This is a genomic window from Acidovorax sp. GW823-FHT05D11 (assembly GCF_058795695.1).
This window is the reverse complement of record NZ_CM179502.1, coordinates 391,113-446,277: the sequence shown is the minus strand read 5'-3', so window position 1 is coordinate 446,277 and position 55,165 is coordinate 391,113. Positions and strand designations below refer to the sequence as shown.

55 protein-coding genes (2 of these 55 only partly in view) are annotated in these 55,165 nt (G+C 67.9%); 24 read left to right on the top strand and 31 right to left on the bottom strand.

The genetic code is table 11. The features are described from left to right. From rplC to AC3RCE_RS02025, 11 genes are all read right to left on the bottom strand, one after another. Positions 1-118 carry the 5' end (the start) of a 50S ribosomal protein L3 gene (gene rplC / locus AC3RCE_RS02075; protein WP_218298005.1) on the bottom strand. 557 nt of this gene lie to the left of the window's left edge, so 118 of the gene's 675 nt are visible here — the first part of the coding sequence; it begins with the start codon at positions 116-118; the stop codon falls past the left edge of the window. A gap of 225 nt (positions 119-343) precedes the next feature. Beyond that, positions 344-655 carry a 30S ribosomal protein S10 gene (rpsJ, locus tag AC3RCE_RS02070; RefSeq protein WP_005796953.1) on the bottom strand — a complete coding sequence of 104 codons (312 nt, stop codon included), beginning with the start codon at positions 653-655 and terminating at the stop codon, positions 344-346. A gap of 26 nt (positions 656-681) precedes the next feature. Further along, a complete protein-coding gene (gene tuf / locus AC3RCE_RS02065) occupies positions 682-1,872 on the bottom strand; it encodes an elongation factor Tu (protein ID WP_056642984.1) in 1,191 nt (396 codons plus the stop codon). Positions 1,873-2,091: 219 nt separating this feature from the next. Then, positions 2,092-4,194 carry an elongation factor G gene (gene fusA / locus AC3RCE_RS02060; protein WP_492254411.1) on the bottom strand — a complete coding sequence of 701 codons (2,103 nt, stop codon included), beginning with the start codon at positions 4,192-4,194 and terminating at the stop codon, positions 2,092-2,094. Positions 4,195-4,345: 151 nt separating this feature from the next. Continuing rightward, positions 4,346-4,819 (bottom strand): 30S ribosomal protein S7, encoded by a 474-nt coding sequence (gene rpsG, locus AC3RCE_RS02055; protein WP_005798541.1) that lies wholly within the window; start codon positions 4,817-4,819, stop codon positions 4,346-4,348. A gap of 171 nt (positions 4,820-4,990) precedes the next feature. Next, a complete protein-coding gene (gene rpsL / locus AC3RCE_RS02050) occupies positions 4,991-5,368 on the bottom strand; it encodes a 30S ribosomal protein S12 (RefSeq protein WP_007851137.1) in 378 nt (125 codons plus the stop codon). Between the two features lie 290 nt (positions 5,369-5,658). Then, positions 5,659-6,828, bottom strand: a complete 1,170-nt coding sequence (locus AC3RCE_RS02045; RefSeq protein WP_492254410.1) for a D-alanyl-D-alanine carboxypeptidase family protein — start codon at positions 6,826-6,828, stop codon at positions 5,659-5,661. Between the two features lie 106 nt (positions 6,829-6,934). Beyond that, positions 6,935-7,588 (bottom strand): alpha/beta hydrolase, encoded by a 654-nt coding sequence (locus AC3RCE_RS02040; protein WP_218339103.1) that lies wholly within the window; start codon positions 7,586-7,588, stop codon positions 6,935-6,937. 87 nt (positions 7,589-7,675) lie between these two features. Next, positions 7,676-8,035: a (2Fe-2S) ferredoxin domain-containing protein gene (locus tag AC3RCE_RS02035; RefSeq protein WP_218296704.1), complete on the bottom strand. Its 360-nt coding sequence runs from the start codon at positions 8,033-8,035 to the stop codon at positions 7,676-7,678. A 9-nt stretch (positions 8,036-8,044) separates the two neighbouring features. Next, positions 8,045-9,142 carry a VanZ family protein gene (locus AC3RCE_RS02030; RefSeq protein ID WP_369641147.1) on the bottom strand — a complete coding sequence of 366 codons (1,098 nt, stop codon included), beginning with the start codon at positions 9,140-9,142 and terminating at the stop codon, positions 8,045-8,047. A gap of 154 nt (positions 9,143-9,296) precedes the next feature. After that, positions 9,297-9,725 carry a CopD family protein gene (locus AC3RCE_RS02025; protein WP_218296702.1) on the bottom strand — a complete coding sequence of 143 codons (429 nt, stop codon included), beginning with the start codon at positions 9,723-9,725 and terminating at the stop codon, positions 9,297-9,299. 332 nt (positions 9,726-10,057) lie between these two features. On the opposite strand from AC3RCE_RS02025, the gene hemB reads away from it, so the two are divergent. Together hemB and AC3RCE_RS02015 are read left to right on the top strand one after the other, a co-directional pair. Then, a complete protein-coding gene (gene hemB / locus AC3RCE_RS02020; protein ID WP_492254409.1) occupies positions 10,058-11,065 on the top strand; it encodes a porphobilinogen synthase in 1,008 nt (335 codons plus the stop codon). 60 nt (positions 11,066-11,125) lie between these two features. Next, positions 11,126-12,259, top strand: coding sequence for a magnesium transporter CorA family protein (locus AC3RCE_RS02015; protein WP_492254408.1), 1,134 nt, complete (start codon positions 11,126-11,128; stop codon positions 12,257-12,259). Positions 12,260-12,282: 23 nt separating this feature from the next. Here AC3RCE_RS02015 and AC3RCE_RS02010 read toward each other — a convergent pair whose 3' ends face one another. From AC3RCE_RS02010 to AC3RCE_RS02000, 3 genes are all read right to left on the bottom strand, one after another. Next, entirely contained in the window at positions 12,283-12,936 is a 654-nt protein-coding gene (locus AC3RCE_RS02010; protein WP_492254407.1) for a glutathione S-transferase family protein, read from the bottom strand. A gap of 64 nt (positions 12,937-13,000) precedes the next feature. Next, positions 13,001-13,909, bottom strand: a complete 909-nt coding sequence (locus AC3RCE_RS02005; protein ID WP_492254406.1) for an amidohydrolase family protein — start codon at positions 13,907-13,909, stop codon at positions 13,001-13,003. Positions 13,910-13,941: 32 nt separating this feature from the next. Next, complete coding sequence (locus AC3RCE_RS02000) at positions 13,942-14,631, bottom strand: dienelactone hydrolase family protein (RefSeq protein WP_218296698.1); 690 nt, start codon at positions 14,629-14,631, stop codon at positions 13,942-13,944. A gap of 171 nt (positions 14,632-14,802) precedes the next feature. Between AC3RCE_RS02000 and AC3RCE_RS01995 the strand changes: the two genes are divergently transcribed. From AC3RCE_RS01995 to creC, 4 genes are all read left to right on the top strand, one after another. Beyond that, on the top strand, positions 14,803-15,558 hold the full coding sequence (locus AC3RCE_RS01995; protein ID WP_492254405.1) for an SDR family oxidoreductase: 756 nt from the start codon (positions 14,803-14,805) through the stop codon (positions 15,556-15,558). A gap of 147 nt (positions 15,559-15,705) precedes the next feature. After that, positions 15,706-16,341, top strand: a complete 636-nt coding sequence (locus AC3RCE_RS01990; protein WP_218296696.1) for a MarC family protein — start codon at positions 15,706-15,708, stop codon at positions 16,339-16,341. A gap of 99 nt (positions 16,342-16,440) precedes the next feature. Continuing rightward, entirely contained in the window at positions 16,441-17,130 is a 690-nt protein-coding gene (gene creB / locus AC3RCE_RS01985; protein WP_492244711.1) for a two-component system response regulator CreB, read from the top strand. A 73-nt stretch (positions 17,131-17,203) separates the two neighbouring features. Next, complete coding sequence (creC, locus tag AC3RCE_RS01980; protein WP_492254404.1) at positions 17,204-18,664, top strand: two-component system sensor histidine kinase CreC; 1,461 nt, start codon at positions 17,204-17,206, stop codon at positions 18,662-18,664. Here creC and AC3RCE_RS01975 read toward each other — a convergent pair. Then, the gene (locus AC3RCE_RS01975) at positions 18,661-19,041 is read right to left on the bottom strand and encodes a phosphopantetheine adenylyltransferase (protein ID WP_218296693.1); all 381 of its coding nucleotides are present in this window, start codon (positions 19,039-19,041) and stop codon (positions 18,661-18,663) included. The two genes, creC and AC3RCE_RS01975, sit on opposite strands and share 4 nt — an antisense overlap. Before the next feature lie 172 nt (positions 19,042-19,213). Between AC3RCE_RS01975 and creD the strand changes: the two genes are divergently transcribed. Both creD and AC3RCE_RS01965 read left to right on the top strand, forming a co-directional pair. Continuing rightward, positions 19,214-20,656, top strand: a complete 1,443-nt coding sequence (creD, locus tag AC3RCE_RS01970; RefSeq protein WP_218296692.1) for a cell envelope integrity protein CreD — start codon at positions 19,214-19,216, stop codon at positions 20,654-20,656. Further along, positions 20,653-20,976: a hypothetical protein gene (locus tag AC3RCE_RS01965; RefSeq protein WP_492244712.1), complete on the top strand. Its 324-nt coding sequence runs from the start codon at positions 20,653-20,655 to the stop codon at positions 20,974-20,976. The genes creD and AC3RCE_RS01965 overlap by 4 nt, the downstream gene beginning before the upstream one ends. Positions 20,977-21,116: 140 nt before the next feature. Here the strand turns inward: AC3RCE_RS01965 and AC3RCE_RS01960 are convergent, their stop codons facing one another. The 3 genes from AC3RCE_RS01960 to AC3RCE_RS01950 all read right to left on the bottom strand — a co-directional run bounded on the left by AC3RCE_RS01960 (position 21,117) and on the right by AC3RCE_RS01950 (position 22,684). Next, positions 21,117-21,644, bottom strand: coding sequence for a hemerythrin domain-containing protein (locus AC3RCE_RS01960; protein ID WP_492244713.1), 528 nt, complete (start codon positions 21,642-21,644; stop codon positions 21,117-21,119). A 170-nt stretch (positions 21,645-21,814) separates the two neighbouring features. After that, a complete protein-coding gene (locus AC3RCE_RS01955; RefSeq protein WP_218296690.1) occupies positions 21,815-22,396 on the bottom strand; it encodes a hypothetical protein in 582 nt (193 codons plus the stop codon). A 69-nt stretch (positions 22,397-22,465) separates the two neighbouring features. Continuing rightward, positions 22,466-22,684: a CsbD family protein gene (locus tag AC3RCE_RS01950; RefSeq protein ID WP_492254403.1), complete on the bottom strand. Its 219-nt coding sequence runs from the start codon at positions 22,682-22,684 to the stop codon at positions 22,466-22,468. Between the two features lie 360 nt (positions 22,685-23,044). On the opposite strand from AC3RCE_RS01950, the gene AC3RCE_RS01945 reads away from it, so the two are divergent. The 3 genes from AC3RCE_RS01945 to AC3RCE_RS01935 are packed head-to-tail and all read left to right on the top strand — an operon-like array spanning position 23,045 to position 27,803. Beyond that, positions 23,045-24,919: a DUF1800 domain-containing protein gene (locus AC3RCE_RS01945; protein ID WP_492254402.1), complete on the top strand. Its 1,875-nt coding sequence runs from the start codon at positions 23,045-23,047 to the stop codon at positions 24,917-24,919. A 35-nt stretch (positions 24,920-24,954) separates the two neighbouring features. Beyond that, on the top strand, positions 24,955-26,394 hold the full coding sequence (locus AC3RCE_RS01940; RefSeq protein ID WP_369641141.1) for a DUF1501 domain-containing protein: 1,440 nt from the start codon (positions 24,955-24,957) through the stop codon (positions 26,392-26,394). Positions 26,395-26,426: 32 nt separating this feature from the next. Next, entirely contained in the window at positions 26,427-27,803 is a 1,377-nt protein-coding gene (locus AC3RCE_RS01935) for an NAD(P)/FAD-dependent oxidoreductase (protein ID WP_492254401.1), read from the top strand. A gap of 119 nt (positions 27,804-27,922) precedes the next feature. Here the strand turns inward: AC3RCE_RS01935 and AC3RCE_RS01930 are convergent, their stop codons facing one another. The 4 genes from AC3RCE_RS01930 to AC3RCE_RS01915 all read right to left on the bottom strand — a co-directional run bounded on the left by AC3RCE_RS01930 (position 27,923) and on the right by AC3RCE_RS01915 (position 31,812). After that, entirely contained in the window at positions 27,923-28,630 is a 708-nt protein-coding gene (locus tag AC3RCE_RS01930) for an ABC-type transport auxiliary lipoprotein family protein (protein ID WP_218339111.1), read from the bottom strand. Positions 28,631-28,639: 9 nt separating this feature from the next. Continuing rightward, positions 28,640-29,605, bottom strand: a complete 966-nt coding sequence (locus tag AC3RCE_RS01925; protein ID WP_218296684.1) for an MlaD family protein — start codon at positions 29,603-29,605, stop codon at positions 28,640-28,642. Then, positions 29,605-30,465 (bottom strand): ABC transporter ATP-binding protein, encoded by an 861-nt coding sequence (locus tag AC3RCE_RS01920; protein WP_369641139.1) that lies wholly within the window; start codon positions 30,463-30,465, stop codon positions 29,605-29,607. The genes AC3RCE_RS01925 and AC3RCE_RS01920 overlap by 1 nt, the downstream gene beginning before the upstream one ends. Positions 30,466-30,684: 219 nt before the next feature. Beyond that, a complete protein-coding gene (locus tag AC3RCE_RS01915; protein ID WP_218339113.1) occupies positions 30,685-31,812 on the bottom strand; it encodes an MlaE family ABC transporter permease in 1,128 nt (375 codons plus the stop codon). Between the two features lie 275 nt (positions 31,813-32,087). On the opposite strand from AC3RCE_RS01915, the gene AC3RCE_RS01910 reads away from it, so the two are divergent. Together AC3RCE_RS01910 and AC3RCE_RS01905 are read left to right on the top strand one after the other, a co-directional pair. Next, on the top strand, positions 32,088-33,767 hold the full coding sequence (locus AC3RCE_RS01910; RefSeq protein WP_369641138.1) for a GMC family oxidoreductase: 1,680 nt from the start codon (positions 32,088-32,090) through the stop codon (positions 33,765-33,767). A 20-nt stretch (positions 33,768-33,787) separates the two neighbouring features. Then, positions 33,788-34,138, top strand: a complete 351-nt coding sequence (locus AC3RCE_RS01905) for an antibiotic biosynthesis monooxygenase family protein (protein WP_369641137.1) — start codon at positions 33,788-33,790, stop codon at positions 34,136-34,138. A 42-nt stretch (positions 34,139-34,180) separates the two neighbouring features. Here the strand turns inward: AC3RCE_RS01905 and AC3RCE_RS01900 are convergent, their stop codons facing one another. Next, positions 34,181-34,513 carry a hypothetical protein gene (locus tag AC3RCE_RS01900; RefSeq protein WP_218296679.1) on the bottom strand — a complete coding sequence of 111 codons (333 nt, stop codon included), beginning with the start codon at positions 34,511-34,513 and terminating at the stop codon, positions 34,181-34,183. Between the two features lie 173 nt (positions 34,514-34,686). Continuing rightward, on the bottom strand, positions 34,687-36,042 hold the full coding sequence (locus AC3RCE_RS01895) for an ammonium transporter (protein ID WP_218339116.1): 1,356 nt from the start codon (positions 36,040-36,042) through the stop codon (positions 34,687-34,689). Between the two features lie 365 nt (positions 36,043-36,407). Here AC3RCE_RS01895 and AC3RCE_RS01890 point away from each other — a divergent pair, with 365 nt between their 5' ends. The 6 genes from AC3RCE_RS01890 to AC3RCE_RS01865 all read left to right on the top strand — a co-directional run bounded on the left by AC3RCE_RS01890 (position 36,408) and on the right by AC3RCE_RS01865 (position 42,301). After that, positions 36,408-37,166, top strand: coding sequence for a sulfite exporter TauE/SafE family protein (locus tag AC3RCE_RS01890; protein WP_492254400.1), 759 nt, complete (start codon positions 36,408-36,410; stop codon positions 37,164-37,166). 365 nt (positions 37,167-37,531) lie between these two features. Beyond that, on the top strand, positions 37,532-38,293 hold the full coding sequence (locus tag AC3RCE_RS01885; RefSeq protein ID WP_492254399.1) for an ABC transporter substrate-binding protein: 762 nt from the start codon (positions 37,532-37,534) through the stop codon (positions 38,291-38,293). 34 nt (positions 38,294-38,327) lie between these two features. Then, entirely contained in the window at positions 38,328-39,110 is a 783-nt protein-coding gene (locus AC3RCE_RS01880; protein ID WP_218296675.1) for an amino acid ABC transporter permease, read from the top strand. Beyond that, positions 39,107-39,853 carry an amino acid ABC transporter ATP-binding protein gene (locus AC3RCE_RS01875; protein ID WP_218296674.1) on the top strand — a complete coding sequence of 249 codons (747 nt, stop codon included), beginning with the start codon at positions 39,107-39,109 and terminating at the stop codon, positions 39,851-39,853. The genes AC3RCE_RS01880 and AC3RCE_RS01875 overlap by 4 nt, the downstream gene beginning before the upstream one ends. 46 nt (positions 39,854-39,899) lie before the next feature. After that, the gene (locus tag AC3RCE_RS01870) at positions 39,900-41,195 is read left to right on the top strand and encodes a DcaP family trimeric outer membrane transporter (protein ID WP_218296673.1); all 1,296 of its coding nucleotides are present in this window, start codon (positions 39,900-39,902) and stop codon (positions 41,193-41,195) included. 215 nt (positions 41,196-41,410) lie between these two features. Further along, positions 41,411-42,301 carry a DMT family transporter gene (locus AC3RCE_RS01865; RefSeq protein ID WP_218296672.1) on the top strand — a complete coding sequence of 297 codons (891 nt, stop codon included), beginning with the start codon at positions 41,411-41,413 and terminating at the stop codon, positions 42,299-42,301. Between the two features lie 130 nt (positions 42,302-42,431). Here the strand turns inward: AC3RCE_RS01865 and mrdA are convergent, their stop codons facing one another. The 4 genes from mrdA to AC3RCE_RS01845 all read right to left on the bottom strand — a co-directional run bounded on the left by mrdA (position 42,432) and on the right by AC3RCE_RS01845 (position 47,194). Further along, positions 42,432-44,372: a penicillin-binding protein 2 gene (gene mrdA / locus AC3RCE_RS01860; protein ID WP_369641136.1), complete on the bottom strand. Its 1,941-nt coding sequence runs from the start codon at positions 44,370-44,372 to the stop codon at positions 42,432-42,434. Between the two features lie 124 nt (positions 44,373-44,496). After that, the gene (gene mreD, locus AC3RCE_RS01855) at positions 44,497-45,015 is read right to left on the bottom strand and encodes a rod shape-determining protein MreD (RefSeq protein WP_218296670.1); all 519 of its coding nucleotides are present in this window, start codon (positions 45,013-45,015) and stop codon (positions 44,497-44,499) included. Between the two features lie 82 nt (positions 45,016-45,097). Further along, on the bottom strand, positions 45,098-46,021 hold the full coding sequence (gene mreC / locus AC3RCE_RS01850; protein ID WP_492254398.1) for a rod shape-determining protein MreC: 924 nt from the start codon (positions 46,019-46,021) through the stop codon (positions 45,098-45,100). A gap of 129 nt (positions 46,022-46,150) precedes the next feature. Then, positions 46,151-47,194 carry a rod shape-determining protein gene (locus AC3RCE_RS01845; protein WP_008907364.1) on the bottom strand — a complete coding sequence of 348 codons (1,044 nt, stop codon included), beginning with the start codon at positions 47,192-47,194 and terminating at the stop codon, positions 46,151-46,153. 204 nt (positions 47,195-47,398) lie between these two features. Between AC3RCE_RS01845 and gatC the strand changes: the two genes are divergently transcribed. From gatC to gatB, 3 genes are read left to right on the top strand one after another with little or no spacing between them, the layout of a single operon-like run. Then, the gene (gene gatC, locus AC3RCE_RS01840) at positions 47,399-47,698 is read left to right on the top strand and encodes an Asp-tRNA(Asn)/Glu-tRNA(Gln) amidotransferase subunit GatC (protein WP_010467054.1); all 300 of its coding nucleotides are present in this window, start codon (positions 47,399-47,401) and stop codon (positions 47,696-47,698) included. Between the two features lie 7 nt (positions 47,699-47,705). Then, positions 47,706-49,208, top strand: a complete 1,503-nt coding sequence (gene gatA, locus AC3RCE_RS01835; RefSeq protein WP_492254397.1) for an Asp-tRNA(Asn)/Glu-tRNA(Gln) amidotransferase subunit GatA — start codon at positions 47,706-47,708, stop codon at positions 49,206-49,208. Position 49,209: 1 nt separating this feature from the next. Beyond that, complete coding sequence (gatB, locus tag AC3RCE_RS01830) at positions 49,210-50,700, top strand: Asp-tRNA(Asn)/Glu-tRNA(Gln) amidotransferase subunit GatB (RefSeq protein ID WP_492254396.1); 1,491 nt, start codon at positions 49,210-49,212, stop codon at positions 50,698-50,700. Between the two features lie 92 nt (positions 50,701-50,792). Here the strand turns inward: gatB and AC3RCE_RS01825 are convergent, their stop codons facing one another. Beyond that, the gene (locus tag AC3RCE_RS01825) at positions 50,793-51,500 is read right to left on the bottom strand and encodes a DUF4124 domain-containing protein (RefSeq protein ID WP_369641132.1); all 708 of its coding nucleotides are present in this window, start codon (positions 51,498-51,500) and stop codon (positions 50,793-50,795) included. 5 nt (positions 51,501-51,505) lie between these two features. Further along, positions 51,506-52,204, bottom strand: coding sequence for an orotate phosphoribosyltransferase (gene pyrE / locus AC3RCE_RS01820; protein ID WP_492254395.1), 699 nt, complete (start codon positions 52,202-52,204; stop codon positions 51,506-51,508). Between the two features lie 10 nt (positions 52,205-52,214). On the opposite strand from pyrE, the gene AC3RCE_RS01815 reads away from it, so the two are divergent. After that, positions 52,215-53,018, top strand: coding sequence for an exodeoxyribonuclease III (locus AC3RCE_RS01815; RefSeq protein WP_218296731.1), 804 nt, complete (start codon positions 52,215-52,217; stop codon positions 53,016-53,018). Positions 53,019-53,040: 22 nt separating this feature from the next. Continuing rightward, positions 53,041-54,948, top strand: a complete 1,908-nt coding sequence (locus AC3RCE_RS01810; protein WP_492254394.1) for a GspE/PulE family protein — start codon at positions 53,041-53,043, stop codon at positions 54,946-54,948. A gap of 144 nt (positions 54,949-55,092) precedes the next feature. Here the strand turns inward: AC3RCE_RS01810 and AC3RCE_RS01805 are convergent, their stop codons facing one another. After that, positions 55,093-55,165, bottom strand: partial view of a nuclear transport factor 2 family protein gene (locus AC3RCE_RS01805; RefSeq protein WP_492254393.1) — the 3' portion only. 305 nt of this gene lie beyond the right edge of the window; the window shows 73 of its 378 coding nt (coding positions 306-378); its start codon lies beyond the right edge, outside the window; it ends in the stop codon at positions 55,093-55,095.

Below are 55,165 nucleotides of genomic sequence, written 5' to 3'. Positions count from 1 at the left end.
TAACGCGGTTGTTGGACACATCCACCACCGTGACAGGCACTGCGTCCCCATCATCGGTGAACAGACGCATCATGCCCACTTTGCGACCCAGCAACCCGAGGGAGTTGCTCAGACTCATTGGTTTTCTCCAAAACTCTCACCGCCGCAACTTCAATTGGCTACGGCGTTTCCGCAAGCTCTCGCCTGCGTGCATGAAAGAAGGTTAATAAAACTCCGCCCGGCCGGCACCCTTTCAAAGGCGCAAATCGAGTGAAGCCCTAAAGTATAACGCGAACTGCTTTCGCAAGCAAGTTCGCGTTATTTCGGACCTTGCGGGGTGGGCGAACCCACCCCGCAAAAGCCATTACTGCAGCTTGATTTCGACGTCCACGCCCGCGGGCAGGTCGAGCTTCATCAGGGCGTCCACGGTCTTGTCCGTAGGGTCCACGATGTCCATCAGGCGCTGGTGCGTGCGGATTTCGAGCTGGTCGCGGCTGGTCTTGTTGACGTGCGGCGAGCGCAGGATGTCGAAACGCTTCATGCGCGTCGGCAGGGGCACGGGGCCCTTGACGATGGCGCCGGTGCGCTTGGCGGTGTCAACGATCTCGGCAGCGGACTGGTCGATCAGCTTGTAGTCAAACGCCTTCAGGCGGATGCGGATTTTTTGCTTGGACATGGCAAGTTCCTTGTTCTGCTTATGAATTAAGCAATGATCTTGGCCACGACGCCAGCGCCGACCGTACGGCCGCCTTCGCGGATGGCGAAGCGCAGGCCTTCTTCCATGGCGATGGGGTTGATCAGCTTGACGGTGATCGACACGTTGTCGCCAGGCATGACCATTTCCTTGTCGGCCGGCAGCTCGATGGCGCCGGTCACGTCGGTCGTGCGGAAGTAGAACTGTGGGCGGTAGTTGTTGAAGAACGGGGTGTGGCGGCCGCCTTCGTCCTTGCTCAGCACATACACTTCAGCGGTGAAGTGGGTGTGGGGCTTGATCGAGCCGGGCTTGCACAGCACTTGGCCGCGCTCCACGTCTTCGCGCTTGGTGCCGCGCAGCAGCAGGCCGACGTTGTCGCCAGCTTGACCTTGGTCCAGCAGCTTGCGGAACATTTCCACGCCGGTGCAGATGGTCTTTTGCGTGTCGCGGATACCGACGATTTCGATTTCTTCGCCGACCTTGATGATGCCGCGCTCGACGCGACCGGTCACCACGGTGCCGCGGCCGGAGATGGAGAACACGTCTTCCACGGGCATCAGGAAGGCACCGTCCACAGCGCGCTCTGGCGTGGGGATGTAGGTGTCCAGCGCTTCGGCCAGCTTCATGATGGCTTCTTCACCCAGCTTGCCCTTGTCGCCTTCCAGGGCGAGCTTGGCCGAGCCACGGATGATGGGGGTGTCGTCGCCTGGGAAGTCGTACTTGTCCAGGAGTTCGCGCACTTCCATTTCGACGAGTTCCAGCAGTTCTTCGTCGTCCACCATGTCGCACTTGTTCAGGAACACGATGATGTAAGGCACGCCCACCTGGCGGGCCAGCAGGATGTGTTCGCGGGTCTGGGGCATGGGGCCGTCAGCGGCCGAGCACACCAGGATGGCGCCGTCCATCTGGGCAGCGCCAGTGATCATGTTCTTCACATAGTCGGCGTGGCCGGGGCAGTCCACGTGGGCGTAGTGGCGGTTGGCCGTTTCGTATTCCACGTGCGCGGTGTTGATCGTGATGCCGCGGGCCTTTTCTTCGGGCGCCGCATCGATCTGGTCGTATGCCTTGGCTTCGCCGCCGAACTTGGCGGACAGCACGGTGGCGATGGCCGCCGTCAGCGTCGTCTTGCCATGGTCCACGTGGCCGATCGTGCCCACGTTGACGTGAGGCTTGGTCCGTTCGAATTTACCTTTTGCCATTTTGAATCTCCAAAGAGCAATGCCTGTGTTGGGGTTTAACGTCTGCACCCGATTGCTGGTTCGTCCCGCACAGGGCAACAGGACGGCACCGGGTCGCAGATTGCAAGAATTTTGCTACTGTTTTAATAGCTGCTAGCGCTTTATAGACAAGCGCCAGCAGCCAATTTGACTCAAAAAAAGAGGAAAGGCTGCCCAGGGCAGACCTTTCACTCGACGCGCTTACTTGGCGCGTGCAGCCATGATGGCTTCGGACACGTTGCGAGGCGCTTCGCTGTAGTGCTTGAATTCCATCGAGTACGTGGCGCGGCCTTGCGTCGCGGAACGCAGCGAGGTCGAGTAGCCGAACATTTCCGACAGCGGCACTTCGGCGCGGATGGCCTTGCCACCGCCCGGGATGTCGTCCATGCCCTGGACCATGCCACGGCGGGAGGACAGATCGCCCATCACCGTGCCGGCGTAGTCTTCAGGCGTTTCCACTTCCACGGCCATCATGGGTTCCAGGATGACGGGGTTGGCCTTGCGGCAGCCTTCCTTGAAGCCGAAGATGGCAGCCATCTTGAACGCCAGTTCGTTCGAGTCCACATCGTGGTACGAACCGAAGTGCAGCGTGACCTTGACGTCCACCACGGGGTAGCCGGCCAGCACGCCTTGCGTGACGGCTTCGTTGATACCCTTTTCCACGGCCGGGATGAATTCGCGAGGAACCACACCGCCCTTGATCGCGTCGACGAACTCGATGCCCTTGCCGGCTTCGTTGGGTTCGATCTTGAGCACGACGTGACCGTACTGGCCCTTGCCGCCGGACTGGCGCACGAACTTGCCTTCGGCTTCTTCCACCGTCTTGCGGATGGTTTCGCGGTAGGCCACCTGGGGCTTACCCACGTTGGCTTCCACGCCGAATTCACGCTTCATGCGGTCCACGATGATTTCCAGGTGCAGTTCGCCCATGCCGGCGATCAGCGTCTGGCCCGATTCTTCGTCGGTCTTCACGCGGAAGGATGGATCTTCTGCAGCCAGGCGCTGCAGCGCGATGCCCATCTTTTCCTGGTCGGCCTTGGTCTTGGGTTCCACAGCCTGCGTGATCACAGGCTCAGGGAACACCATGCGCTCCAGAATGATCTGGGAGTCGATGTCGCTCAGCGTTTCACCGGTCGTCACGTCCTTCAGGCCCACGCAGGCAGCGATGTCGCCGGCGCGGATTTCTTCGACTTCCTGACGCTCGTTGGCGTGCATCTGCACGATACGGCCGATACGTTCCTTCTTGCCCTTGATGGGGTTGTAGACGGTGTCACCCTTGCTCAGAACGCCGGAGTACACGCGCACGAAGGTCAGCTGGCCCACGAACGGGTCGGTCATCAGCTTGAATGCCAGGGCCGAGAACTTCTCGTTGTCATCCGCCTTGCGGGTGACAGGCTTTTCGTCTTCGTCCGTGCCGGTCACGTCAGGAATGTCCGTCGGTGCTGGCAGGTAGTCGATCACGGCGTCCAGCATGCGCTGCACACCCTTGTTCTTGAACGCAGTGCCGCACAGCATCGGGTGGATTTCCGTGGCGATGGTGCGCGTACGCAGGCCGAACTTGATCTCGGCTTCGGAGAGGTCGCCCTCTTCCAGGTACTTGTTCATCAGCTCTTCGGAGGCTTCGGCAGCGGCTTCCACCATCTTCTCGCGCCATTCCTTGGCGGATGCGACCAGGTCGCCTGGAATTTCTTCGTAGGTGAACTTCATGCCCTGCGAGGCTTCATCCCACAGGATGGCCTTCATCTTGAGCAGGTCGACCACGCCGGTGAACTTGTCTTCGGCGCCGATCGGGATCACCACGGGCACGGGGTTGGCCTTCAGGCGCAGCTTCATCTGCTCGTAGACCTTGAAGAAGTTGGCACCGGTACGGTCCATCTTGTTCACGAAGGCCAGACGGGGCACCTTGTACTTGTTGGCCTGGCGCCAGACGGTTTCCGACTGGGGCTGCACGCCACCCACGGCGCAGTACACCATGCAGGCGCCGTCGAGCACGCGCATCGAACGTTCCACTTCGATCGTGAAGTCCACGTGACCGGGGGTGTCGATGATGTTGAAGCGGTGCTCTTCGTAGGAGTTGTCCATGCCCTTCCAGAAGCAGGTCGTGGCAGCCGAGGTGATCGTGATGCCGCGCTCTTGCTCCTGCTCCATCCAGTCCATGGTGGCAGCGCCGTCGTGCACTTCACCAATCTTGTGGCTCACGCCCGTGTAGAACAGGATACGTTCGGTGGTCGTGGTCTTGCCAGCGTCAATGTGGGCCGAGATACCGATATTGCGGTAGCGCTCGATGGGAGTCTTGCGAGCCATGGTGGATCCTTGGATGGGTCGTGTTATTCAGGGGAAGGGCCCAGCATTGTGGCGCTGCGACCCGTCAATTTTGTGACCGCCTCAATCGCCACAAGGCTGCAGGCAAGAATGCCGGCAGCCTTGCGCTTGGCGACGAGGGCAGTTCGTCGATTTAGAAGCGGAAGTGGCTGAATGCCTTGTTGGCTTCGGCCATGCGGTGCACTTCGTCACGCTTCTTCATGGCGCCGCCACGGCCTTCGGTGGCTTCGAGCAGCTCGTTGGCCAGACGCTGGGCCATCGACTTCTCGCCGCGCTTGCGGGCGGCTTCCTTGATCCAGCGCATGGACAGGGCCAGGCGACGGACAGGGCGCACTTCGACGGGCACCTGGTAGTTGGCACCGCCCACGCGGCGGGACTTCACTTCGACCATGGGCTTCACGTTGTTGATGGCAACGGTGAACGCTTCCAGAGGGTCCTTGTCAGGGTGCTTCTTCTCGATCAGTTCCAGGGCGCCGTAAATGATGCGCTCTGCAACTGCCTTCTTGCCGCCTTCCATGATCACGTTCATGAATTTGGACAGCTCTACATTGCCGAACTTGGGATCCGGCAGGATTTCACGTTTGGGGACTTCGCGACGACGTGGCATTTTTCACCTCTATCTTTGCTTCAGTTGGCATCTTTTCAGACACCGCGAGAGCCAATCAGGACTCCCACTTACTCGACCCGCGCAGAACACCTGCGTTTGGGGTCACTACGCTGCATCACCGCGCCACGCGGGAGACAGCACCGAAAATTCTGTTGTGCAAAAGCGCAGGGCTTACTTGGCCTTGGGCTTCTTGGCACCGTACTTGGAGCGCGATTGCTTGCGGTCTTTCACGCCTTGCAAGTCGAGCGAACCGCGCACGATGTGGTAACGCACACCGGGCAAGTCCTTGACACGACCGCCGCGAACCAGCACCACGCTGTGTTCCTGCAGGTTGTGGCCTTCACCGCCGATGTAGGAAATCACTTCGAAGCCGTTAGTCAGGCGAACCTTGGCGACCTTACGCAGAGCGGAGTTAGGCTTCTTTGGCGTCGTGGTGTACACACGGGTGCACACGCCACGGCGCTGGGGGGAGTTCTCCATCGCAGGGCTCTTGGACTTGATCTTTTCGACCTCGCGCCCCTGACGGACTAGTTGATTGATGGTTGGCATGAAATACGTCCCTAAACGTAAAAAACGAAAACGTGAAACCCTTCGGAAATTCCGAAAAGCCTTCTAATGTAGCAGCATGGACCCCAACGGGCAAGTGCCGTGGGGCGTTCCCCTTAAAACCTATCCCGGTACGCCAACATTGCCCGCCGCTCTTGAAAGCGTGCGGCCCATGCCAGAGCAGCCGTGCAAGGGCCGCGCCCCGCTGCACTGGCTGCGCGCCCCTTCCCGAATGGCGCAGCCATTCGGGAGAAGGGGTGAAGGCGCGGCAGCGCCTCAGGGGGATGGTCCTGCTACTTGATCCACAGCCGGATCGCATCCCAGGCCCGGCCCAGGATCCCCGCCTGCTCCACGCCTTCGAGCGCGATGAGGGGCACCTCGGCCAGGGCCTGCTCGCCCAGCATCACCTTGAGGTGGCCGACGGACTGGCCCTTGGTGAACGGTGCCACCAGCGGGTCGGGCCGTGCGATCTGCGTGGTGATCTTGCCTGCGCTGCCCGAGGGCACCGCCACGACGATGGCTTCCTCGCGGCCGATCTTGAGGGTGTTTTCCGTGCCCTTCCAGACGGCGGGCGTGGCCACGGGCTTGCCGGCCTCGAACAGCTTGACGGCCTCGAACGCGGTATAGCCCCAGTTCAACAGCTTCTGGCTTTCATTCGCACGCGCATTTTCGCTGGTGGCCCCGAGCACGATGGACAGCAGGCGGCGCTGGCCCACGCCGGGGAATTCGCGCTTGGACGTGGCCACCAGGCAGTAGCCCGCGGCAGCGGTATGGCCGGTCTTGAGCCCGTCCACCGTCGGGTCGCGGAACAGCAGCGAATTGCGGTTGCTGCCGTTCGACGCGGGGGTGCCGGGGTAGCTGTACTGCTTGGTGGAGTAGTAGTGCATGTACTCCGGGAAGTCCTTCATCAGGCGCATGGCCAGCACGGAAAGGTCGCGCGCGGTGGTGGTGTGGCCGGGTTCGGTGAGGCCTTCGGGGTTCTTGTAGCTCGTGCCCTTCATGCCCAGTGCCTGGGCCTGGTCGTTCATGAGCTTGACGAAGTTCTCGGCCGTGCCGCCCACGCCTTCGGCCAGCGCCATGGTGGCGTCGTTGCCCGACTGCACGATCATGCCCTTGATGAGGTCTTCCACCGGCACCTGCATCTTGGGGTCGATGAACATGCGCGAGCCGGGCATCTTCCAGGCGCGCACGCTCACGGGCAGCTTCTGCTCCAGGGAAATCTTCTTGGCGCGCAACGCATCAAACACCAGGTAGCCGGTCATGAGCTTGGTGAGCGAGGCCTGCTCGACGGGAGCATCGATGTCCTTGGCCGCGAGCACCTGGTTGGCGGTGACATCCACCAGCAGGTATGTGCGCGCGGCGATTTCGGGAGGTTGTGGCGCCTGGGCAAAGGCCCCGAAGGCGGCAGGGGCCACCGCAGCAAGGACGGCCAGGGATCGCAGCGCGGACAGGATTCGTTTCATGGGGCAATAGGGGGCTGGAAAGGCTCGAGAAAAAAAGGGAATGAAGAAAAAAGACGGGACAGGAAGAGGAAGGCGCGGCGGCGTGGCCTGCCGCGGCCGGGGCGTTTCAGCCCCCCGACCGCAGGTGGCGCACCACCAGATTTTTCAGAAGCGGCAATTGTCCGTGAAAGAAATGGCCGCCCGCGGGAATGACTGTGACAGGCAGTATCTGGGGCCGCGCCCAGTCCATCACGGCGGAAAGCGGCACGGTGTCGTCCTGCTCGCCATGCACGACCAGGGTCTGCAGATGGGCGTCGGGGGGCACCGGGGCGACTGTGAAGCGGCTGGCCGCGGTGCCCACCAGCACCGCGTGGTCCACGCGGCCCTGCGGCCAGAGGGCGGCCAGCGCGTGGCTGGTGACGAATGCGCCGAACGAAAAACCCGCCAGCGCGATGCGCGGCCCCGCGTCGCCCGCGGGCGCCACCTGTTCCACCACGGCCAACAGGTCCTGCAGTTCGCCCCGGCCTTCGTCGTGCACGCCTTCGCTGCCGCCCACGCCCCGGAAGTTGAAGCGCACCGCCGTCCAGCCGCACTGCACGAAGGCGCGCGCCAGCGTCTGCACCACCTTGTTGTCCATGGTGCCGCCAAAGAGGGGATGGGGGTGCGCGATGATGGCCACGCCCCGGGGAGGCGCGCCGCCGTCTGGCGCGGCGGCATCGCGCACGGCCTCGATGGCGCCAGCGGCGCCGGACAAGCTCAGGCGTTCGGTTTGGGCATTCACGAATTGCTACTCAATCAATAGCTGTTAGCGCACGGCAGTCGTGCGCCAGCGGCTGAAATCATTCCAAAGTCCAGGATGGAGGCGCTTTCAGCGCCCGAGTTCCGCCGGTGGCACCAGGCGTTCCACGATCTGGCCATTCTTGAGGTGCGACTCGACGATCTCGTCGATGTCGGCATCGTCGACATAGGTGTACCAGGTGCCTTCGGGGTAGACCACCGCGACGGGGCCGGCCGCGCAGCGGTCCAGGCAGCCCGCCTTGTTCACGCGCACCTTGCCGGCGCCCGCCAGGCCGGCCGCCTTGACCTGCGCCTTGCAGCGGTCAAAGCCCGCCTGCGCGTTGTGGTGGGCGCAGCTGTCTTCGCCGTTGGTCCGGTCGTTCAGGCAGAAAAAGATGTGGCGCTGGTAGTAGCCGGGCGCTGCGGCCGGCGAGGGGTTGGTGTCGCTCATCCGCCCATTTTAGGTTTGCGACTCGCGCCGGGACACGCGCAACAGCACATACAGCAGCGTGGCATAGGGCCACAGCCAGCCCAGCCACTGGCCCAGGCCGTAAAAACGGATGAACCGGCCCTGCTCCCAGATCTGCAGCGTCTGCGCGAAGTAGGCGCTGGTGGGCGCCTGGTTGAGCAGCGCAAGGTGCCAGACCAGCGCGACCAGCAGCACGGCCGCGCAGGCACGCCGGGGCAGCGCCAGCAGCAGCAGCGCCAGCGCCAGCGCACCCCACACGCCCACGCGCGTGGGCAGGCCCATCCACTCCCAGGCGTGCACGGGCCCCCAGCTCAGGGCGGCCGACAACGCGGTGAGCGTGACGCCCACGGCCACGACCCCCAGGGCAAACAGCGCGCGCCGGCCCACGGAGCGGATCACGCAGTAGCCCAGCAGGCAGGGGGTCAGCAGGCCCAGCGTCACGCACAGGAGCTCGCCGCTGGGCGAGAGCGGGTCGAACGCGGCGTCGCGCAGCGGAAGCCATTCCAGGAACGGGGTATCGGCCAGCAGCTCGATGAGCGCGGCCTCCAGCCGCTCGAGCACCTGGCCCAGCCCGAACGGCACGGCCGCCGGGAACAGCAGCGCCAGGGGCCACAGCGCCAGCAGCACGATGGCGCCGCTGGCATCGGCGACGAACCAGCGCCCCCTGAAGTCGCTCCAGCGGTCGATGGCGCCCGCGCGCTCCAGCAGCGCGGCACTCAGCGCCCCCGCCAGCGCCCCCGCCGCGTTGAGCAGCAGGTCCAGGTTGGAGGGCACGCGCCGGGGCAGGTAGATCTGCAGAAACTCCATGGCCAGCGACAGCAGCACGCCCACCAGCGTGGACAGCAGCACCGCGCCGCGCCGCCAGCCCGAGCGCAGCATGGCCAGCACCAGCAGAAAACCCAGCGGCGCATAGCCCACGACATTGGTGGCGATGTCGAAGCCCGTCCAGTACGGCGGCGGCAACGGCGCCAGCAGGAACACCAGGGGATCGATGCCCTGCGCGCGCCACCCGTCGAACGGGAACAGGCTGGCGAAGACGATCAGCGCCGTGTAGATCAGCGCCAGAGGCCAGGCGGAGGTCTTGTGCATGCCGTCTCAGCCATCCATGGCGCCATGCGTCACCCGTGCCCCGCAAGCACGGGCGCGGTACAGGGCAGGGGCGCCGCGCGGGGCCCGGCCACCGCAGCGGGCCGGTAGAAGGGACCAGGGAGAAGGCGCGCGGCGCCGCAGGGAGCTGCCCACTTCAGAACGGCTTGACCACCACCAGCACCACGGCGGCCAGCAGCAGGACCACCGGCACTTCATTGAACCAGCGGAACCACGCATGGCTCCTGCGGCTGGTGCCGTTGGCCAGCTTGCGCAGCAGCACACCGCAGGCGTGGTGGTAGCCGATCACCAGCAGCACCACCGCCAGCTTGGCGTGCATCCAGCCGTTGCCCGGGCCGCGCCCGATGCCATAGCCCATCCACAGCCACGCGCCCAGCGCCAGCGCGGGCACGGCCAGCAGCGTGGTGAAGCGCAGCAGCTTCCTGGCCATGAGCAGCAGGCGGTCACGCTCCGCGGCCGAGCCCGGCGCCACCATCGCCAGATTGACGAAGATGCGCGGCAGGTAGAAAAGGCCGGCAAACCAGCTGGCCACGAAGACGATGTGAAAGGCTTTGACCCAGAGCATGGGGGCAGTTTAAGGGCCCGCACCATGCCGCCGGGGCCACGCCAAAAAAAAGCCCGGCAAATCCGCCGGGCCGGGAAAGCCTGTTTTGCATCGCTGCAATCCAAGGCCCCGCTCAGGGAGGGAAAGCGGGGGGCAGCAAGCCGCCCGGCGCCAATTTAGCACCGGGCAAGAGGTGTTACAAGCGGCATTTCCAGGGCGCGGCGCTGCGGCGCCAGCGTTTGGCAACGGGCGCTCCGCCATGCCAGTGCACCCGTGGATCCGGCTTTGCCGGTCCACCGGGTGCGTCCCCCTCTGGGGGAAGCCGCGCAGCGGCTCAGGAGGATAATCTTCACATGCATCTCCAAAGCCCCGCCCCCTTCCCCCAGAACCGCCCGCGCCGCCTGCGCCGCGATGCCTTCACCCGCAATCTGGTGCGTGAGAACGCCGTCACGCCGCACGACCTGATCTACCCCGTGTTCGTGCACGAGGGCCAGGGCCGCAGCGAGGCCGTGACCTCCATGCCCGGCGTGGACCGCCTGAGCCTGGACCTGCTGCTGCCCGTGGCCGAGGACTGCGTGCAGCTGGGCATTCCGGTGCTGGCGCTGTTCCCGGCCATCGACCCGGCGCTCAAGACACCCGACGGCAAGGAGGCGCTCAACCCCGACGGCCTGATCCCGCGCGTGGTGCGCGCCCTGAAGAAGGAATTCCCCGGCCTGGGCGTGATGACCGACGTGGCGCTGGACCCGTACACCAGCCACGGCCAGGACGGCGTGCTCGACGACACCGGCTACATCATCAACGACGACACGGTGGAGATCCTCACCGGCCAGGCGCTCACGCACGCCGAGGCGGGCGTGGACATCGTCGCGCCCAGCGACATGATGGACGGGCGCATCGGCGCCATCCGCGAGGCGCTGGAGGTGCAGGGCCACATCCACACCCGCATCATGGCCTACAGCGCCAAGTACGCCAGCGCCTTCTACGGCCCCTTCCGCGACGCGGTGGGCACGCGCGGCGCCTTGGGCAAGGCCGACAAGAACGTCTACCAGATGGACCCCGGCAACAGCGACGAGGCCCTGCGCGAGGTGGCCATCGACATCGCCGAGGGCGCCGACATGGTGATGGTCAAGCCCGGCATGCCCTACCTGGACATCGTGCGCCGCGTGAAGGACGAATTCAATGTGCCCACGTTCGCCTACCAGGTGAGCGGCGAGTACGCCATGATCAAGGCCGCCGCCGCCAATGGCTGGCTGGACCACGACGCGGTGATGATGGAGTCGCTGCTGGCCTTCAAGCGCGCGGGCGCCGACGGCGTGCTGACCTACTTTGCGCGCGATGCCGCGCGCTTGCTCCGAAAATAAGAGCTGCTAGCGCTTGATGGACAAGCGCCAGAAGCACTTTTTATTGCTACCCGGGGTCGCATGCGCATTTTTCACATCCACAGCGGCAGCGTGCAGGAGCTGGCCGAGCTGCCCACGCAGATGCCTGCCCAGGGCTTTGTCTGGATCGCCTGCGCGCGCCCGGCCTTCCAGGCGCGGCTGGCCGAGATCCAGGCGAGCCTGCAGACCCTGGTGGGGCTGCAGCTGGTGGACCTGCATGTCTCCGACCTGCTGAACGCGCAGCTTCCCTCGCATTACGACTACACCTCCCAGTACGACCTGCTCGTGTTCCGCCGGCTGGCCACCGCGCAGGGCGGCGGCCCGGAGGCCGAGGCGGGGCAGCCCGGCGACGCCGCCTCCCCGCTCAGGCGGGCCGGCCCGCCGGTGCTGCGCCGCATCGACACCAGCCCCGTGGGCTTCGCGGTGTTCGACCAGCTGCTGCTGACGGTGCACCCCACGGACTGCGCCGTGCGCGATGCATATGCCGCGCGCCTGCTGGCCGCCACGCCCGCCCCCGCGAGCGAGGGCCGCAGCAGCCCCGTGCCCGGGGCGCGCCGGCCCACCAGCCCGGCCGACCTGATGCTGCGCGTGGTCAACCTCATGGTGGACGGCTACCTGGACCTGCGCCGCGAACTCACGCGCCAGCTGGACCACTGGCAGACCGAACTGCTCAAGCCCCGCGCCCGCTACGTGAACTGGAGCTCGCTGCTCGAGGCGCGGCTGGCGCTGCACAAGCTCGATGAAATCTGCGAGGACCAGCGCACCGCCGTGCAGGACTGGATCGACGCCCTCGAAACCTGGGCCCTGCCCGACACCCCCGCCGGCCTGCGCGAGCTGGACCTGCTCAAGGTGCGCAGCCGCGACGTGCTGGAGCACATCGAGCGCGTGGTGCACCACGTACGGCGGCTGGAGCAGAGCACGGAGACCGCCGTGCAGATGCACTTTTCCGTGCAGAGCAACCGCACCAACGACATCATGCGCACCCTCACGGCGCTCACCGCCGTGTTCCTGCCGCTGAACCTCATCGCCGGCATCTTCGGCATGAATTTCGAGTTCATTCCGCTGATCCACAAGGCCAACGGCTTCTGGTGGGCGATGGGCTCGATGGCGTTCATCGCCGTGGCGCTGGTGCTGGTGTTCTGGCGCAAGCGCTATCTGGCGCGCACGAGCAGGTAGGGGAGCGCGCCTGCCCGCCGCCGTCAGACGAAGGGTTCGGCCAGCGCCTCGTTGAACAGCACCCGCTGCACGGCGGGGCGCTCCAGCATGCGCCGCAGGTACGGCCCCAGGTGGGGACGGCTGCGGGCCGGCGCGGTGCGCTGGAAGTTGCGGGTCCAGCGGCACAGCGTGAACATGTAGGCGTCGAGCGCGCTGTAGCCCGCGCCCAGGAACCACGGGCCGCCGTGGCGGGCCAGCTCGGCGTCCAGCTGCGCCAGCAGGCCGTCGATGCGCAGCTCCGCGTGGCGCTGCAGCTCCAGCATACCGGCCTCATGGCCCTCGTCCACCCAGCGGTGGGGATAGAAGTACACGATGAGCGTCGCCTGCAGCGTGTTGGTGAGCCACATCAGCCACTTGTAGAACTGCGCGCGCTGCGCCGTGCCCAGCGCGGGCGCCAGGGCCGCGGCGGGGTGGGTGTCGCACAGGTGCAGGGTGATGGCGGCCGTCTCGTAGAGCACCAGGTCCCCGTCGGTGAGCACGGGCACCAGCCCGTTGGGGTTGAGCCGCAGATAGGCGGGCGCCTGGTGGGCGCGCTGGCCGATGTCCACGGGCACGCGCGCGTAGGGCGTGCCCAGCTCTTCAAGCAGGATGTGCGGCACCATGGCGGCGCTGCTGGGGGCGTGGTGAAGCTCGAGCATGGTGTTGTGCGGGGGGACCGGTGGCCTGAAAAAGAGGAGGATGCGCGGACCGCGCGGGGATCGATCAGGGCCGCGCCACGCCGAACAGGCCGGCGCCGTTGTCCCACGCGACCTTGCGCGCCACATCGGCGGGCAGGCCGCCCAGCCAGGTGCGGTAGCCCTGCATGAGGCTTTCATAGTGCTGCCAGCGCTGGTTCACCCAGGTGTCGGAGCCCACGACAAAACGCGTGGGGTACTTGAGCAGCAGCGCGCGCCACGCGGGGCACAGCTGGTCGTCGTCGCACACCAGGCCCGGCCGGTACGAGAGTTCGCCCACGAGGCCGGGGTAGCGCGCGAGCAGCGCGTCCACCCGCTCGGCCGGCGCGCCGCCGATGCCCGTGTGCGCCCAGATCAGGCGCAGCTTGCGCCCTTGCGTGGGGGTGTGCGCCATGAGCTTGTCGATGGCCACGTCGTCCACATGGGCCAGCACCACCAGGTCGCGCTCCTCGGCCAGCGCCATGAGCTTCCTGGCCACCGGGCCGTCGGCATTGGCGCTGTCGTACAGGTGGAACTCGCCGATGCCCCGGTACGGCCCGGCCGCCGTGCCGCGCGCCAGCTCGGCCTGCACCATGGCGTAGATGCTCTCGTCGGCGAACCAGCCTGTGTAGTCGGCGCGGCTGCGGTACAGCCGCACGAAGGGCACCACGGCGACGCCGGCCTCGCGCGTCTCGCGCAGGCCGGCCAGCGTGAGCGAGCCGGTGTTGGGCCGGGAGTTGGCCACGATGGCCCGCACGCCGCTTTTGTGCATGCGGCCCAGCACGTCGGCCGGCGGGTGCGGGCCGTTCTTGCCGTCCCACGCCTCTTCGTTGTAGTGCAGGTGGGCGTCGAACAGCGGCCCGGGATAGTCGGCCGCATGAGGCTGGACCCCGAACGCTATCAAACCGATAGCTACCAGCGCCTTACCAGCAAGCGCCAGATGCCAAAAAGGCTTCATACTCTGAAGCGGGGCGGCCATGGTGCCGCCCCTCAGGCGAGATGTTTGTCGAAGAACGCCAGCGTGCGGTCGCGCGCGGCCATGGCCGAAGGCTCGTCGTAGCTGCCGCGCTGGTCGCAGTTGAAGCCGTGGTCGGCGTCGTAGATGTGGACCTCGACCTCGGGATGGGCACGGGCAAATGCCTGCACGGTGTCGAGCGGGATGTAGTGGTCGCGCTGGCCGAAGTGCGCCAGCACCGGCACCTGCGGGTGGCGCGCTGCTTCGTCGGCAGAGGTCATGCCGCCGCCGTAATAAGGCACGGCCGCCGACAGCCCGCTCAGCGTGCAGGCCGCGCGCCAGGTCAACAGGCCGCCCCAGCAAAAGCCTACGATGCCGACCTTGCGGCCGCTTTGCTGCGCGGCGTAGTCGATGGCGGCCTGGATGTCGGGCATCACGCCTGGCGCGGGCAAGGCCTCGACCGCGGCCTTCAGACCCATGCCGGCCTTCATGTCGTCGCCGGTGTAGCCCATGTCCACATCCTGCTGCACGCGGTGAAACGTCGATGGTGCGACGGCCAGGTAGCCGCGCGCGGCAAACCGGTCGGCCACCGCGCGGATGTGCGAGTTCACGCCAAAAATTTCCTGCAGCACCACAATCGCACCGCGCGGCGCCGCATCGGGCTGCGCCACCCAGGCGGGCACGGCGAGACCATCGCTTGATGTCAGATTGACGAATTGACCCATGGTATTGACTCCTTGCTGCGTTGATGGACTGATGTGTGACTCGGGGGCATGCGGCCAGCGCGGGTGCCGGGGCTCCCCCACGCGCCGGTCCCGGCGCCCGCTGAACGCGCCATTCTGGCCGCTGAGCGGACCTCTGTTCAAATGCGGGCCATTTTCAGAGGAGTCCTTGCAGTGACCCACACCCACAAAGTAGCACTGATCACCGGAGGGTCGCGCGGCATCGGCGCGGCCACCGCCCGGCTGGCGGCGCGCCAGGGCTGGGCCGTGGCCGTCAACTACGCCCGCGACGCGCGCGCCGCCGAGGCCGTGGTCGCCGCCATCGCCACCCAGGGCGGCCGCGCCCTGGCGGTGCAGGCCGACGTGGCCGACGAGGCGCAGGTGATGGCCATGTTCCGCACGGTGGACGCGCAGCTGGGCCGCCTCTCGGCCCTGGTGAACAACCCCGGCGTGGTGGATGTGCCCGCGCGGGTGGAGGCGATGGGCGTGGCGCGCCTCAAGCGCATGTTCGACATCAACGTGATCGGCAGCTTCGTCTGCGCGCGCGAGGCCGTGCTGCGCATGGGCACGCGCCACGGCGGGGCCGGCGGCAGCATCGTCAACGTGTCCAGCGCCGCCGCGCGGCTGGGGGCGGCGGGCCAGTACGTGGACTACGCTGCCGCCAAGGGCGCGATCGACACCATGACCCTGGGGCTGGCGCGCGAGGTGGCCGCCGACGGCATCCGCGTGAACGCCGTGCGCCCCGGCCTGATCGAGACCGACATCCACGCCAGCGGCGGCCTGCCCGACCGCGTGCGCGACCTCTCGCACCAGGTGCCCATGCTGCGCGGCGGCACGGCCGAGGAGGTGGCCGAGGCCATCGTGTGGCTGATGTCGCCCGCCGCCAGCTACACCACCGCCACGCTGATGGACGTCTCGGGCGGGCGCTAGAGCGCTGCGGTGCAGCATGCGCGGGCGCCAAACCGCGCCAAAAACACCGCATACTCGCGCACAGCAGCCCGGCGGCGGCGCCTGTGCGCTGCCTTGCCGGGCCCAGCCCGATCCACCGCCCTGCCCCCTGCCTCCCGGAGCGCCCTGATGGACCTCAAACCCCTGATCACCCTGCTGGCCATCGTCAACCCGCTGGCCATCGTTCCCTTTTTCATCCACTACACGCAGGGTTTCTCGTACCCCCAGCGGCGGCGCACCATCCAGGTGGCGAGCTTCAGCGTGTTCTGCGTGATCGCCGCCTGCGCCCTGCTGGGCCTGCAGATCCTGGACTTCTTCAACATCTCGCTGCAGAGCTTCCAGGTGGGCGGGGGCATGCTGCTGCTCATCAGCGCGATGAACATGCTCAACGCCCAGCCCGCCGAGGCCAAGCCCAGCACCAACGAATACGAGGAAGGCGCCGAGAAGGCCGCCGCGGGCAGCAGCATCGCCGTGGTGCCCCTGACCATCCCGCTGCTCACCGGGCCGGCCAGCATGTCCACCGTGGTGATCTACGCCGACCGCGCGCAGACCTTCTGGCAGCATGCCGCCCTGGTGGGCTACGGCGTGGTGATCGCCCTGGCCACGGCCGTGTGCTTCGCGCTGGCCGACCCGATCGCGCGCGTGCTGGGCAAGACCGGCATCAACGTGATGACCCGGCTGATGGGCCTGATCCTGGCCGCGCTGGCCGTGGAAGTGATGGCCGACGGGCTGGGCAAGCTCTTTCCCATCCTCATCTCCCGCTGAGATGGAGCACCCCCTGAATCGCCTTCGGCGGCCTTCCCGGCCGCGACCGTGCCAGTTTCGTATGCCGCGGGTGTCTCGCAGCACGAGGGGCGACTAGGCATGTCTGCAAGGCTTCTGCTGCTGGAGGACGACCCCGCCATCGCCCGCACCGTGGCGTACGCGCTGGAACGCGACGGGCTGTCCGTGACGCACAGCCTGCTGGTGCACGACGCGCGCCAGCAGATGCTCTCGCACCGCTTTGACCTCCTGGTGCTGGACGTGGGCCTGCCCGACGGCAGCGGGCTCGACCTGCTGCGCGATGTGCGCGGCGCCCCGCAGACCGCGGCCGTTCCCGTGCTCATGCTCAGCGCCCATGGCGAGGAGATCGACCGCGTGCTGGGCCTGGAGCTGGGCGCCGACGACTACCTGGCCAAGCCCTTCAGCCCGCGCGAGCTGGCGGCCCGCGTGAAGGCCCTGCTGCGGCGCGCGGGCACCCGCCTCGCCGCGGCGCCCACCGCCACGGCCAGCCTGTTCCATGACGACGAGGCCGGGCAGCGCATCAGCCTGCACGGCCAGCCCCTGCCGCTGACGCGGCGCGAATACCGCCTCCTGTCGTGCCTGCTGCGCGGCGCGGGCCGCATCCACTCGCGCGACGCGCTGCTGGCCGCCGCCTGGGGCGACGACAGCGACAGCACCGACCGCACGGTGGACACGCACATCAAGACCCTGCGCGCCAAGCTGCGCGAAGTGGACCCGGCGCGCGAGTACATCAGCACGCACCGCGGCATGGGCTACTGCCTTGACGTCTGAAACCAAATGGGCCACTGGCGCTTGCCCATCAAGCGCTGACAGATATTGTTCTTGAAGCAGACCCCACAGATCCATGCGCCTCGGCATCCGCCTGCTCTTTGCGTTTTTCCTCATCAACGGCATCGCCGCGTTCTTCGTGCTGCGCGTGTTCATGGCCGAGATCAAGCCCAGCGTGCGCGAGGTGATGGAGGACATGATGGTGGACACGGCCAACATCCTGGCCGAGCTGGCCAGCGAGGACCTGGCGGCCGGCCGGCTGTCCGACGGCACGGGCCAGCACAGCCCGTTCGCGCAGCACGTGCGCCGCTATGCGAGCCGGCCCATCGACGCCGCGATCTGGGGTTTCTCCAAGCAGTCGCTGGACTACCGCATCTACGTGACCGACACCACGGGGCGCGTGCTGTTCGACTCCGAAAACCGCGCCATTGGCGCTGACTATTCGCGGTGGCGCGACGTGGCCCGCACGCTGCGCGGCGAGTACGGCGCGCGCTCCACGCGCGACGTGGAGGGCGACGACACCAGCGGCGTGATGCACGTGGCGGCCCCCATCTACGTGAACAATGAGATCGCCGGCGTGCTGACCGTGGCCAAGCCCACGCGCACCGTGCAGCGCTTCATCGACCGCGCCGAGCGCAAGGTGTTCATGGGCGGGCTGCTGCTGCTGGCGCTCTCGGCCGCCGTGGGCGTGGCCGTGACGCTGTGGATGGTGTGGAACGTGCGCCGCCTGCGCGACTACGCCCTGAGCGTGCAGGGGCCGGCCGACGGCGAACACCGCGACCCCGACACCCCGCCCATGGCGGCCCTGGCCGTGCCCCAGGTGCCCGGCGAGCTGGGCGACCTGGCCCGCGCCATGGACCGCATGCGCGCCCGGCTGGAAGGGCGCGACTACATCGAGGGCTACGTGCGCGCCCTCACGCACGAGCTCAAGAGCCCCGTGGCCGCCATCCGGGGCGCGGGCGAACTCCTGCAGGACGACCTGCCCGCCGCGGACCGCGCCGAATTCGCCACCCAGGTGGTGCAGCAAAGCGAGCGCCTGCAGCGCATCATCGACCGGCTGCTGGAACTGTCCAAGCTGGAGCAACGCCAGCACGCCGAAGGCCGCGCGCCCGTGGCCCTGCACGATTGCGCCCGCGCCGCCATCGGCCAGACCCGCGCGCGCGCGGCTCAGCGCGGCATCACGCTCGCGCTGGCCGGCACGGGAAGCAGCGGCCCCTGGGAAGCCGAACTGGTGACGCTGGCGCTCACCAACCTGCTGGACAACGCCATCGACTTTGCCCCGCAGGGCAGCACCGTGCAGGTGGAGCTGGAAGGCAGCTGCGTGGCCGTGCAGGACAGCGGCCCGGGCGTGCCCGACTACGCGCTGCCGCGCCTGGGCGAGCGCTTCTTCACCACGGCGCGCCCGGGGGGCGAGCGCAGCGGCTCGGGCCTGGGCCTGGCCATCGTGCGGCGCGTCATGGCGCTGCACGGGGGGCAGCTGGTGGTGCGCAACACCGCACCGGGGCTGCGCGCCACGCTGGACTTTGCCGCGGCCTAGCTCCGCTGGCGCAGGTGCACGGCCACCCCCGCCACCAGCAGGGCCAGCGCCACCGCATCCACCCGCACGACCACGGCCAGCGGGGCGCCCAGGCCGCTGCCCCGCTGCAGCCACGCCAGGAGCAGAAAGGACACCACGCTCACCAGCCCCGCCACCAGGGCCAGCCGATGGAGTCCGGGGCGCATGGCGGCATACCCCATGAAGGCGGCCAGCAGCCCGAACAGGACGGCCCGGTGCCGCAGCAGCAGCTCCAGCCCCGCATCCGGCACCGGGGTGCCGTACAGCTGCGCCAGCCTGCCCGCCCCCAGCACCCCCACCACGGGCAGGGCGTGGACCACCGCCACCACCCCCAGAATCACCGCGACCACATGGCGCATGCCAGCCCCTTTGTTGTGAAGCGGTGGTTGTAGGCGCAAGGGGCGCGGCCGTCGATGACCTGGCAGGTCATGGCGGCGCGGCACCAGACTTCACACTGGCCTCACAAACTTCATAGCGCCCTCACACCGGCCCACAACACTGCCTCCACAACATTCACTTGTGGAGGACCTCTTGTTCAAGCACCCCCTGTTCACCAAACTGGCCGCGCTCGCGGCCGTCACCCTGCTGCTGCTCCTTGGCCTGGGCATGATCGACAACGTGGTGCGCGACCGCCAGCGCTACCGCAGCCTCACCGCGCAGAGCGTGGCCGACAGCCTGGCCGGGCCGCAGACGCTGATGGGCCCCATGATCCACAGCGCCTGTGTGGAGACCTGGGACGTGGAAACCGGCAAGGGCGACGAGCGCCGCATGGTGGAGCAGCGCCGCGAGTTCCTGCTCACGGCCATGCCCGAGCAGCTCAAGCTGAGCACGGGCGCGGCGATGGAGGAGCGCGCGCGCGGCCTGCACAAGGTGAACACCTACAACCTCAAGGCCCACGTCACGGCGCAGTGGGGGTCGCTGGCCAGCCTCGAGCCGCAAAGCACCATGAAGAACTCGCGCATGCACTGCGGCGCGCCCATCGCGATGATGGCCGTGGGCGACGCGCGCGGCATCCGCACGGCGCAGCTCACGCTGGCGGACCAGGCCCTGGCCCTCAAGCCCGGCACCTTCCACCCCACCTACAGCCGGGGCCTGCACGCCGTGCTGCCCGAATCGGTGCGCGGCAAGGCCGATGGCCTGACCGCCACGCTGGACCTGGAACTGGTGGGCACCGAGCGCCTGGCCATCGTGCCCCTGGGGGGCAGCACCGAGGTGGTGATGACCAGCAGCTGGCCGCACCCCTCGTTCGCGGGGCGCTTCCTGCCATCGGAGCGGGAAGTCAAGAAGACCGGCTTCTCGGCGCAATGGCGACTGTCGTCGCTGGCCACCACGGCGCAGGCCGATGTCGCCCACGGCAAGCGCATCTGCCTGGGGGGCGCGGACGACGGCGCCCGCGGCGACGACGCGCCCTCCGGCGCCACGCCGGGCGACTGCGCGGACAGCTTCAGCGTGGCCTTCGTCGACCCGGTGAACCCCTACTCCCTCTCCGACCGCGCCACCAAGTACGGCGTGCTGTTCATCGCACTCACCTTCGTGGCCGTGGGCCTGTTTGAGCTGATGAAAAAACTGCGCGTGCACCCCGTGCAGTACCTGCTGGTGGGCAGCGCGCTGTGCAGCTTCTTCCTGCTGCTCGTGAGCCTGTCGGAGCACCTGCCGTTCGGCGCCTCCTACGCCGTGGCGGCGACCGCCTGCGTGCTGCTGCTGGCCTACTACGCCAGCCACATGCTGGGCAGCCTGGCGCGTGGCATTCCCCTGGGGGCCGGCATCGCGCTGCTGTATGGCCTGCTGTACCTGCTGCTGCAGCTGGAGCAGACGGCGCTGGTCGTCGGTGCCATCGCGCTCTTCCTGGTGCTGGCGGCCGTGATGGTGCTCACGCGCAAGGTGAACTGGTACGGGCTGTCGCAAGGCGGCGCGCCAAGCCGCCCCACCCCGCCCGCCGCCCGCCCCACCGCACCCCGCGCGGAGGCCGCATGAGAACGCACACCGCGCCGACAGCCTGGGCGCAGCACCTGGCGGACCCGGCGGCATGCACCGGCGCACCCGTGCCCACGCTGACCCCGGCGGAAGCCGAGCGCGTGCAGCGCCACCGCGATCAGCTGACGGCGGCCCTGCGGGCGCAGGACCGGGCGGCGCTGCTCAGCGCCAAGCAGCACGTGCTGGAAGCTGCCTACCACCCGTGCGGCGCCCCCGATGCGGCCTGCGACCCCACCGACTCCCCCGCCTTGCGCAGGGCGCTGCGCGACCTGTCATGGCGCATGGCGGGCCTGCTGCTGCCGCGCAGCCCGCGGCACTGAGTGCCCGGCGCCGGGTTTTTGATGAAAATAGCCGCCATCGCTTGATTGGCAAGCGCTGGCCGCTATAAAAACAGAAGCACATTACCCACCCCGGCCATTGCGGCTGGCCGGGCCTGGCGCACCGGCAGGTGGGAGAAAGGTCAGGCCACCGCTTCCCGCGGTGCGCAGGCGGCGGCGGGCGATGGAGCCCCGGCGTCCTCCGAGCAGGTCGCACCGCCGCATCCGTGGATCAGCTCGCCCGGCAGCGCCCCGGGGGCGTGCACCACGCCCGAGACGGGGTCGAATCCCACGCGGCGCAAGTGCAGGGCCAGCGCGGCATCCATGCTCTGCGCATGCTGCGGAAACCACAGGGCCAGTTCGCTGGCCATCACGCGCAGCACCGCGAGGTCGCCCTGCTGCGCACGCGCGGTGCCTTCACGCATCACCTGCAGCACCACCCGGTGCTGCATGCTGTGGCAGTTGCCCGATGCGAAGCGCGTGGAGGCCATCCAGGCGTCCTCCTGCGCGAAATGGTGGTCGGTGTGCTCCACCAGCGCCTGCCAGGCAGCCAGCAGGCGCGCGTCGTCCGCGCCATCGACGGCGGCCAGCAGGTCGACGAACTCACGGTGGGTGTCGTCCATCAGGGCCAGGTCCAGGGCCAGGGCGTCGGACCATTCGAGTTGAGCCATGCAAATCCCCTTGTGCACCAGGTCAAAGACAGGGGAGCGAGGTTAGTTTTTCGCGGCGGCCCGCATATTGATGCAGGTCAGGGTTCCGCCCCAAGGCCGCGGCCATCCCATGAAAAAAGCCCCGCACGGGGCGGGGCTCCTGGGTGGGCGCGGGCCGGGGCCCTGCGCGCTCAGCTCTTGCCGTACATGCGCTTCATGTCATCCACGCACTTGGACTTCAGGTCGCCGGACATCGCGTCGCAGCGCTCCTTGGCGGCCTTGTAGGCGGCATCGTTCTTTTCGGCGTTGGCATCCTTGCGGGCCTCGGCCACCGCCGCGTTCTTCTCGGCGGCGTTGTCCGCGGGCTTGGCCTGGGTCTCGGCCACCTTGGCATCTTCCTTGGCCTTCACGCGGGCTGCCTTCGCATCCTTCTCGCACACGTCCTTGTCATTGCCCTTGAGGTCGTCGCACTTTTCCTTGGCGACGCCGTAGGCCGCATCCGCCCGCGCGTCGGCGACCTTGCGGGTGGCCTTGGGGCTGGGCTTGTGCTGCGCGTCGAGCTCGGCCTTGGCCACGTCCTCGGCGCCCTTGGCCTCCTTCACACAGATGTCCTTGGCGTTGCCTTGCAGGCCATCGCACTTTTGCTTGCTGGCCTTGTAGTCGGCGGAAATGCGTTCCTTGCCAGCCTTGTATTCGGCGTCCGTCAGCGCGAAGGCGGAAGTGGCCAGCAGGCCGGCTGCGACAGAAGCCATCAGGGTGCGGGTGAATTTCATGGGTTTCTCCTCGATCGGTAATGGATAGAAATAGGAAGGGAGGGGCCGGGAAACGAAGGGGCCGTGGCCTCAGTCGTTGAAGCGGAAATCGGGGTGGCGGGCCTGCCAGTCGCTGAGCTGCTTCTCGGCCGCGTCGCGGGCGATGCCCTGGCGTTCCTGCAGCTTGCCCAGGAACTGTTCGCGCTTGCCATCGATGACGTCGAAATCGTCATTCGTGAGCTTGCCCCACTGCTCGATCATTTTTCCCTTGAACTGCTTCCAGTTGCCCTTGACGGTGTCTTCATTCATGGCGTGCATCCTCGAAAAGATTTCGCGTCAGCCATCCACCCGGAATGCGTGGAACAGGTGCGTGATGCGATGGGATTGACTCTAGAAATGATTCGCTGCGGGGACCGTAGGCCATGCCACGCAGCACGCGTCAGCACAGGACTACGGCGGCTGAAGGACAGGGCGCGGCGGCGAGGGCGGCGCCCCTCGCCAGCGGCCAACAAAGTGTTGCAATTTGCCATCACTGCTCCACTGTTACGCGCGGCCCCTTCCCAGCAAGCTGTTTCGTTTGGTAACGCTTGTGTTTCCACGCCGCAACGGCATGTGGTGAAGTCCTGAAATGCGCTGGTTTTGAACGCGCACCTTCACCCCCCACGATCCATGCACACCACCTCCGAGGCGCCTCCCGCAACGCAGACTGCGGGCGAGGCACAAGACAGCCCGCGCCACCCCGCGCCGACCGCCGTTTCTTCCCAAGACACGAAGAACCCCCTTCCCCTGCTGGCCGGGCTGGCCGCATCCGCGGCGCTGGCGGCCTGCGGCGGTGGCGGAGGTGGCGGGGAAGAAGGCACGACAGCCAGCCCGGGCGCCGGTTCCGCGCTGCCCGGCGCAACCCACACGGCGCCGCTGACGGACGCGGAGGCCGCGCGCTTCCTGCTGCAGGCCCAGTTCTCCGCCTCCACCGCGGACATCGCCGCCCTGCGCTCCACCACCTACGCCAGCTGGCTGGAGAGCCAGTTCAGCGCCCCCCCGTCGCTGAGCGGCTGGGACTGGCTGAACCAGCGCGGCTACGCCGACGTCAACAAGGACACGGCCTACTACGACAACACCTACCCGGGCGACTACATGATCTGGCACCAGCTCCTGCAGTCCAGCGACGGGGTGCGCAAGCGGGTGGCGCTCGCGCTGTCGGAGATCTGCGTGGTGTCGCTCTCGGGCCTGGACCTGAGCTGGCGCAGCCATGCCCTCGCGTGGTACTGGGACCAGCTGGTGGCCAACGCGTTCGGCAACTACCGCAACCTGCTGCAGGACGTGACGCTCAACGCGGCCATGGGCTACTACCTCAATACGCGCGGCAACCAGAAGGAAAACGCCGCCACCGGCCGCCAGCCCGACGAGAACTACGCGCGCGAGGTGATGCAGCTCATGTCGATCGGCCTGGTGCTGCTCAACCCCGATGGCACGCCCCAGCGCGACAGCGCGGGCAAGCCCATCGACAGCTACACGCAAAGCGACGTGACCAACCTGGCGCGCGTGTTCACCGGCTACGACTACGACCAGTCGCAGAACACGCCGACCACCGTGCCGGGAACCACGCGCGTCGTGCCCGGCACCACCTTCGCGCGCCTGCCGATGGCGCTCACCGAGTCGCGCCATTCCACGCTGGCGGCCTCCTTCCTGGGCACCACCATCCCGGCCGGCACGCCGGGCGCGGCGGCCCTCAAGACGGCGCTGGACACCCTGTTCAACCACCCCAACGTGGGCCCGTTCATCGGCAAGCAGCTCATCCAGCGGCTGGTCACCAGCAACCCCTCGCCCGCCTACGTGGCGCGCGTGACCGCCGCCTTCAACAACAACGGTGCCGGCGTGCGCGGCGACATGCGCGCGGTGGTCCGCGCCATCCTGCTCGACGACGAGGCGCGCGCGCCCGCCGGCCTCGCCCAGCCCGGGTTTGGCAAGCTGCGCGAGCCCATGCTGCGCTTTGTCCAGTGGGGCCGCACCTTCGGGCTGGAGTCGGCCCAGGGCAGCTGGAAGATCGGCAACTTCAGCGACCCGGGCTCGCGGCTGGGGCAAAGCCCGCTGCGCTCGCCCTCGGTGTTCAACTTCTTTCGGCCCGGCTACATCCCGCCGTCCACCGCGCTGGCGGCCAATGGCGCGGTGGCGCCAGAGTTCCAGCTGGTCAACGAAAGCAGCGTGGGCGGCTACCTCAACTTCATGCAGGGCGTGATCCGCAACGGCATCTTCGTGAACGCGCCGGAGCTGCCCCACAACGCCAGCACCGCCAACAACGGCTTCGACCTGAAGGCCAGCTACGCGCAGGAACTGGCGCTGGTCGCCGACGCGGACGCGCTCGTCGCGCGCATCAACCTGCTCATGTGCGCGGGCCAGCTCTCGGCCGGCACCGTCAAGCTCATCACCGATGCGCTCAAGGCCACCAACGTCACCGCGGCCAGCGCGGACAACGTCCGGCGCGACCGCGTGGCGGCCGCCGTCTTCCTGGTCATGGCCTCGGCCGAGTACCTCATCCAGAAATAAGCAACAAGCCCGGACCGCACCCGAGAAGCCACGCCATGCACCTGCTTCAACCCGAACTCCACACCCGCCGCGCGTTCCTGCGCCGCTCCACCCAGCTGGGCCTGGCGGGCACGGCCCTGCCCTTCGCGATGAACCTCGCCGCGATGGGCGAGGCAGCCGCCTTCGCGGCCAACGACTACAAGGCCCTGGTCTGCGTGTTCCTCTATGGCGGCAACGACTACGCCAACACCGTGGTCACCTACGACGACGCCAGCCACGGCCGCTACAGCGCCATCCGCGGCAGCATCGCGCTGCCCAAGGCCTCGCTCACGCCCACGCTGCTCAACCCCTCCACGCCGCTGCCCGACGGGCGCCAATACGCGCTGCACCCCGCCATGACCGGGCTGGCGGGCCTGTTCAACAGCGGCAAGGCCGCCGTGCAGCTGAACGTCGGCCCGCTGGTCGTGCCCCTGACGCGCGCGCAGTACAACAGCCCCGACCGCAAGGCCTACCCCGTCCCGCCCAAGCTGTTCTCGCACAACGACCAGCAGTCGGTGTGGCAGTCGTCCTCGCCCGAGGGCTCCACCGTGGGCTGGGGCGGCAACATCGGCGACCTGGCGCTCTCGTCCAACGGCAACTCGCTGTTCACCTGCATCGCCGTCACCGGCAACGCGGTGTTCCTCTCGGGCGACTCGGCCCTGCAATACCAGGTCAGCACGAACGGCGCCGTGGCCATCAACGGCGTGAAGAACAATGTCTACGGGTCCAGCGCGGTGCGCGGCGCGCTGTCTGCGCTCATCCAGCAGCCCAGCGCGCACACGCTGGAGAACGAGTACACCCGCGTGACCACCCGCGCGGTCACGTCCGAAAGCCAGATCACCGGCGCGCTGGCCGGCACCACGCTGGGCACGCCGTTCCCCGCCAACAATTCGCTGGCCGACCAGCTCAAGATGGTGGCCCGCCTCATCGGCTCGCGCAACGCGCTGGGCAGCAAGCGCCAGGTATTCATGGTGTCGCTGGGCGGGTTCGACCTGCACGACAACCTGATCTCGCAGCAGCCCTTGCTGATGCAGCGCGTGAGCGACGCCCTGACCGCCTTCCACAGCGCCACGGTGGAACTGGGCGTGGCCGACAAGGTGACCGCGTTCACCGCGTCGGACTTCGGCCGCACGCTGAGCTCCAACGGCGACGGCTCGGACCACGGCTGGGGCAGCCACCACCTGGTGGTGGGCGGCGCCGTCAAGGGCAAGGCGTTCTACGGCAGCGCACCGCCCGTGAGCATCACCAACACCGCGGCCCCCGAGGACCAGTGGCACGTGGGCCAGGGCCGCCTGCTGCCCACCACCTCGGTGGACCAGTACGCGGCCACCCTGGCCAGGTGGTTTGGCGTGGCCGACAGCGAAATGGCCGGCGTGCTGCCCAACATCACGCACTTCGGCGCCGCCGCCGGCCGGCCCGACTATCCGGTGGACATGGGGTTCATGGGCCCTCCCTGAAGCGGCGCGGGCGGTGCCCCAATAATGGGGGCATGACCCCAGCCTCCACCCCTTCGTCCCGCCCCCGCGTCGTCATCATCGGCTGCGGCTTCGGCGGCCTGGAAGCCGCCCGGGCGCTGCGCGGCGCGGCCGTGGACATCACCCTGGTCGACAAGACCAACCACCACCTCTTCCAGCCGCTGCTGTACCAGGTGGCCACCGCCGGTCTGTCGGCCCCCGCCATCGCGGCCCCCATCCGCCACCTGTTCCGCCAGCAGCCCAACGCCACCACCTTGCTCGGGGAGGTCACGCGCATCGACGTGGCGGCGCGCACCGTGTATCTGAAGGACGGCCCCCATCCCTCCGCCCCCCTGCCGTACGACCACCTCATCGTCGCGGCCGGCGCCACGCACAGCTACTTCGGCCAGGATGCATGGGCCACGCACGCGCCCGGGCTCAAGACGCTGGACGATGCCTTCGAGATCCGCCGCCGCATCCTGCTGGCCTTCGAGGCCGCCGAGAAGGAGCCCGACCCCGGCCGCCGCGCCGACTGGCTCAACTTCGTGGTCGTGGGCGCCGGGCCCACCGGCGTGGAGATGGCGGGCACCCTGGCCGAGATCGCGCGCCACACGCTGCCGGGCGAATTCCGCCACATCGACCCGGCCAGCGCCAGGATCATCCTGCTCGAAGGCGGCACGCGGGTGCTGCAGGCCATGCCGGAAGCACTGAGCCAGCGCGCCAGGGAGCAGCTGGAAAAACTGGGCGTGGAAGTGCGCCTGCAGGCCCGCGTCACCACCATCGACGGTGACGGCCTGAGGGTTGAATCACCCCCTGACGCTGACTCATCAAGCGCAGTCAGCTATCAAATCAAGAGCAAATGCATCATCTGGGCGGCCGGGGTGGCGGCCTCCCCGCTGGGCCGCCATCTGGCCGAGGCCACCGGCTGCGCGATCGACCGCGCGGGCCGCGTGGTCGTGGCGCCCGACCTCACGCTGCCCGGCCACCCGGAGATCAGCGTGATCGGCGACCTGGCCGCCGCCCAGAGCCACGCGCCCGGCCAGCCTCCCCGGCCGGTGCCCGGCGTCTCGCCCGGCGCCAAGCAGATGGGCCGCGCGGCGGCCGCCAACATCCTGCGCCGCCTGCGCGGCCAGGCCACGCAAGCGTTTCGCTACCGCGACTACGGCAACCTCGCCACCATCGGCCGCAACTCCGCCGTGGTGGACCTCACCTCGCCCGCGGGGCCGGTGCGGTTCTCGGGCTACTTTGCCTGGCTGTTCTGGCTGTTTGCGCACGTGTATTTCCTGATCGGCTTCCGCAACCGGCTGGTGGTGCTGCTCGACTGGGCCTGGGCGTACTGGAGCTTTGCACGGTATGCGCGTGTGGTGACGGGGATCGAGCCGGGCACGGCCCCGCCGCCCCCGCGGTCCTGACGCGGGCCAGGCACCACACCGCGCGGCGAACGCCGCTGCGGCGGGCGGATGACCCGGGGAGCCCGGGAGCGCGCGCACCGCGAGGGCGCACGGGCGGGGACCGGGGTGCCCCCGGCAGCTCAGTTCGTGCGCTGCGTCACCTGTTCCAGCCAGTCCGCCAGCTCCTGGGCGACCTGTGTGGAGGCCTCCGCCAGGGCCTTCACGCCGCCGGCCGCGTCGGCGCTGGGCGCCGGGGTGCGCACGATGAACACACGCTGGCCGCGCAGCGACTCGCCCGCCAGCGTCAGGTCCACCACCGTGGCACGCAGGCGCACCACGCCAGCGCTTTCGGTGGGGCTGGCGAAGAGGTGGCTGAATTCCTCCAGCTCCACGCGCAGCACCGGGGGCAGCCGGCCGCCCTGGCTGGCGTCGCGCGCCTGGGCCGCACCGTCGTCGGCCTTGAGGATGGCGCGCCGCTGGCCCAGCTGCTCGCGCAGCCGCTGCTGCAGCAGCTGGGCGGGGGGCTGGCTCCAGCGGGCCTGGCTGTAGGGGCGCAGCTGCTGGGCGTCGGCATAGCCCAGGCGGTAGAGCACGGCATTGCTGCCCTCGGGCAGGCCGGGCGCCTCCACGTCGGCCAGGGCCAGGGGCTGCAGCGGTGCCCGGCGGTCGGCCGGCGCCGGGGCCACCGGGCCGGGGCCAAAGTCGTACAGCACGGGGCGCGAGGGCGGGCTGGGCAGGGCCGAGCAGCCGGCCAGGCCGATCACCACCACCAGAACCATGCCGCCCAGCAGGCCGCCAGCGCTTTTCGGGAAGGCGCCGGCAGCTATGTTTTTAATAGTACTTTTCATGAACACTCCTCACGGTGCCGCAAAGCCGGGCTCGCCGGGGCCGGGCGGTATGCGGCCGGACCCATAGATGAACAGCTGCGGGTTGTCGGTGACGCCGCCCGCCGTGCGGCCGAGCTGGCGGGCCGCGCGCGACGTGTCGTCGGCGGCGCGGTTCAGGCGCGGCAGCGTGGAGGCGCCGAACTGGTCGGCCGCGCGGGCGAGGGACTGCGTGCCGATGGTGATCTGGTCGATGGGGCCGCCCTCCGCGCCCAGGCGCTGGGTGGTCTTGCTGACGTCGGCGGCCAGGGACGTCACGCTGGCGCCGGCCTGCTGCAGCGACTGCAGCGTCTTGCGCGCGTCGCTGGCCAGCGGCGGCAGCGCTGCCAGGGCCGGGTCCAGCCGCTGCGCGACGGTGGCATCGAGCCGCTGGGTCAGGGTGTTGACGCTGCCCGCGGCCTGGCCGATGTTGGCGAGGGCTTCGGTGAGCTTTTGCTGGTTGGTGTCGCCCAGCAGCTGGTTGATGCGGCGCGTGGCCTCCTCCACCTGCGCCAGGATGGCCGGCGCCTGCTCGGCGAGCTTGCCAAACGGCGAGGGCTTGAGCGGCAGGCGGGGCAGCCCGCTGGGGCCGGGCGGCAGTTCGGGATAGGGCTTGTCGGCGTCGTCCAGCTGCACATGGGCCAGGCCCGTGACGCCCTGGTAGCCCAGCACGGCGAAGGTGGTGGGGCTGATGGGCGCCTGTTCGTTGACGGCGATGCGGATCAGCACGTTGCCGGTGACCTGGGGGTCGAACCCGATGCGCGTGACCTTGCCCACGGCCACGCCCTTGTAGCGGACGGTGGCCTGGGGCTGCAGGCCGCTCACGCCGTCCTTGGTGGACAGCTCGTACTGCTCGTAGTTGGCGTTGTCGCGCGTGAGCCAGATGGCCAGGCCCGCCAGCATGGCGGCCACCACCAGCACGAAGATGCCTGCGGCGAGGGCGTGTGATTTGTTTTCCATCAGGGATGTTCCTTGTCTGGCGGGGAGGCGGCCGGCCGCGCCGCCGCCGGTACCGGGGCCATGGCGCGCTGGCCGCGTTCGCCCATGAAGAAGTGCTCGATGAAGGGGTGCCTGAAATGCGCGACCTCGTGCGGCGGGCCGGTGACGATGACCTTCTTGTCGGCCAGCACGGCCACGCGGGTGCTGAGCGCGAACAGCGTGTCCAGATCGTGCGTGACCATGACCACCGTGAGCCCGAGCGCGGCGCGCAGCTCGCGCAGCAGCGCGCAGAAATCGTCGGAGCTGCTCGGGTCCAGCCCGGCGGTGGGTTCGTCGAGCAGCAGCAGCGGCGGGTCCATGATGAGCGCGCGCGCCAGCGCCACGCGCTTGACCATGCCGCCCGACAGGTCGGCCGGCATGCGGCTGGCGTGCTCGGGCTTGAGGCCCACCATCTGCAGCTTGACCAGCGCGGCATCGCGCACCAGGTCGTCGGGCAGGGTGCCCTGCTCGCGCAGCGCGAAGGCCACGTTGTCGAGCACGTTGAAGGCCGAGAACAGCGCGCCGTGCTGGAACAGCATGCCCACGCGGCTGGCCGCGCCCTCGCGCCCCATCTCGGACGCCGGCCGCCCCAGCACCGTGACCGTGCCGCGCGCCGGCCTGGCCAGCCCCAGGATCTGGCGCAGCAGTACCGTCTTGCCCGTGCCCGAGCCCCCCACCAGCGACAGCATCTCGCCGCGCTGCACGGTGAAGTTCAGGTCCTGGTGCACGGTGAAGGCTTCGTCGCCCTTGCCGAACACCGTCCACAGGCCCTGCACGTCCACGATGGGCGGCTCGCCCGGCGCGACTGCGATGTGCTCGGGCTTGGCGATGCGCTCAGCCATGGCCACGCTCCGGTAGAAACTGGCGCGGCGCAATACCCGTGCCACCGTGGAACTGGCTTTGCCAGGCCACGGGTGGCGTCCCCCCTTGGGGGGAAGACGCGAAGCGGCTCAGGGGGGGCTTCACATGCGGGTGCTGGCGGCGTCCCCCTTCCCGAGCTGCGCAGCAGTTCGGGAGAAGGGGGAAGCGGCGAAGCCGCTCAGGGGGAAGCCACCTCATCTTCATATTCCGATGTTCTTGAAGGCCACCGCGAACAAGGCGTCCACGATGATGACCATGGTGATCGACGTGACCACCGAGGCCGTGGTGCCCTCGCCCAGGCTCTGGGTGTTGGGTTTCACGCGCAGCCCCCAGTGGCAGCCGATGAGCGCGATGAAGGCGCCGAACACCACCGACTTGGCCATGGCGAGCCCCAGGTTGCCCACCTTCACCGCCGCGGGCAGGGCCTGCACGAAATACGCGGGCGAGATGTCCATGGAGATGTCGGCCGCCAGCATGCCCCCGGCCAGCGCGGCCAGCGTGGTCCACACGCTGATGAGCGGCATGGCCAGCGCCAGCGCCAGCGTGCGCGGCATCACCAGCCGGAAGCCGTGCGGTATGCCCATGACGCGCATGGCATCGAGTTCCTCGGTCACGCGCATCACGCCGATCTGCGCGGTGATGGCCGAGCCCGAGCGCCCCGCCACCAGGATGGCCGCCAGCATGGGGCCCAGCTCGCGGATGAGCGAGATGCCCAGGATGTTGACGATGAACGACTCGGCCCCGAACTGGCGCAGCTGCAGGCTCATCAGGTAGGCCAGCACCACGCCGATCAGAAATCCCACCAGCGCCGTGATGGGCAGCGCCGTGGCGCCCATGCGGTACAGGTGGCCCGACACGTCGCGCCACGGCCCCCGGCGCGGCGCGCGCGCCAGGCGGCCCAGGTCGAGCAGCAGCTGCCCCACCATTTCGAGCATGTGCCGCGCATGGCTGAGGCCGTGCAGCACCAGCACGCCCAGATGGTCCGCCTGCTCGGCCAGGCGCCAGGGCTCCCGGGCCGGCGGGGTGGCCGTGGTGAACTCCGCCACGCGCTCCAGCATGTCGCGCTGGCCGTCGGTACAGGCCAGTTGCGCCGGCCAGGCCCGCTGCCAGTGGTTCCACACCAGCTGCGCGCCCACGTGGTCCAGCCACTGCAGCTGCGTCAGGTCCCAGCCCAGCCCGGGCGCGGGGGGGCTGGCGCGCAGCTGCTCGCAGACCGCCTCCCACTGCGACCGTGTGCCCAGTTCGGCCGCGCCCCAGCGCCCATGCAGTTGCGCACTCGCCCCCTGGGGCGTGTCGGCGCGAACAATGCGAGGTGCGTGGTCGGTCATGGACTGGGCGGCGCGGCCGCCAAGAGGGAAAGAGAGGGTGCATGGTAGCGGAGCCACGCACAGGCGGCGCGTAGGATTTACGCCCGCCCGCACGGGCCGCCAAGCACAGGCCGGCCGGGGCCGCGTGAAATTAATATCAAACAGGCCTCCAGCGCTTTGACATCAAGCGCTTCAAGCTACATATTTAGTAGCAATAGGCACTGACCCTCTCGACACGCGTGGTGCCATCCGCACAATGGCCCTCCGTCCCAACCCTTGCACCGCACCGCCTGCCCATGAGCGACCACACCACGTTTGACACCATCATCATCGGCGGAGGCACCGCCGGCGCCCTGCTGTGCAACCGCCTGAGCGCCGACGGCCGCCACCGCGTGCTGCTGATCGAAGCAGGCCGCAAGGACGACTACCACTGGATCCATATCCCCGTCGGCTATCTCTACTGCATCGGCAACCCGCGCACCGACTGGCTCTACAACACCGAGCCCGACGCGGGCCTGAACGGCCGCACCCTGCGCTACCCGCGCGGCAAGACGCTGGGCGGCTGCAGCAGCATCAACGGCATGATCTACATGCGCGGCCAGGCGCGCGACTACGACCAGTGGGCCGAGCTGACCGGCGACGCCAGCTGGCGCTGGGAGAACGCCCTGCCCTACTTCCGCCGCCACGAGGACCACTGGCGCCTGGACCAGCCCGATGGCGTGAATGAAAATTTCAAGCGCCTGCACGGCAACAAGGCCACGGGCAGCTCCGGCGAGTGGCGCGTGGAAAAGCAGCGCCTGCGCTGGGACGTGCTGGACGCCTTCGCCCAGGCCGCGCAGCAGGCCGGCATCCCCGCCACCGACGATTTCAACGGCGGCAGCAACGAGGGCGTGGGCTACTTCGAGGTCAACCAGAAAAGCGGCTGGCGCTGGAACACCGCCAAGGCCTTCCTGCGGCCCACCTGCTACGGCCGCCCCAACTTCGAGATGTGGACCAGCGCGCAGGCCGCCAAGCTCCTCATCGAGACGCAGCCCGACGGCAGCAAGCGCTGCACGGGCGTGTTGGTGTGGGACGGGCATGAGATGGTCACGGCCCGCGCCACGGGCGAGGTCATCCTGAGCGCCGGTGCCGTCAACTCGCCGCAGCTGCTGCAGCTCTCGGGCATCGGCCCCTCCGCGCTGCTGCGCCAGCACGGCATCGACGTGGTGCACGACCTGCCCGGCGTGGGCGCCAACCTGCAGGACCATCTGCAGATCCGCGCGGTGTTCAAGGTGGGCGGCGTGCCCACGCTCAACACCATGGCCAGCTCGCTCTGGGGCAAGGCCAAGATCGGGCTCGAATACGCGACCAAACGCAGCGGCCCCATGAGCATGGCGCCCTCGCAGCTGGGCGCCTTCACGCGCAGCAGCGCCGACCAGCCCTGGCCGAACATCGAGTACCACGTGCAGCCGCTGTCGCTCGACGCGTTTGGCGAGCCGCTGCACAGCTTTCCGGCCTTCACGGCCAGCGTGTGCAACCTCAACCCCACGAGCCGGGGCACGGTGAACATCAAGAACGCCGACTTCAAGGCCGCACCGGCCATCGCGCCCAACTACCTGAGCACCGCCGAAGACCGCCAGGTGGCGGCCGACAGCCTGCGCGTCACGCGCCGCATCGTGGCCCAGCCCGCGCTGGCCAAGTACCGGCCCGAGGAATGGAAGCCCGGCGTGCAGTTCGAGAGCGACGAGGACCTGGCGCGCCTGGCCGGCGACATCGCCACCACCATCTTCCACCCCGTGGGCACGACGAAGATGGGGCGGGATGATGACCCGATGGCCGTGCTGGACTCGCAACTGCGCGTGCGCGGCATTGCGGGCCTGCGGGTGGTGGATGCGGGGGCCATGCCCACCATCACCAGCGGCAACACCAACTCGCCCACCCTGATGCTGGCCGAGAAGGCGGCGGAGTGGATCATCCAGGCGCGGCGCACGGCATAGGCGTGGGTACCATCGCGCCCATGTACTCCTCCACCTTCATCTTCGCCACCAAACAGTTCGACGACGCCTTCCACCGCCTGGACGAGGCGATTGCCACCGCCGCCCGCTCCATCGACGGCTACCTGGGCGAGGAATCGTGGGAGGACACGGGCAAGGGCCTGGTGTCCAACGTGTACTACTGGCAGTCGCTCGAGGCCCTGCAGGCATTGATGCAGCACCCCGCCCACCTGAAGGCCAAGGCGGCGCAAGCGCAGTGGCTCAACGGCTACCAGGTCGTGATTGCGCAGGTGCTGCGCACCTATGGCGACGACAAGCTGGCCGGGCTGCTGCCCACGGCGGGCCTGTTCGTGCAGGGCGCGGCAGCGCACTGATATGGATCCCGCCCACGCGCGGGCCCCACGGCCGCGGCGCGGTCAGCGGATTCCCCCGACATACCGGGGCACCTCGGGCGCGGGCTCCGGCGGGGGCGGCGCCATGCGCTGGCGCACCGCCTGGGTGGCCACATCCAGCAAGGGGCGGCGCGGGGCGGCCGGTGGCGCGGCATGGATGGCCTGGTCCAGGCGGTCCGCCCATTCGGTGAGTTCGGGCGCGTTGTCCTCCTGCGCGCGCTGGCGCGCGAACCGCACGATCTCCAGCGCGTACTCGGCGTTGGCCGCCATCCACTCGGTGTCGGTCACGCGCCCCGTCTTGCGGCGCAGCAGCACATGCAGGTGGGCGGCAATGGCGAGCTTGTCGGAATCGGGCATGGTCGGCTCCTTACTGCATTTCAGTCATCCATTGCGCTGCGCACAACCCGCGGCGAATGAAACCGGTGCGGCCCAGGCGCGGGCCGCCGCGCTGGCTGCGCCCCCCGGCCCGCATTGCGCGGCGGTGCGAGAGCGGGGGAAGGCCCGCAGGGCCTCGGGAGAGCGGGCTTCATTCAGCCGCCCAGGTGTTCGCGGTGCTGGGCGATGTCGAGCCCGGTCTGCTCGCTCTGCGCATCCACGCGCACGCCCATCGCAAAATTGATGATCCACAGCAGCGCGGCCGTCACCACCAGGCTGTAGGCCATCACGGCGCCCACCCCGATGGCCTGGGTGAGCAGGCTGCCCTGCACGCCCCCCACGGTCTTGCTAGCCAGCACCCCCGTGAGCAGCGAGCCCACGATGCCGCCAATGCCATGCACGCCAAACACATCCAGCGAATCGTCGGCACGCAGCAGGCGCTTGAGCCCCGTGGCCCCCCAGTAGCACGCCAGCCCGGCCACCAGGCCAATCACCACCGCCGAGCGCAGCGTGACGAAGCCTGCGGCGGGCGTGATCGCCACGAGCCCCGCGACCAGACCCGAGCACAGCCCCAGCAGCGAAGGGCGCCCGCGCACCACCCACTCGCCCAGCATCCAGGACAGCGCACCAGCGGCGGCGGCCAGGTGCGTGACCGCCATGGCCAGGCCCGCCCGGCCATCGGCCGCCACGGCCGAGCCCGCGTTGAAGCCGAACCAGCCCACCCACAGCAGGCCCGCGCCCGCCATGGTGAGCCCCAGGTTGTAGGGCTCGAAGGGCTCGCGGCCATAGCCCGTGCGGCGGCCCAGGAACCACGCGCACACCAGCCCCGCCACGCCCGCGTTCACGTGCACCACGGAGCCCCCGGCGAAATCCAGCGCGCCCATCCGCGCCAGCCAGCCCCCCGGCTCCCACACCCAGTGCGCCACCGGGGCATAGACCAGCAAGGTCCACAGGCCGATGAAGATCAGCATGGCGGAAAACCGCATGCGCTCGACGAACGCGCCCACCAGGAGCGCGGCCGTGATGATGGCGAAGGTGAGCTGGAACATGGCGTACACCGATTCGGGAATGTGCGGCGCGACATGGCTCACGGCGAGCTTGCCGCCCGCCAGGTCGAAGTCCAGCCCCGTGAACCCCGCGCGCTCCCAGCCGCCCACCCAGGCGTTGCCGGGCGTGAACGCCAGCGAGTAGCCCGCCCCGAACCACAGCAGGCTGACCAGCGCCGCGATGGCGACCACGCTGGCCATGGTATTGAGCACATTCTTCTTGCGCACCATGCCCGCGTAGAACAGGGCAATGCCGGGCAGCGTCATCAGCAGCACGAGCGCCGTGGAGGTCATCATCCAGGCGGTGTCCGCCGCGCTGACGGCGCCGTGCGCCACCAGGCCAGGGCGCGCCAGGGGCGCGGCGGGGGCCGCCGCCACCTCGGGCACGGCCTGCGCCAGCGCGCTGGCGCACAGCCCCAGACCCAACGACACGACCGCGATGAACCGGTGGTTGACTGCCCGCATGAAGGCTCCCTTTCGCAAATTGTTACAAGCGCATTGCATGAGCCGTGCCAACCCGCGAACCCCGATTCGTGGCCCCGCGCGCGGTTTTCCCGCCCCACAACGGGGGCGGGAAACCCCCAATGCACCAGCGGGGTGCAGCCGTTACAGTTGCGGCACTCGAAAGCGCGCTTCGGTGTGCCAAGCGAGGGGCCCGAGGAGACATCCTTTCTACCAATAACCAAATTTCAAGCACCCAACGAGGTGCGTTTTTTTTCAGGCGCTGGCGATCCCAGCGCCTTTTTCTTGCCCGTTCGTCGCCGGGCCCGGTGCGCTGGTCTCTGTATCTGTTCCTAAATCCATAGCAGGCTGGGTGCGAAAATACTGCGATGGAATGGATTTTTATTACCCTGGCCTCGCTGCTCGCGGGCTTCGTGGACGCCATCGTGGGTGGCGGCGGGCTGGTGATGGTGCCGGCGCTGTTCGCGGCTTTTCCGGGGGCGCCACCGGCCACGCTGCTGGGCACCAACAAGGCCGCCTCGGTGTGGGGCACGGCCATGGCCACCTGGCAGTACAGCCGCCGCGTGCAGATCCGCTGGCCGGCGATGCTGCCGGCCGCGGCGGCCGGTTTCGCCGGCTCGTTCGCCGGCGCCTGGGCGGTGACGGTGATGTCGGCCGACTTCCTGCGCAAGCTGCTGCCCCTGGTGCTGCTGGGCGTGCTGGCCTACACGCTGGCCAAGAAGGAACTGGGGCGGCACCATGCGCCGCGCTTCGCGGGCCGCGCCGAAGTGCTGGCGGCCTGCCTGATCGGCGTGCTGATCGGTTTCTACGACGGGTTCTTCGGCCCGGGCACCGGCAGCTTCTTCGTCTTCCTGTTCGTGCGGCTGCTCGGCTACGACTTTCTCAATGCCTCGGCCTCGGCCAAGCTGCTCAATTGCGCCACCAATGTCGCCGCCATCGTGCTGTTTGCCGCCAAGGGCCACGTCTGGTGGCACTTCGCGGTGACGCTGGCCGTGGCCAACGTCGTGGGCAGCCTGCTGGGCACGCACCTGGCGCTCAAGCACGGCACGGGTTTCGTGCGCGGCATCTTCATCGTGGTGGTGAGCACGCTGATCCTCAAGACGGGGTACGACGCGTTTCTTCGGTAACCCCCTGAGTCGCCTTCGGCGCCTTCCCCCTGAAGGGGGACGCCCCCAGCGCGGCGGGGCGGCCCTTGCGCGGGGGCACTGGTCTGGCTCGCACCGGTAGCGCCGACCTCGCCCTGTAGACGGAGCCGTAGCGCCTGCGTCCGGTTGGGGACACCGCTCTAAACCTGTTGTGAATTGGCACACAACGGGGCTTTGAGGGTTGTCCGCAGGCCCAAGGAAAAAATTCGCATATTTATAATCGTTACTACTTGATGACGGCAGGCTTCGCGTTTCGCGATGCCTGTGCATCCGATCCACCAGCCTCCGGCCTGCTACCCGCATGCCGGATTTTTTGTACCTGAAATACCCCCGACAGGACCCATCCCATGAAATTGTTCAAGGCTGTTGCCACCGCCCTCGCGCTCTGCGCCGCATTCGCCGCCCAGGCCCGCACGCTGGACGAGGTCAAGAAGGACGGCAAGATCCTCATCGCGACCGAGGGGCAGTTCGCTCCGTTCAATTTCTTCAACGGCACCACGCTGACCGGCTTCGAGGTGGAGACGGCCGAACTGGTGGCCAAGAAGATGGGCCTCGCGATCCAGTGGAAGACCCTGGGTTTCGATGCGCTGCTCACCGGCCTGCGCCAGGACCGCTGGGACCTGGTGATCGCCTCGCACGGCATCACCGAAGAGCGCGCCAAGGCCGTCACCTTCACCGACCCGCACTACTGCTCGGGCGGCATGATCATCGCCATGGATCCCGCCATCAAGAGCGCCAAGGACCTGGCGGGCAAGGTGGTGGCCGTGCAGACCGGCACCAGCTACCTCGAGAACGTGCAGAAGGTCTCGTCCATCAAGGAAATGAAGAACTTCCCCACCGACGTGGATGCCCGCAGCGCGCTGAACTCGCGCCGCGTGGACGCCTGGGTGACCGACCGCTTCGTGGCCAAGGCCGTGGCAGAAAAGAACCCCGGCGCCGGCTTCAAGCTCGGCGACATGCTGTTCATCGAGCGCATCGCCGCCGCCGTGGCCAAGGGCAACAGCTCGCTGGCCGCCGGCTGGAACAAGGCGCTGGCCGAAGTCATGGCCGACGGCAGCTATGCCGCGCTGTCCAAGAAGTATTTCAACGAAGACGTCCGCTGCCAGTAAGCACGACCCGCATGTAGTCACAGGGGTCTTTTTCATGCTCACCGCCTTTTGGCCGCAGCGCTGGAGCCGCCAGCAGCGCAGCAACGCCACGCTCGTCTCGGCCGTCATCCTGATGGTGCTGGTGCTGGCACTGCTCGGCAAGCTGCTGTCCTTCCTGCCCGAGCCCATCGGCCCCAACGCCCAGGCGTTCTCCGACGGCGCGCGCACCACCCTGTGGCTCACGCTGATCAGCGGCAGCGTCGGGCTGGTGCTGGGAACCGCCGCCGCGCTCGCCCGCACCGCGCGTTTTGCCGCCGTGCGCTGGGTGGCCAGCTTCTACATCTGGGTCATCCGCGGCACGCCGCTGCTGGTGCAGATCCTGTTCGTGTACTTCGCGCTGCCGGTGCTGGTGCCGGGCCTGAACCTGCCCGACTTCGCGGCCGCCGTGCTGGCGCTGGGCCTGAACGTGGGCGCCTACAACGCCGAGGCCATCCGCGCCGGGCTGCTGGCCGTGCCGCGCGGCCAGACCGAGGCCGCCAAGGCCCTGGGCCTGGGCCGCATGCATGTGTTCCTGGACGTGGTGTTTCCACAGGCCTTCAAGATATCGCTGCCGCCGCTGGTCAGCAACTTCGTGGCGCTGCTCAAGGACTCGTCGCTGGCCTACGCCATCGGCGTGGTGGAGCTGACCAACGTGGGCAACCGCATCCAGTCGGCCACGTTCCAGCCCATTGCCACGCTGTCCACCGTGGCCATCACCTACCTGCTGCTGACCACCCTGGTCACGCAGATCTCGAACGCGGTGGAATACCGCTTCGACGTGGAAGGCCGCAACCAATGACACGCCAGGCCACACCCTTCATCGTGGTGGACCGGGTCTGCAAGTCGTTCGGCGCCCACCAGGTGCTGCGCGATGTGTCCACCGTGTTCAACACCGGCGAGGTCACCGTGATCATCGGCGCCTCGGGCTCCGGCAAGAGCACGCTGCTGCGCGCCATCAACCGGCTCGAACCCCATGACTCCGGCCGCATCACCATCGGCGGCGAGGAAGTCACCGACGACCTGGCCACGCTGCAAAAGCAGCGCAGCGAGGTCGGCATGGTGTTCCAGCAGTTCAACCTGTTCGGCCACATGAGCGTGCTGGACAACGTGACCCTGGCTCCCCGCCGCATCCGCCGCACGCCGCGGGCCCAGGCAAACGAGCAGGCGATGGCCTTGCTGCGCCGCGTGGGCATGCAGGACCACGCGCACAAGTACCCCTGGCAGCTGTCGGGCGGCCAGCAGCAGCGCGTGGCCATCGCCCGCGCGCTGGCGATGCAGCCGCAGGTGATGCTGTTCGACGAGCCCACCTCGGCCCTGGACCCGGAGATGGTGCAGGAGGTGCTCGACGTGATGCGCGAGCTGGCCCGTGGCGGCATGACCATGATCGTGGTGACCCACGAGATGGGCTTCGCCCGCGAGGTGGCCGACCGCGTGATGTTCTTCGACCAGGGGCGCATCGCCCACGACGCCACGCCCGCCGAATTCTTCAACAACCCCGCCAACGACCGAATCCGCGCCTTCATCGGCCGCATGAGCGCCTGAGATCCAGGCCCATGCAATGCCATTACCAGCCCCTACCGGAGTGACCATGAAACTGAACCCCACGTTCCTCGCCCTGCTGGCCGCCGGCCTGTGCAGCCTGCCACCCGCCGCGTTCGCGCAGTCCGCCAAGGACTTCGAAGAGATGCGCAACGAGCTCAAGGCCCTGCGCGCCGAGCTCAACCAGCTCAAGGCCCAGCAGGCCCAGGCGCCTGCCGCGCCCGCCGCGTCGGCATCGGCCTGGAACGACCGCATCGAGGCCGTGGAACTCAAGCAGAAGGACGCCGTGGTGCTGGGCGACATTCCGGGCAGCTTCCGCCTGCCGGGCAGCGAGACCTCGATCCGCGTGTACGGCTTTGCCGAGGCCAACATGGTCAAGGACTTCAAGGGCACGGCGCCCGGCGACACCTTCACCAACCTGATGGAGCAGCCCCTGGGCGACAGCCGCCACGGCAAGAGCAGCCTGACGGCGCAGACCTCGCGCTTCGGCTTCGAGACCTCCACGCCCACCTCCATCGGCACCTTCAACACCAAGATCGAGGCCGACTTCTACGCCTACTGCGGTGCCGAGTGCAACCGCAACCGCCTGCGCCTGCGCCACGCCTACGGCGAGTACGCCGGCTGGCTGATCGGCCAGACCTGGTCGACCTTCATGGACGTGGACAACCTGCCCGAGACCGTGGACTTCAACGGCCCACCCGGCGCCACCTTCCGCCGCCCTGCCCAGGTGCGCTACACCTACAACAACCCGGACCTGGCCAAGTTCCAGTTCGCGGTGGAAGAGCCCACCGACGGCGCCAAGAGCCTGAACTTCGTGGCCCGCGTGGACAAGGCCTTCGACTGGGGCAACATCAACGCCCGCCTGCTCTCGCACGAGCAGCGCGTGGACGGCATCGGCAAGCGCGGCACCGGCTTCGGCCTGGGCGCGGGCTACAAGATCACCGGCACCACCACGCTGATGGCGCAGTACACGCGCCTGGACGGCGACGGCGACGGCGCCTACCTGGTGGGCACCAACTACCCCGTGCTGGACGGCGGCACCGTGCGCCTGGACAAGTCGCACGGCGTGGTGCTGGGCCTGTCCAACGTGTTCAGCGAGAAGCTGCGCGGCACCGTGTCGCTGGGCATGGTCCGCTCGCGCCACAAGCTGGGCGACGCCTACGTGGACGCCTACGGCGCCGAAGGCAACCACAAGCTGTACCAATGGCATGCCGGCATGTACTACCTGCCCATCAAGAACGTGGAGCTGGGCGGCGAGCTGATCGGCGGCCGCCGCACGACGTTCGACGGCCAGCAGGGCGAGATGCTGCGCCTGAACCTGCAGGCACGCTATCTTTTTAATTGACACCCCCTGAGGCGCTGCGCGCCTTCACCCCTCTCTCTACGCGCTGCGCGCCAAGGGAGGGGGACGCCACCGGTGGCCTGGCAGAGCCAGTTCCGCGGCTACCTCGCTGAGGCCGCGCCAGTGCGACGGCAGCAGGTCGTGCGCAGGCGCTGCGAGGAAATCTTCTGCAAGTGGCTGGCCGGGGAACCGACCAGCCCTTTCTTGTTTTGGAGCCTATGAAACCCGAACGTCTGGGCCTGATTGCCCTGCTGGTGGTGACCGTGGTGTGGGGCACCACCTTCCCCGCCATGAAGCTGTTGTCCGCGCACCTCGATGCGCTGCAGATCATCTGGCTGCGGTTCGTGATCGCCCTGGTGGTGCTGGCCCCGCTGTGGTGGGGCATGCGGCGCCACGAGCGGCGGTGGGGCTGCGCGCTGGGGGTCCTGCTGTTCCTGGCGTTCTGGCTGCAGATCGAGGGGCTGGCGCGCACCAGCAGCAACCGCAATGCCTTCGTGACCGGGCTCAATGTGCTGGTGGTGCCATTGATTGCGATGGCGGCGCTGGGGCGCCGCTACGGCTGGCCGCTGTGGGCGGCGTGCGCCCTGGCCTGCACGGGCATGGCGCTGATGTTCCACGAGAACGAGCCCTGGAACCTGGGCGATACGCTGACGCTGGCGAGCACGGTGTTCTACGCCATCTACATCCTGGCGCTGGAGGAGTGCGCGCGCCGCACGGCGGCAAGCCCGCCGCGGGCCACGCGCATGGCGGCCGCGCAGGCGACCGTCATGGCGCTGGCTTCCACGTTCATGCTGCTGGGCCAGGGCGGCGGCATGGGCTGGCTGCACACCGCCGCGCAGTTGCCCGCCGATGCCTGGGTGGCGCTGCTGTACCTGGGCCTGCTGGCCAGCGTGGTGGTGGTCACGCTGCAGGCCTGGGGCCAGCAGCGGGTGGACGCCATGCGCAGCGCCATCGTGTTCGGGCTGGAGCCGGTATTCGCCGCGCTCACCGCCTGGGCCCTGCTCGGCGAGCGGCTGGGATGGGCGGGCCTGGGCGGCGCGGCGCTGATCGTGGCGGCGCTGGTGTTCAGCCAGCTTCAGCCACCGCCAGCGCGGGCGGCGGCGGCCTGAGGGCGGCCCGGCATCGGCCAGCGCCCAGCGCAGGCACCGGGTTCATTTCAAGAATGGCCGGCACCGCGATTCGATGCCGGATTGGGCTCCAGCGCCTATCTGTATTGCGCTAACAGCTATTGTTTTTATATCAAGGCGCCGCCACGGGCACATCCGCCGCCTTGCGCGGCTTGCCAATGGGAGCGCCGGCCTGGCCCTTTTGCACCGCCGCGATGTCTTCCTCGCTCGGGTAGTCCCCCATCAGCCAGTAGTCGAATACGCGGCGCGCGATGGGCGCCGCATGGGCCGCGCCAAACCCGGCGTTCTCGACAATCAGCGCCAGCGCTATCGTGGGCTGCTCTGCCGGGGCGAACGCCGCATACAGCGAGTGGTCGCGCTGGTGCTCTTCCAGCGCCTTCGCGTTGTACTTCACGTTCTGGCCCATGGTCACCGCCTGCGCCGTGCCGGTCTTGCCGCCGGAGGTGTACGGCGCCCCGGCAAACACGCGCGTGCCGGTGCCGCCCTTGTTCACGGCGACCATGGCATTGCGCACGATGTCCACGTTCCGGGGCAGATACCCCAGGTCTTCGCCGGGCGGCTGCACGATCTCGGTGACGACGCCCGTGACCGCGTTCTTCACGGCCTTGGCCATGTGCGGCCGGTAGCGGATGCCGCCGTTGGCCAGCGTGCCCTGCGCCAGCGCGAGCTGCAGCATGGTGAAGTTGTTGTAGCCCTGGCCGATGCCCAGGGACACGGTCTCGCCGGGAAACCAGCGCTTCATGTCCGGGCGCTTGTAGGCATTGCGTTTCCACTCCGTGCTGGGCAGCGTGCCCCGCACTTCGCCATTGAGGTCGATGCCGGTGGACTGCCCAAAGCCCAGCGGCTTCATGAAGTCATGGATGGCATCGACGCCCATGTCCACCGCCAGCGAGTAGAAGTAGGTGTTGCTCGACTGCTGGATGGCGCGGTGCATGTCCACACCGCCCAGCCCGCCCTCGTGGCTGCGGAAGGTGTGGCCGCCGAAGGTGTAGTACCCCGGATCGTTCACCACCAGGCTGGGCGAGCGCTTGCCCAGCTGCAGCGCGGCCAGCGCCATGAAGGGCTTGTAGGTGGAGCCTGGCGGGTACGTACCCCGCAGGGCCCGGTTCAGCAGCGGCTTGTCGATGGATTCGTTGAGCGCGGTCCAGTTCTCCACATCGATGCCTTCGACGAAAAGATTGGGGTCGAACGTGGGCTTGCTGACCAGGGCCAGGATCTCGCCGTTGCGCGGGTCGATGGCCACCAGCGCGCCACGGCGGGTGCCGTACAGCTCCTCGATGAGTTTCTGCAGCTTGATGTCGATGGACAGCATCACGCTGTCGCCGGGCGTGGCCGCGTGGCTGGAGAGCTTGCGCACCGCCCGCCCGCCCGCCGAGGTCTCCATCTGCTCGACCCCGGTGGCGCCGTGCAGCGCGGACTCGAAGCTCTGCTCGATCCCCAGCTTGCCGATGTATTCCGTGCCCCGGTAGTTGGCCTCGTCCTCGGAATCCTGGATGCGCGCCTTCTCGCTCTGGTTGATGCGGCCGATGTAGCCGATGGCATGGCTGGCCACGTCGCCCAGCGGGTAGTTGCGAAACAGGCGCGCCTTGATGTCCACCCCCGGGAAGCGGTAGCGCTGGGCCGTGAAGCGGGCCACTTCCTGGTCGGTCAGGCGCGTGCGGATGGGCAGCGATTCGAAGTTGCGCGACTCTTCCATGAGCCGCTTGAAGCGGCGGCGGTCGCGGCTCTGGATCTCCACCACCTTGGACAGCTCGTCGATGGTGTCGTCGAGCGTTCCCGCCCGCGAGGGCGTGATCTCCAGCGTATAGGCCGAATAGTTGGTGGCCAGCACCACGCCGTTGCGGTCCAGGATGAGGCCCCGGTTGGGCACGATGGGCACCACCGCCGTGCGGTTGCTCTCGGCCTGCGCCGCAAGGTCTTCGTGCCGGACCACCTGCAGGAACACCAGCCGGGCCGCGATGAGGCAGAACGCACAGAACACCAGGGCGCCGACGATCAGCGCCCGCACGCGAAAGCGCGAGGCATCGGCCTCGCTGCTGCGCACCTCGGTCATGCGGCAGCTCCATCGCGCCACGCCCCGAAGGCGTGCGCTGAAACCGGCGCGCGCCCGTCCCCCGGCCCGCAGCGCTGCGGGACAAGGGGGATGCGGCGCGGGCGCTCAGGAGGTTGCTTCATGGCTACAGAGGCCGGTTCTGGTCGCGGTCGGGAGGCCGGCGCTGCGGCGCCAGCAGCACCCAGCTGGCCAGCGGCCAGAGCAGGGCTTCGAGCACCGGCGCCAGAAAGCTCCACAGGCCCGGGAATATGCCCCCGGACGCCATCCGCAGCAAGAGCTCGATGGCATGGGCCAGAGCGAACAGGGGAAGCACCTGCAGGGCCTGCGACGGCACGCTGAACCACAGCAGGCGGCGGTGGATGGCGATGGCGCCAAACGACAGCACGGTGTAGGACAGCGCGTGCTGGCCCAGCAGCGCCGACTGGCTCACATCCATGCACAGGCCCAGCACGAAAGCCACGCCCATGCCAATGCGCAGGGGCTGGTGCACGCCCCAGAAGACCAGCAGCACCATCAGGACATCCGGCGTCCAGACAATGCGGCCCAGCGGCAGCATGTTGATGGCCAGCCCCGCAGCGAGGCTGGCGACGATGAAGACCGGATTGACCGGAAGCAGCAGCGGCTCGCCGCGCGGCATGATCATCGCGCACCTCCCCGCGGCAGCCACGGGCCATCGCGCAGGACGCGCGGCCCCACAAGGGCCATGGCAGGCACAGGCGATGCCCTCATCCCTTGCGCCCCCCGCGTTTCGCTGGCGCCGGGTGCGCGGGCTCCGGCCGCGGCAGCTCGTTGTCGGTCAGCGGCTTGAGCACCACCACATGGCGGGCGCCCTGCACCTGGGCCAGGGGCACGCAGTAGATGCGCGCGAAGGCGGAATCGGCCCTGCGCTCCACGCGCACCACCCGCGCCACGGGGAGCCCCGACGGGTACAGGCCATCCACGCCGCTGGTGGTCAGCAGATCGTCCTCCCGCACATCGGCGTTGGCGGGCATGAAGCGCAGCTCCATGCCGCCGCCATGCCCGGCCACCGGATCCCCATAGGCGACACCCCGCGCACCCGTGCGAATGTTGAGGACCGGAATGGCCTGGTCGCGGTCCACCAGCAGCGTGACCTCGCTCACGAGCGGAAAGACACGCGTCACCTGGCCGAGCACGCCCGCCTCATCCATCACGGGCGCGCCCATCTCCACGCCGCCCATCTGCCCCCGGTCGATGACCACGCGGCGCGTGTAGGGGTCGGCGGTGTCATAGATCACCTCGGCGGCCTGCGCGGGCGTCTCCAGGCGGCCGCGCAGCGCGAGCAGTTGCCGCAGCCGCTCGTTCTCCAGGGCCAGCTGCTCCGCCTGGTTGGCGCGCTGGCCCATCACGGTCATTTTCTTGCGCGCGGCGTCCAGTTCCTGCTGCGCGGTCTGCAGCGACTGGAAGTACCCGGAACCATGGCTTGCGAACTCCACCGGCTTGAGCATCAGCCACTGCACCGGGTAGAGCACGGTGGCAACCGCCTGGCGGAACGGCCCCGTGAGCTGGAAACGTGCATCGGCCACCATGAGGAACAGCGCCAGCGCGCTATAGACGGCCAGGCGCGAAAGGGCCGAAGGGCCCTGTTTGAAGAAAGGCGGAGCGCTGCGCTCGAGGGTACCCAGTGGCATCGTGCGCAGCGGTCAGGATCTGTCGCGTGGAGCCGGGGCCACGGACGCATGCTCAAAAAGCATTGGAGCGGGTGCAATCATGCAGTTCAGAGCGCAAAAAAAGTGCCTGCAGCATACAGGCCCGGGGGCTTACTCGCTCGTGAAAATGCTGCCCAGGCGGTCCATGCGCTCCAGCGCGATGCCGCAGCCGCGCACCACGCAGGTCAGCGGATCTTCGGCCACCAGCACGGGCAGGCCGGTTTCCTCGGCCAGCAGGCGGTCCAGGTCGCGCAGCAGCGCGCCGCCACCCGTCAGCATCATGCCGCGGTCGGCGATGTCGGCGCCCAGCTCAGGGGGGGTTTGTTCCAGCGCGTTCTTCACGGCGGAGACGATCTGGTTGAGCGGGTCGGTCAGGGCTTCGAGCACTTCATTGCTGGAAATGGTGAAGCTGCGTGGCACGCCTTCGGACAGGTTGCGGCCCTTGACTTCCATCTCGCGCACTTCGGAGCCGGGGAAGGCCGAGCCGATGTTCTTCTTGATGGCTTCTGCGGTGGGCTCGCCGATCAGCATGCCGTAGTTGCGGCGGATGTAGCTGATGATGGCTTCGTCGAACTTGTCGCCGCCCACGCGCACACTGCCCTTGTAGACCATGCCGCCCAGCGAGATCACGCCGACCTCGGTGGTGCCGCCGCCGATGTCCACGACCATGGAGCCCGAGGCTTCGGAGACGGGCAGGCCCGCGCCGATGCCGGCGGCCATGGGTTCCTCGATCAGGTACACCGCCGTGGCGCCGGCCGCTTCGGCCGCGTCCTTGATGGCGCGCCGCTCGACCTGGGTGGAGCCGCAGGGCACGCAGATGATGATGCGCGGGCTGGGGGTGAACAGCGTGCGCGGGTGCACCATCTTGATGAACTGCTTGATCATCTGCTCGGTGATCACGAAGTCGGCGATCACGCCGTCCTTCATGGGCCGGATGGCTTCGATGTTGCCGGGCACCTTGCCCAGCATGGCCTTGGCCTCGTGGCCTACGGCCTGGATGACTTTCTTGCCATGGGGCCCGCCTTCGTGGCGGATGGCGACGACAGAGGGCTCGTCGAGCACAATGCCTTTGTCGCGGGCGAAGATGAGGGTGTTGGCTGTGCCAAGGTCAATGGCAAGGTCGGTGGAGAAATACCGACGGAAAGCTCCGAACATTCAAAAATCCTCTCAGGCACGGCATGCACGTCGGCCTGCCATCGCCGGGTTTACGGGGTCAAATATCGCTTTTTTCGCACAATGACCGGCAGGTAGGAGGGTATTGCGGCAAAGCCGGGATAATACCCCATCCCCTGTGAATAACTCCCTCCGGCGCGGCCCGGATCACAGCTTTACTTCTGGTTTCCCTCAATTCTCCTCCCTATGGCACTGACCCCCCAGGACATCGGCCGCATCGCCAATTTGGCACGGCTTGAGCTGACCCCCTCTGAAAGTGAGCGCATGCTGACCCAGCTCAATGGCTTCTTTGACATCGTGGAACAGATGCGGGCTGTGGATACCTCGGGCATCACGCCCCTGGCGCACCCCGTCGCGGCCATCCAGGACGTGGCCCTGCGGCTGCGCGAGGACGTGGCCAGCGAGCCCAACCAGCGCGAAGCCAACCAGAAGAGCGCCCCCGCCGTGGAGCGTGGCCTGTTCCTCGTCCCCAAAGTGATCGAGTGAGGCGCGCATGAGCACGACAACGACCAAAGCCCTGCACGACCTGGGCGTTTCCGAGCTGGCCTCCGGCCTGCGCGACAAGCAATTCTCCGCCGTCGAAGCCGCCCGGCATTTCCTGGCCCGCGCCAAGGCGCACCAGAACCTGGGCGCCTACGTGGCCCTGAACGAAGACGCCACCCTGGCGCAGGCGCAGGCCGCTGACGCCCGCCTTGCCGCCGGCACGGCGGGCGCGCTGGAAGGCGTGCCGATCGCCCACAAGGACATCTTCGTCACGCGCGACTTCCCCAGCACCGCAGGCTCCAGGATGCTCGCGGGCTACCAGTCTCCGTTCGACGCCACTGTGGTCACCCGCCTGGCCGACGCGGGCGCCGTCACCCTGGGCAAGCTCAACTGCGACGAGTTCGCGATGGGTTCGTCCAATGAAAACTCGGCCGTGGCGCCCGTGGGCTTCGACGCCCCCGCGCCCGTGCGCAACCCCTGGGACACCCACCGCATCCCCGGCGGCTCCTCGGGCGGCAGCGCCGTGGCCGTGGCCGCGCGCCTGGCCCCTGCCGTCACCGGCACCGACACCGGCGGATCCATCCGCCAGCCCGCATCGTTCTGTGGCATCACCGGCATCAAGCCCACCTATGGCCGCGCCAGCCGCTACGGCATGATCGCATTCGCCTCCAGCCTGGACCAGGCCGGCCCCATGGCCCGCAGCGCCGAAGACTGCGCGCTGCTGCTGTCCGCCATGTGCGGCCCCGACCCGGACCGCGATTCGACCAGCCTCGATGTGCCAGCCGAAAACTTCAGCGCCCACCTGAACGGCAGCATCGACGGCCTGCGCATCGGCATCCCCGCCGAGTTCTTTGGCGAGGGCCTGGCGCCCGACGTGCGCGCCGCGGTCGACGGCGCCCTGAAGGAATACGAAAAGCTTGGCGCCAAGCTCGTGCCCATCAGCCTGCCGCGCACCGAGCTCTCCATCCCCGTGTACTACATCATTGCCCCCGCCGAAGCCTCGTCCAACCTCAGCCGCTTCGACGGCGTGAAGTTCGGCCACCGCGCCAAGGACTACGCCGACCTGGTGGACATGTACAAGAAGACCCGCGCCGAAGGTTTTGGCGACGAGGTCAAGCGCCGCATCATGATCGGCGCCTACGTGCTGAGTCACGGCTACTACGACGCCTATTACCTGCAGGCGCAGAAGATCCGCCGCATGATCGCCGACGACTTCCAGAACGCGTTCAAGAGCTGCGACCTCATCGCCGGGCCGGTGGCCCCCACCGTGGCCTGGAAGCTGGGCGAACACGGCAACGACCCGCTGGCCGACTACCTGGCCGACATCTTCACCCTGCCCGGCTCGCTGGCCGGCCTGCCGGGCATGAGCGTGCCCGCCGGCTTTGGCGAAGGCGGCATGCCGGTGGGCCTGCAGCTCATCGGCAACTACTTCCAGGAAGCCCGCCTTCTGAACGCTGCGCACCGCCTGCAGCAAGCCACCGACTTCCACCTCCGCCAACCCGGAGGCCTGTGACATGACGACGACCAGCAAATTGATCCACGGTTATGAAGTCGTCATCGGCTTCGAAACCCACACCCAGCTTGCCACGCAGAGCAAGATCTTCAGCCGCGCGCCCACCGCCTTCGGCGCCGAGCCCAACACCCAGGCCTGCGCGGTGGACCTGGCCCTGCCCGGCACGCTCCCCGTGATGAACCGCGAGGCGGTGGCCTGCGCTATCAAATTAGGACTGGCCCTCGGTTCCCACATTGCGCCAGTGAGTATTTTTGCCCGTAAAAACTACTTCTACCCCGACCTACCCAAGGGCTACCAGATCAGCCAGTTCGAGATCCCGGTGGTGCAGGGCGGCGAGGTGGAATTTTTCCTCGGCGACGAAAAGAAAACCGTGCGCCTGGTCCGCGCCCATCTGGAAGAGGATGCGGGCAAGTCCCTGCACGAAGACTTCGTCGGCCAAAGCGGCATTGACCTGAACCGCGCCGGAACGCCCCTGCTGGAGATCGTGACCGAGCCCGACATGCGCTCGTCCGACGAAGCCGTGGCCTATGCGAAAGAGCTGCACAAGATCGTGACCTGGATCGGCATCTGCGACGGCAACATGCAGGAGGGCAGCTTCCGCTGCGACGCCAACGTGTCCGTGCGCAAGCCCGGCGGGCCGCTGGGCACGCGCCGCGAGATCAAGAACCTGAACTCGTTCAAGTTCATGCAGCAGGCGATCGACTACGAGATCCGCTGGCAGATCGACCAGATCGAGGACGGCCACGCCATCCAGCAGGCCACCGTGCTGTTCGACCCGGACACGGGCGAAACGCGTGCAATGCGGACCAAGGAGGACGCGGCGGACTACCGCTACTTCCCCGACCCGGACCTGCCGCCGCTGCACATTTCGGAGCAATGGGTGCAGGAACAGCGGGCGCTGATGGCCGAATTGCCCCGCACCATGGCCGCGCGCTTCGTGGCCGACTACGGCCTGCCCGAGTACGACGCCACGACGCTCACGCAAAGTCAGGCCATGGCGTCCTACTTTGAAGACTCGGTGAAATTGGCCGGGCCCAAGGAGCAGGAGAAACCGCTCGCCAAAATGGTCGCCAACTGGATGTTGGGTGAGCTGAGCGCCACGCTGAACTCGCGAGGTTTGGACATCACGCAATCGCCGATAGGCCCTGAGCTTTTGGGCATGCACGTCCACTTTGTGTTTAATCAGAAGGTCTCCAACCCAAAAGCCCTGTTCAAAGCACTGTTGGAAGCGGAGTTCAAATCTTTCGACAATCTCGCCGAACAAATCGGCGAATTGGTGAAGGCCAGAGATCTGGCGCCTATGAACGACTCCGGCGCGCTGGAGAAAATCATCGACGAAGTCATCGCCGCCAACCCCGACAACGTAGCCCAGTTCCGCGCGGGCAAGGACAAGGCGTTCAATGCGCTGGTCGGCCAGATCATGAAAGCCAGCAAGGGCAAGGCCAACCCGCAGCAGGTCAATGATCTGCTGCGCGCAAAGCTGGGCAGCTGACGCCTGACCGGCCTGCCCTGCGGGGCAAAGGCACAGTAAAAAAACAAAAGGGGCCGCAGGGCCCCTTTTGTTTTTACTTCCCCAGCCCGGCCCTAGGGCACGCGCGCCGCCGGTGCGCCAACGGGGGGAACGGCACTGGCCGAGCCCATGGCGGGAGGCACACGCTGCGCGTCCCACAGCTTGCGCAGATGGGCCAGCTCCGCATCGAACCGCGCGTGCACGCGCCGCTTTTCCTGGTCCTGGCCGGCAATGAACCGCTGCTGCTCGGCAACGCTGTCATCGACTTCACCGATCTTGCGGCGCAGCGTCATGGGTGCCTTGTTGGGGTCCTTCTTGTAGAACTCCATTTCCACATCCAGCTTCTTGCGCTCCGCTTTCAGCTCGGCAATGCGCTTTTCGGCGGTGGCGGTCACATCGTCCACCAGCTGGATCGCGGCCGCGCGCTCCACATCGTGGGCCGCCTTGTCGGGGTAGCGCGTCACCAGCACGCGTTCGCGCCGGCGCTCCTCCACCACGCGGGCCCGCTCCTCGGCATCCTTGCGGTTCTGGGCGTCCTGGGCCGCACGCTCCAGCTCGGTGAGCGACGGCCCGATCTGCCGGCGCGTGATGCCCGAGGGGCTCAGCTCGCGCTGCTCCCGGTCCAGGCATTCGGGAATGGGCCGGTCGGCCGTCAGCCGGCGCCCACTGCGGTCCACACAGGTATAGATGCTGCCGGGCGCACCCTGGGGCTGTGCCGAGGCCAGCTCAGCGCCCAGGGTGACCAGCAGAACACCGCCCATGATCCACGCCGACTTGCTCAAATCATCTACCCTTCGTTGACGCCATACCGCTGGCGGTAGGCCAGCACTTTCTCATGATGGGAGCGCATCCCCTCTTCCCCGTTGTGCGAGAGGTACAGCAATAAGTCTGCCAGTCGGGCAATGGCGCACACCTGCATGCCCAGTTGCCCGCGAACGTACTGCACCGCGCTGTGGTCCACATCCTGGCCATTCTCCGTGGCTTTTTCCTGCCGGTCCAGCGCTATGGCCACCGCGTGGGGCGTGGCGCCCGCGGCGCGGATGATGGCGATCGATTCGCGGGCGGCGGTCCCGGCCGACATGACGTCGTCCACGATCAGCACCCGCCCCTTGAGCGGGGCGCCCACGAGCGTGCCGCCCTCGCCGTGGTCCTTGGCCTCCTTGCGGTTGTAGGCAAAAGGCACGTTGCGCCCCAGCCGGGCCAGCTCCACCGCGACCGTGGCCGCCAGGGGAATGCCCTTGTAGGCCGGGCCAAAAACCATGTCGAATTCGATGCCGCTGGCCAGCAGGGCTTTTGCATAGAATTCCGCCAGCCGTCCCATCTTGCGGCCGTCGTCGAACAACCCTGCATTGAAGAAGTAGGGGCTCAGGCGCCCCGCCTTGGTCTTGAATTCACCGAACCGCAGCACGCCTGATTCGACGGCAAACCGTACAAAATCCTGCGCGAGCTGGCCCTGCTCTGAGGTTTGCGCGCCAACATCCACCATGGGGAAATCCTTGTTCAAGTTAACCAGCCTCAATCTCAATGGCATCCGCTCGGCCACCAGCAAAGGCGTGGAAAGCTGGATGGCAGCCACGCGGCCGGATTGTATTTGCGTGCAGGAAGTGAAGGCCCAGGCGGCCGACATGGCCAACCGCTTCGAGCGCCTGGCCGGCCTGCAGGGTCACTTCCACTTTGCCCAGAAAAAGGGCTATTCCGGCGTGGGCATCTATACCCGGCATGAACCCTCTGATGTAGTCATTGGCTATGGGTCGCCAGAGTTCGATACAGAAGGCCGCTACGTGGAACTGCGCTTTGACACGCCGGCCCGCAAGCTGTCCATCATCAGCGCCTATTTTCCCAGCGGCTCGTCCGGCGAGGAACGCCAGCTGGCCAAGTTCCGCTTCCTCGCCGAGTTCCATCCCCATCTGATGAAAGTCAAGGGCGAACGCGACTTCATCCTGTGCGGCGACATCAACATTGCGCACCAGCAAATCGACCTCAAAAACTGGCGCAGCAACCAGAAAAACAGTGGTTTTTTGCCCGAAGAGCGGGCCTGGATGACAAAGTTGTTGCACACAACTGATGAAGGCGGCGGCATCATAGACGTTTACCGCCAGTTACAACCTACCGCCACCGACACCGCCTACACGTGGTGGAGCAACCGGGGGCAGGCGTATGCCAACAACGTGGGCTGGCGGCTGGATTACCACCTTGCCACCCCCGCGATCGCGGCGCTGGCACGTGCTGAATCCATCTACAAAGGTGAGAAATTCTCGGACCACGCGCCCATCACGGTGGACTATGACTTCAGCCTTTGACGATGCCCGCCTCTGACCATTGATGCCCGACACCGCTGCCTCCACCGCCCCCCCGCCCCATGGTTTTCGCCCCGTCAACGCGGAATCCTTGTGGAAGCAGCTCTCCACTCCCCACCCCACCGTCGGCAAAGCGCGGCACCTGGGCGAGGCGCTGATCCATGCCGGCATGGTGTCACCCTCGGCCCTGCAAGACGGCCTGCAGACCCAGCAGCAGGAGCGCAGCGGCGGGCAGCACCGGCTGATCGGACAGATTCTGGTGGAGGATGGCGTCCTGACCCAGGAGCAGTTGCGCCAGGTCATTGCCGCGTGGCTGGGCGAGTACACCGTGCACCCCGGCGACATCACGCCCGAGGCGGCGGCCCTGGCCCTGGTGCCCCGGGCGATGGCCGAACGTGAATCCGTGCTGCCGCTGATCGCCCGCGAGGATGCGCTGGTACTGCTGATGGCCGACCCGCTCGATCGCGTGCTGCTGGACGAACTGCGGTTTCTCACGCAGCGCCGGCTCATTCCGCTGCAGGCCGCGCCAGGCACGCTGATGCCCGCCATCCACCGCGCCTACCGCACCCAGCCTGGCGGCGCCTCTGACGCCACCACCGCCGCCCGCGCCACCTCGCGCGAGCTGGCCGCCAACCTGGGCAGCACCGTCCCGGACACGGACTCCGAGCAGGCCGACGTGATCAGCGAGTCGGACAACACCCTGGTGCGGCTCATCAACTCGGTGATCGACGAAGCCATCCACCACCGCGCGTCCGACATCCACATCGAGACCGAGCCCGCTCCGCAGAACGTGCGCATCCGCCTGCGCATCGACGGCGACCTCACGCCCTACCTGGAGCTGCCCGCGCGCTACCGCTTCGCGATGGTGGCGCGCATCAAGATCATGGCGGGCATGGACATCTCCGAGCACCGCAAGCCCCAGGACGGCAAGATCGACTTCGCCCGCTTCGGCGGCCCGCCGGTGGAGCTGCGCGTGGTCACCGTGCCCACCTCGCGCGGGCTGGAGGACGTGGTGCTGCGCCTGCTGGCGGGCGCCAAGCCGCTGCCTCTGGAGAACATCGGCCTGAGCCCGCCCAACCTGCAGGCCCTGCGGGCGGTGGTGCAGAAAAGCTATGGCTTGGTGCTGGTGTGCGGCCCCACGGGCTGCGGCAAGACGACCACATTGCACTCGGTGGTGCGCGACATCAACACCGCCGGCCGCAAGATCTGGACGGCCGAAGACCCCATCGAGATCACCCAGGAAGGGCTGCGCCAGGTGCAGGTGAACCCGCGCATCGGCTGGACCTTTGCCGCCGCCATGCGCACCTTTTTGCGCGCCGACCCGGACGTGATCATGATCGGCGAGATGCGCGACGAGGAAACCGCGCGCATCGCCATCGAGGCTTCGCTGACGGGGCACCTGGTGCTGTCCACCCTGCACACCAACTCGGCGCCCGAGAGCATTGCGCGGCTGCTGGAGATGGGCCTGGACCCGTTCAACTTCTCCGATTCGCTGCTCGCCATCCTGGCCCAGCGCCTGGTGCGCCGCCTGTGCACGGCCTGCCGCGCGCCGCGTGTGGCCGACCACGACACGCTGCTGGGCCTGGCATCGCAGTACCTGGACAGCGGCACCCACAACACCCCCGAGGCCCGCGCGGCACAGGTGGCGCGCTGGCGCCAGCAGCACGGTGGCGCACAGGGCGAGCTGCGCCTGTGGCGCCATGTGGGCTGCACGCAATGCGAAGGCCATGGCTACCACGGCCGCCTGGGCATCCATGAGCTGATGCTGAGCGACGAGACCATTCGCCAGCACATCCGCCACCGCGCCCCCGCGTCGGACATCCGCCATTCGGCACTGGCCGCGGGCATGCTGACGCTGCGCCAGGACGGCATCGAGAAGGTGCTGCAGGGGTTGACCGACATGTCGGAAGTGGTCGCGGCGACCAACCTGTGAGGCGGGCACACCGCCGGTGGTGCCTGCCGCCGGTTTTTTAGCAAAAATGGGCTCTAGCGCTTATCTGGAAAGCGCCAGCAGCTATCAATAAATGAGTCCTTCCGAAAGGAGGAACTCGCCCACCGGCTTGCGCGCACCGCCGCCTCAGCGATCCAGCTCGTGGTGAAACACCTTGGCAATGATCTGCCAGCGCCCGTCCACATGGATCAGGGTCAGC

Excerpts from the sequence above, each read along its gene's own strand:
- AC3RCE_RS01960 (WP_492244713.1), bottom strand. The coding sequence starts at position 21,644 with ATGGCTCAACTCGAATGGTCCGACGCCCTGGCCCTGGACCTGGCCCTG.
- AC3RCE_RS01940 (WP_369641141.1), top strand. The coding sequence starts at position 24,955 with ATGCACCTGCTTCAACCCGAACTCCACACCCGCCGCGCGTTCCTGCGC.
- mrdA (WP_369641136.1), bottom strand. The coding sequence starts at position 44,372 with ATGACCGAGGTGCGCAGCAGCGAGGCCGATGCCTCGCGCTTTCGCGTG.
- AC3RCE_RS02015 (WP_492254408.1), top strand. The coding sequence starts at position 11,126 with ATGCGCATTTTTCACATCCACAGCGGCAGCGTGCAGGAGCTGGCCGAG.
- gatA (WP_492254397.1), top strand. The coding sequence starts at position 47,706 with ATGAGCACGACAACGACCAAAGCCCTGCACGACCTGGGCGTTTCCGAG.
- AC3RCE_RS01935 (WP_492254401.1), top strand. The coding sequence starts at position 26,427 with ATGACCCCAGCCTCCACCCCTTCGTCCCGCCCCCGCGTCGTCATCATC.
- AC3RCE_RS02025 (WP_218296702.1), bottom strand. The coding sequence starts at position 9,725 with ATGCTCTGGGTCAAAGCCTTTCACATCGTCTTCGTGGCCAGCTGGTTT.
- AC3RCE_RS01870 (WP_218296673.1), top strand. The coding sequence starts at position 39,900 with ATGAAACTGAACCCCACGTTCCTCGCCCTGCTGGCCGCCGGCCTGTGC.
- AC3RCE_RS01895 (WP_218339116.1), bottom strand. The coding sequence starts at position 36,042 with ATGCGGGCAGTCAACCACCGGTTCATCGCGGTCGTGTCGTTGGGTCTG.
- AC3RCE_RS01810 (WP_492254394.1), top strand. The coding sequence starts at position 53,041 with ATGCCCGACACCGCTGCCTCCACCGCCCCCCCGCCCCATGGTTTTCGC.
- AC3RCE_RS01845 (WP_008907364.1), bottom strand. The coding sequence starts at position 47,194 with ATGTTCGGAGCTTTCCGTCGGTATTTCTCCACCGACCTTGCCATTGAC.
- AC3RCE_RS02010 (WP_492254407.1), bottom strand. The coding sequence starts at position 12,936 with ATGCTCGAGCTTCACCACGCCCCCAGCAGCGCCGCCATGGTGCCGCAC.
- tuf (WP_056642984.1), bottom strand. The coding sequence starts at position 1,872 with ATGGCAAAAGGTAAATTCGAACGGACCAAGCCTCACGTCAACGTGGGC.
- AC3RCE_RS01975 (WP_218296693.1), bottom strand. The coding sequence starts at position 19,041 with ATGCGCCATGTGGTCGCGGTGATTCTGGGGGTGGTGGCGGTGGTCCAC.
- gatC (WP_010467054.1), top strand. The coding sequence starts at position 47,399 with ATGGCACTGACCCCCCAGGACATCGGCCGCATCGCCAATTTGGCACGG.
- AC3RCE_RS02045 (WP_492254410.1), bottom strand. The coding sequence starts at position 6,828 with ATGAAACGAATCCTGTCCGCGCTGCGATCCCTGGCCGTCCTTGCTGCG.
- AC3RCE_RS01930 (WP_218339111.1), bottom strand. The coding sequence starts at position 28,630 with ATGAAAAGTACTATTAAAAACATAGCTGCCGGCGCCTTCCCGAAAAGC.
- pyrE (WP_492254395.1), bottom strand. The coding sequence starts at position 52,204 with ATGGTGGATGTTGGCGCGCAAACCTCAGAGCAGGGCCAGCTCGCGCAG.
- AC3RCE_RS02005 (WP_492254406.1), bottom strand. The coding sequence starts at position 13,909 with ATGAAGCCTTTTTGGCATCTGGCGCTTGCTGGTAAGGCGCTGGTAGCT.
- AC3RCE_RS01955 (WP_218296690.1), bottom strand. The coding sequence starts at position 22,396 with ATGAAATTCACCCGCACCCTGATGGCTTCTGTCGCAGCCGGCCTGCTG.
- AC3RCE_RS01920 (WP_369641139.1), bottom strand. The coding sequence starts at position 30,465 with ATGGCTGAGCGCATCGCCAAGCCCGAGCACATCGCAGTCGCGCCGGGC.
- rpsJ (WP_005796953.1), bottom strand. The coding sequence starts at position 655 with ATGTCCAAGCAAAAAATCCGCATCCGCCTGAAGGCGTTTGACTACAAG.
- AC3RCE_RS02030 (WP_369641147.1), bottom strand. The coding sequence starts at position 9,142 with ATGCACAAGACCTCCGCCTGGCCTCTGGCGCTGATCTACACGGCGCTG.
- AC3RCE_RS01885 (WP_492254399.1), top strand. The coding sequence starts at position 37,532 with ATGAAATTGTTCAAGGCTGTTGCCACCGCCCTCGCGCTCTGCGCCGCA.
- AC3RCE_RS02035 (WP_218296704.1), bottom strand. The coding sequence starts at position 8,035 with ATGAGCGACACCAACCCCTCGCCGGCCGCAGCGCCCGGCTACTACCAG.
- hemB (WP_492254409.1), top strand. The coding sequence starts at position 10,058 with ATGCATCTCCAAAGCCCCGCCCCCTTCCCCCAGAACCGCCCGCGCCGC.
- AC3RCE_RS01865 (WP_218296672.1), top strand. The coding sequence starts at position 41,411 with ATGAAACCCGAACGTCTGGGCCTGATTGCCCTGCTGGTGGTGACCGTG.
- AC3RCE_RS01990 (WP_218296696.1), top strand. The coding sequence starts at position 15,706 with ATGGACCTCAAACCCCTGATCACCCTGCTGGCCATCGTCAACCCGCTG.
- rpsL (WP_007851137.1), bottom strand. The coding sequence starts at position 5,368 with ATGCCAACCATCAATCAACTAGTCCGTCAGGGGCGCGAGGTCGAAAAG.
- AC3RCE_RS01880 (WP_218296675.1), top strand. The coding sequence starts at position 38,328 with ATGCTCACCGCCTTTTGGCCGCAGCGCTGGAGCCGCCAGCAGCGCAGC.
- AC3RCE_RS01890 (WP_492254400.1), top strand. The coding sequence starts at position 36,408 with ATGGAATGGATTTTTATTACCCTGGCCTCGCTGCTCGCGGGCTTCGTG.
- mreC (WP_492254398.1), bottom strand. The coding sequence starts at position 46,021 with ATGCCACTGGGTACCCTCGAGCGCAGCGCTCCGCCTTTCTTCAAACAG.
- AC3RCE_RS01905 (WP_369641137.1), top strand. The coding sequence starts at position 33,788 with ATGTACTCCTCCACCTTCATCTTCGCCACCAAACAGTTCGACGACGCC.
- creC (WP_492254404.1), top strand. The coding sequence starts at position 17,204 with ATGCGCCTCGGCATCCGCCTGCTCTTTGCGTTTTTCCTCATCAACGGC.
- rpsG (WP_005798541.1), bottom strand. The coding sequence starts at position 4,819 with ATGCCACGTCGTCGCGAAGTCCCCAAACGTGAAATCCTGCCGGATCCC.
- creB (WP_492244711.1), top strand. The coding sequence starts at position 16,441 with ATGTCTGCAAGGCTTCTGCTGCTGGAGGACGACCCCGCCATCGCCCGC.
- gatB (WP_492254396.1), top strand. The coding sequence starts at position 49,210 with ATGACGACGACCAGCAAATTGATCCACGGTTATGAAGTCGTCATCGGC.
- AC3RCE_RS01925 (WP_218296684.1), bottom strand. The coding sequence starts at position 29,605 with ATGGAAAACAAATCACACGCCCTCGCCGCAGGCATCTTCGTGCTGGTG.
- AC3RCE_RS01950 (WP_492254403.1), bottom strand. The coding sequence starts at position 22,684 with ATGAATGAAGACACCGTCAAGGGCAACTGGAAGCAGTTCAAGGGAAAA.
- AC3RCE_RS01910 (WP_369641138.1), top strand. The coding sequence starts at position 32,088 with ATGAGCGACCACACCACGTTTGACACCATCATCATCGGCGGAGGCACC.
- AC3RCE_RS01875 (WP_218296674.1), top strand. The coding sequence starts at position 39,107 with ATGACACGCCAGGCCACACCCTTCATCGTGGTGGACCGGGTCTGCAAG.
- mreD (WP_218296670.1), bottom strand. The coding sequence starts at position 45,015 with ATGATCATGCCGCGCGGCGAGCCGCTGCTGCTTCCGGTCAATCCGGTC.
- AC3RCE_RS01900 (WP_218296679.1), bottom strand. The coding sequence starts at position 34,513 with ATGCCCGATTCCGACAAGCTCGCCATTGCCGCCCACCTGCATGTGCTG.
- AC3RCE_RS01965 (WP_492244712.1), top strand. The coding sequence starts at position 20,653 with ATGAGAACGCACACCGCGCCGACAGCCTGGGCGCAGCACCTGGCGGAC.
- AC3RCE_RS01915 (WP_218339113.1), bottom strand. The coding sequence starts at position 31,812 with ATGACCGACCACGCACCTCGCATTGTTCGCGCCGACACGCCCCAGGGG.
- AC3RCE_RS02000 (WP_218296698.1), bottom strand. The coding sequence starts at position 14,631 with ATGGGTCAATTCGTCAATCTGACATCAAGCGATGGTCTCGCCGTGCCC.
- fusA (WP_492254411.1), bottom strand. The coding sequence starts at position 4,194 with ATGGCTCGCAAGACTCCCATCGAGCGCTACCGCAATATCGGTATCTCG.
- AC3RCE_RS01945 (WP_492254402.1), top strand. The coding sequence starts at position 23,045 with ATGCACACCACCTCCGAGGCGCCTCCCGCAACGCAGACTGCGGGCGAG.